Raw genomic sequence first — 57671 nt, 5'->3', positions numbered from 1 at the left:
GGCGTACCCGGCTTTGTACAGCGTACTCTCATCGAACGGCCGACCAATCAATTGCATCCCAACTGGCAAGTTGTTGCTGAAACCAGCAGGTAATGAAAGTCCTGGTAATCCAGCCAAATTAACTGGGATCGTCAGGATATCGTTCATGTACATGGTAATTGGATCCTTGATCTCAGCACCCAAGTCAAATGCAGGCGTTGGCGCAACAGGTCCCATGATGAAATCGTGGTCTTTCAAGACCGCTTTAAAGTCGTTAATGATGACCGTCCGAACCTTGGCAGCCTTTAAGAAGTAGGCGTCATAGAATCCAGCGGACAAGGAGAAGGTTCCTAACATAATCCGACGCTTAACTTCATCACCAAAACCTTCAGAACGGGATTTCACGTAGACGTCTTCCAAGTTCTTAACGTCTTGTGCCCGGTAACCATAACGAATGCCATCGAACCGTTGCAGGTTAGATGAGGCTTCGGATGAGGCGATGATGTAGTAAGCAGCAACCCCATACTTGTTGTGTGGTAAGGAAACTTCATCGACAGTGGCACCTAATTGACGATAGGTATCAGCAGCAGCCAGAATGGCGCTCTTCACGCCTTCGTCGACTCCTTCGGCCAAGAATTCCTTAGGTAATCCAATGCGCAAGCCCTTGACGCTAGTTGCATCGTTTAAGTCCTTTGCAAAATCGGGAACAGCTTGTGTTGAACTCGTTAAGTCATGTTCGTCATGTCCTGCAATGGCGCTTAAGATCGTGGCGTTATCTTTAACCCCACGCGTCAATGGCCCAATCTGATCCAGACTAGAACCAAAAGCGATCAGACCCCAACGAGAAACACGGCCGTAAGTTGGCTTCATTCCAACAACCCCGTTAAATGCGGCGGGTTGGCGAATAGAGCCACCGGTATCGGTACCTAGGGCAGCAACGACTTGACCAGAAGCCACAGCAGCTGCGGAACCCCCAGAGGATCCACCAGGAACTTTGGTTTGATCCCAAGCATTCTTCGTTTGCTTAAAAGCAGACGTTTCGGTGGAACCACCCATGGCAAACTCATCCATGTTGGTCTTCCCGACCGTGATCATTTGTGCATCAGCTAATTTAGTTGTGACCGTAGCATCATAGATAGGATTAAAGTTGGTTAAAATCTTGGAAGCAGCCGTCGTCGTTAAGTCCTTAGTGACGATGTTATCCTTGATTGCTACGGGAATCCCAGCCAAGAGTTGGTCTTCCTTAATCCCATCGGCATCAACTTTAGCAGCTTGATCCAGCGCAGCGTCTTCATTCAAGGCTAGAAAGGCATCGATTTTAGGATCAGTGGCTTTAATATTGTCGAAGGTTGCCTGCGTTAATTCCTTAGCGCTAAGCTTCTTAGCGACCAAGTCGGCGTGGAGACTGGCGAGATCTTGTTTAAAGTAATTCATCTGTTAGTTATCCTCGCTTTCGTCAATGATGGCCGGCACCTTAATGAAGCCGCGAGCGGCGTCTGGTGCATTCTTAAGCAGCGCTTGACTCTGTCCCCAATTATCGGCGACGTCTTCACGCATAACGTTTAATTGATCAGATACATTACTCGTTACTTCAACGCCGTCAGTATCAACCTCGCTGAGCGTTTCAAAAAGGCCAATAATGTCATCAAGTTGGGGCGTGAAAGCATCCAACTGGGCATCCGTAAATTCAAGCTTTGCCAAACCGGCAACGTGTTGAACTTGGTCTCGATTAATTCGATTAGCCATCAATATCCCTCTTTCTAATTTATCCGCATTCACCGTTTATCTCCAATTACTTGAAGATAAACACACATTAACATTCTACCATATATCCGCGTCACACCAAAGATTCTGATAAGAAAATGATCGTTTTTCTGTGACCTCGTTTGGACTTCGCGTGATCGGATCTAGAAAGCGGCTGGCTTTCAACTCGAAAAAAGTTCTATATGGCTTTTCTCCGGGATGTGACTACTGCCGAATGCCCATAATAACAGTTAGTCTGCACGATAACAACTCATTTACGGCTAACTTACCACTTTACCCTATAAATAAGCCGTCTCACTATCCAGCCGCCAAATCATCTTCGTCCCAACCGATGCGGAGCGGATAACACAAAAGTTGCGGAGTTCCTTCGTCAAAATGACGAAAGTGATCCGCAACTTTGCAAAATATTCACTTGCATTTAGTAACTATTGAAGACGTGACTGGTAAACTTCTTTGCCCCACTCGCCCGGGACAGGAAGCTTTGTGTCCCGTCCGTTGAAGAGACTGTAATATCAATCGGCACACCGGACGGCAGATACTTTTGTGCCGCCGTTTGCAAGTACTGCGTAAAGCTAATGATTTCTGTTTGGCTATAGAACTGGATGGTGATGTTAACGTGCATCCCTTGCAGGTTCTTACCGTCATAACGGGCTTGCGCCGTAACGCCACTCAGGTTCGGGAAAAAGTTCTCGACTTGCGTCTTGAAGTTCGTAAAGGAGCTCTCATCGTTACTGTTAGGACTGCTTGAGCCACTCTCGATTGGGAACACATAGTTCTTTTCCCCAAGCGGCGTCCAGCTCTTCACACTGGTTACACCAGCCTTATTATTCGAGTACGCCATGAAGGTTCCACCAACCAAACTATCGTTAGATGCCTGACGATAAACGGCGATCACGATTGGTACATTCTTCAACGCGGACTTCTTCCGCAGACGCTGAAGTACTGTATCAGCTGCCTTTTTGGCATAAGCCTCACCAGCTGCTTTGCTGATCTTCGTTTCGTAGGTTGCCCCATATTGGGTCTTCTTGTAATAGTCGACCGAATTTACGGCAATCCCAATTGTAACCCCGCTCAACGAAAGCTTGCTGTTCTTTTGCGTCATGTAATCCTGTTCTTCAAGTGCCTGGATGTAAACAGGATTCCGCTTAGTCGGCGAGGTTGACCCATTGCTAGTGGGATTCAACCCATCAGGATTAGACTTGGACTTTCGATCCAACCAGTTTTGCACAGTTGAAGAACTCAGATACTGACCTTCCTGGAAGACGTATTTCTTAGTTGAGAAGACCTTCTTTGAGACGCTCAGCATCCCATTCTCAAAGCTCTTCAAATTATACGTATTTCCAGAATCTTGGCTATTTGTGACCCCACGTGACTTGCTCGTCTGGTAGTGACCACTCTTGATGACACCTTCGTAGTCTCCGTCCGTCGTTTGGCCGGTCAACTGGGTACTCCCAGATTTACCACTACCGCCAGAACTCGAAGACATACTGGAACTACCTAAATTACCACACGCAGCCAAAAATAATGGAACCGCAGCTAACGCGATAAAAGTTCGTAACCGTTTCACGACTTGTTTCCTCCTAAAGGTCATCATTTATTCTCATCCATTGCCGCCTGCAATTGTGCTTCATTCCAAACGGGAACGTTTAGGCTCTGAGCCTTAGCAAGTTTGCTACCAGCCGCTTCACCAGCAATCAACAGGTCCGTCTTCTTAGAAACAGACCCGGTGACCGTGGCACCATGCTGCTCCAACCATACCGTGGCCTCTGGCCGGCTCAGCTCTTGAAGTTTCCCTGTCAGAACCACACGTTGTCCAGCAAACTGTCCCTCGATCTCAGTGGGCATTGTCGCCCCACTGGTATAAGTCAGGTTAACACTAAGGTCTGCAAGCTCATGAATCAGGTCTCGGACCTGCTCATTGCTAAAGTACGTCACCACACTATCGGCAATAATGCCACCGATGGTATCGATGGCCGCAATCGTCTCACTATCGGCAGCCATCAAGCTGTCAATGTCGCCAAATTCTGCCGCAATAGAGCGGGCAGCCTTGGCCCCAACGTGACGAATGCCTAAACCAAATAGCAAACGTTCTAATGAATTATTGCGACTATTATCGATTGCTGTCAAGAGGTTTTGGGCCGACTTCTCCCCAAATTTATCTAAAGTTAATAATTGGTCGGCAGTTAGCCGATATAAACTGGCAACATTGCTCACCAATTTTCGGTCAAACAGCTGTGCCACAATCTGTGGGCCCAGACCAGCAATGTTCATCGCATTTCGAGAGGCAAAGTGATTCATCCCCTCAGCCAGTTGGGCAGGACAGTTGGGATTGATACAACGCAAGGCAACTTCCTCATCCAAGTGAACCAATTCCGCGCCACAAGAAGGACAGTGTGTTGGAATCGGATAGCGTTTGGCATCCGCCGGACGTTTAGCCGCAACAAATTGTGAAATCTCAGGAATGATGTCCCCCGCTTTATGCAGCAACACCGTATCACCGATCCGGATATCCTTAGCTTCCAGATAGTCTGGATTATGAAGGGAAGCCCGAGCGACTGTGCTTCCAGCCAATGCGACTGGTACCATCACAGCAGTTGGCGTAACAATTCCTGTCCGTCCCACGGTCCATTCGATATCCAAAATTTTCGTTTGAACTTCTTCTGGTGGGAACTTGTAGGCAATTGCCCAACGCGGCACCTTGACCGTGGCCCCCAATGACCGCTGTAATGGCAATGAATTAGCCTTGATGACGATACCATCGATCCCGTATGGGAGATTGCTTCGCTGCTCCTGATAGCGGTCGATGTACGTCCCGACCTCGGTCATGTTGCGTGCAATCTGGTAACTTGGGTTAGTTGTGAAACCCAACCCTGCCAGTTCATCTAGCAATCCGCTCTGTGTCCGTGTATTCAGCGGTTCGTAGTCTGCAATATTATACATAAAAGTTGCGAGCTGGCGATCCGCCGTAACCTGAACGTCCAGTTGCCGCAGCGACCCCGCCGCAGCGTTCCGCGGATTGGCAAAGGGTGCCTTACCGGCTGCTTCCCGTCGTTCATTTAGCGCCAAGAAGGCCGCCTTAGGCATGTAGCACTCGCCCCGCACGTCAATGGTCAGTGGTCGACTCAGCGTTTGCGGAATCGACTTGATTGTCTTCAGATTGGCCGTGATATCCTCACCAATCTGACCGTTCCCCCGCGTGGAACCCTGAACAAACTCCCCGTTTTCATAACGTAATGAAATAGCCAGACCATCGATCTTCAATTCACAGTTATAATCAAAATCCTCTTCAACATTAGCTCGAAGCCGTTCATCGAATTCCCCCAACTCCTCCAGTGAAAAGACATCGCCCAAAGAAAGCATCGGAATATCATGTGTGACCTTGGGTAAGTCTCCTCGCGTTGTCCCACCGACTCGCTGTGTAGGTGATTCCGGTGTCACAATATTAGGAAAGGCCGTCTCCAGCGCAACCAATCGCGCATAGCTCCGGTCATAGACGTCATCCTCCACAGCTGGTGCATCTGCATCGTAATATTGCTTACCCCACACCATAAGCTGAGGACGTAACTCTGCCGCTTCGCTCGCAGCCTGTTCTTCGGTTAAAGTATTAATGGGTTTATCAGTCATATTAGCCTCCCACGTTAACTTTTTAATCAACTCGCTTGATGGGTGCAAAGGCAGCTAACAGCCGCTTGACACCCTGTTCTGGAAACGCAATATCGAGTTCAGCATCTTCACCGGTACCGCTAACCTTAACGACGGTTCCGATTCCCCACTTCTTGTGACTGGCCTTGTCACCAATACTCCAGGCAACCTTGCCAGCACCTGTACCCGTTGGTTCACTAACCCGACCAGTCTTGCCATGATACGGCGTAGCCACAGCACTGGCTGTTCGCCGAGCAAATGGGACATCTTGACGGTTAGGCGTTAACCCAGCCTTACTTTCACTGTAATCCAAGTGTAGTAATTCTGGCGCAATTTCAGTGATGAACCGTGACTCAGGGTTGTTCTGCCGCCGACCGTAGAGCATTCGCGAGTACGCATTGGTGAGATACAGCTTCTGCTGTGCCCGTGTGATCCCAACATAGGCCAGACGACGTTCTTCTTCCAACTGATCATCTTCAAGCATCGCCCGTGAAAGTGGGAAGATACCTTCTTCAAGCCCCATAAGAAAGATCACTGGGAATTCCAGTCCCTTAGCGGCATGTAACGTCATTAGTGTCACCTCGGCAGGTTCCTCCTCAACATCGTCTTGTGCTGAGACCAAGGCCAAATCGGCCAAAAATTCAACCAACCGATCATCATTTTCATCGTGATCTTCGTTATCCCAACCATCATCAAACTTTTGCGTCACGGACAGAAATTCCTCAATGTTTTCAATTCGCGTCTCAGCTTCCAAGGACTTGGAAGCCTTCAAGGCGGCCATATAACCAGTCTGATCCAGTAATTGACTGGTTATATCGGATACCGTCGCCGTGGCGGCAACATCTTGCACAGCCTTGATGGTCAGTCCAAATTTTTCCATGGCATTTCGAATCCGGGCGCCCAAGTTCGTCGCAAGGCTGACATTTTGCGTGGCCTCTAACTCGGACCAGCCATTAAAGTCGGCAAAGTCCCGCAACTTCGTCAGGCTCGTTGCACCAATCCCCCGCTTGGGTTCATTGATGATTCGTTCCAAGCTCATCGAATCAGCCGGATTAGCAATCAGAGTCAGATAAGCTAAAACATCCCGAATTTCCTTACGGTCGTAGAACTTGTGCCCGCCGACCATGGTGTACGGGATGTTGGCCTTCACCAGAGTTTCTTCAATCACTCGTGACTGCGCGTTGGTCCGATACAGAACCGCAAAGTCACCGTAATCGTGATGGTTCTGCTCACGTTCTTCCTGGATCTTTGCCACGACATAGTGTGCTTCATCATTTTCATTTTGGCCACGGTAGTAAGAGATTGGGTCTCCCTCTGGATTTTCCGTCCAGAGATCCTTCTTTTTCCGGTTCACATTGCGCTGAATAACATCATTGGCGGCCTTCAAGATTGTCTTGGTTGACCGATAGTTCTGTTCCAGCATGGTGACGTGCGCATCGGGATAGTCATGTTCAAAGTTCAAAATATTTTCCATGTTGGCACCCCGCCAACCGTAAATACTCTGATCCCCATCCCCAACGACACAGAGGTTATTAAACTTCTTAGCCAACATGTTGACCAGCATATACTGGGCATCGTTGGTATCCTGATATTCATCCACGTGAATGTATTGGAACTTGTCCTGATAGTGTGCCAAGACTTCTTTTTCATCGTTAAATAACTTAATCGTTAGCATAATCAGATCGTCAAAGTCCATGGCCTGGTTGGCCTTCAATTGGCGTTGATAGCTTTCATAAACATCAGCAACCGTTGTTTCAAACGGATTCCCTGCTGCTTCACGCATCATCGCTGGCGTCTGCAAAGCATTCTTGGCATTCGAAATGGCCCCTAGAACTGAGCGCGGATCAAACTTCTTAACATTCAAATTCTGGTCCTGTAAGACTCGCTTGATCAGTGTCCGTTGCTCCCCGGTATCGGCAATCGTAAAGGCCCGATTATATCCTAATTTATCAGCATCTCGTCGTAAAATACGCACACACAGGGCATGGAACGTGGAGACCCAAACGTCGTTACCGTCAGGGCCTAAAAGTTTGGCCACCCGTTCACGCATTTCCTTAGCTGCCTTATTCGTAAAGGTAATTGCTAGGATTCGCCACGGCATGACGTTGTTGTGCTCAATCAAGTAAGCTACTCGGTGCGTTAAGACTCGTGTCTTACCACTACCGGCACCTGCCAATACCAGAAGGGGCCCCTCAGTCTGAAGGACGGCCTCCGTTTGCTTATCATTCATGCCAGTTAACAATTCTTCTCCTGCCACCGTGAACACAATCCTCTCTGTAGTTAGTCCTGACTATTATAGCAAAATTCTAGGGCTTTCGACACCGCCGAGCTCTAAATAAGTCGATTCCCGTTTCCCTAGACATCACTGAACTCGGCAACCAAATGTGCCTCGCAGTTCAATACGCTCGCTCTATTAAATTTTTGAGTTTCCATTGGAAATATCGCACAAATTTACGTACATACGTTCCCCTATTGTCATCTGTCATTGTAGCAAATATCTTGAGCCACGCCTACCGCTCTCAGTCACATTTTAAAATCTCTTATTATAAAACTGAAGGTTGAAAGATGAAATGTTCATGTTACTCTTGCAACAGTAGAGGGTTATCACCGTTAAACTAGTTGAAATGGGCGCACTCCGGCGGCCAGGAATTCCGCTTGCTGTGGGGAACACCTCCAGCCAAAGGACGGGCTTCCAGCTCGCCTGAAAGCCGCCAAGTTCAGGCGTCTCTCAGGTCGTCCCACGATGTAAGGCCGGGAGAAAATCGCCCGGTCTTACATCGTCGACACTGCTAGCTCCATCCCTGGCCGCCTCCGGCTCTGATTGTGCACGTCAATTTCAAACACTGAATCCCAAATGGTTCCTAAAATTCAAGCATAAAACAATAACGTTTCTATAGATACAATCCGCGTTACCACAGACCAACTACGTCAGCCGAGAGGTCGGCAGATATGGGCTCAGGCGCGTCGTTCTACTTAGTCAGGGGGTGCTTTTCCCACTGGCTTAGTAGAAAACCAAGCTTGTAGACTCGGTTCTTTCGAGGCTTCAAGTTGTGTTCGCACCGTTCCAGCCCATATCTGCCGGCCGGTAAGGCGATGTTTGGACAACGTTACCTAATTTTAGGCCCAGTATCGTTGTGACAACAGTCATAATGAGTGTTTTGAAACTTTTAACCTTCAGTTATGAAACTAATATCAACCGGATAAAAGTTAGTGGTCAACCAATGAAGACAACAAAAACTGCATCTCCCTGGCACCGTTAACATCCAGGTCAATGCAGTCTCACGTTAAATTTTACTCATCAATTAGTCTTGTTCATCCGGTGCCGCACTTGTGGGCGCGACGGATGCCTCGTCCGACCAGATTCCCGTGTCATCCAATCGATCTAGAATTGGCTTAATACTGTCCCCTTGAACAGCAATGTGGCCCATGACATCGTCATCTTCTTGATGCTTCAAGTGATAGAACGTAAAGTGCCAGTCGGCTTTCAGTTGCCACTGAGTCCGCATCGCAGGCAGTTGCGCCGTCGTAAAGGCTACGGTCACAGCTGGCGTTAAAATGTGTGCAGACGCCAATGGTAAGCCGGCAATTGCTCGCAGATGTTGGTCAAATTCCGTCAAGTTCGCTGCAGCCTCGAAAACGTACCCGGTCTCACTTGGGGCAGGAACAATCTTCTTAACGTAAATGGCACCACTACTGGTGAGATAGAAGGACACTTCGAAGACGCCCACGTAATTGACGTGTTTAGTCACTTCCGTTGCTATCCGCTGAATTTCACCAGCAACGGCATCATCAACCTGTGCCGGTACCCACGTCCGCACGGGACGATCGTCGACTGACTGTGTTTCCGTAATTGGAAAGGCTTGACCATTACCGTCTTGATCCCGGGCCACGATAATGGAATACTCGCGATCATAGGCAACCTGAGACTCCAAAATGTACGTCCCCCAGTCGAGAAGACCGGCAGCCTTAGCAATATCCGTCTGCGTCTTAATGACCAATTCGCGGCCCCGAGACCATTCCTTTTGAATCGGCTTCAAGACACACGGGTAACCAATTGAATTGATGGATTGATAGACATCATCCAAGTTGATAATCGTGGCATACGGCGCGATATTGACGTTCAACTGTTCAAAGAATGCTCGCTCCAGAAGCCGATCCTGCATCATTTCGAGCATGTCCGAACCCTGGGGTACCCGCGTATACTGGGCCAAGAACTTCACAACACTCGTGCTGACCCGGTCAGAATCGTAAACGATTGCGGCACAACTCTCTGCAAAGTGTTGCAGTTTCTCACTATCTTTAGTACTGCCGACTGCTTTAAAATCAGCCAATTGTAATGCTTCACTCGTTTCGTCAGCGCCGTATGCACCAACACGTAACCCCATTTTACGGGCGGTAGTCACTAACATCGCGGCATTTGCACTGTTACCGATCACCCCAATAGTATCTCCAGGATATAAGACCGTGTTCGCCAATTTGCTCCCTACTTTCTAACTCGAATTTGGATAGTTGCTAAACTTAATATGAGACTTCATTATTTATTCTAAAGTTTGCGTGCTGAATAAACAAGCAAGGTGTTTAGTTAATCTTCCGCAAAAGTAACCGTGTTATTCTCAAAGGCAGCGATACTTGCCAAGGCTTCTAATTGAATACCTGCATCCGTGACCATTTTGTGACCTTTTTGGAACCGTTTCTCAATCACGACACCCACACCGGCAACCTCGATCTGTGCCGTCTTAGCAATATCGAGTAGTCCCTGAACAGCCTGACCATTAGCTAGAAAATCGTCGATGATCAGGACACGATCCTCAGAACTGAGGAAGCGACGATCAATTGAAATGTCGTTCGTCACCTGTTTGGTATATGAGTATACTTTCGCTGTATAAAGGTGGTCCGTCAATGTGAGACTCTTGTGCTTACGCGCAAAAATAACGGGCACATTCAGATGCAACCCAGTCATGACTGCAGGTGCAATTCCCGAAGACTCCACCGTCAAAATTTTGGTGATGCCTGCGTCGGCAAAACGTCGGGAAAATTCGGCGCCCAACTGATCCATTAATTGCGGATCCACTTGGTGATTCAAAAAATTATCGACCTTGAGGACGTTTCCCGGTAATACGGTTCCATCTTGGCGAATGCGATCTTCTAAAAGTTTCATGACAGTGCGACCTCCATTTAATTCTTCTTTGTATCTCATCTGCATCGTCAATTAAGGTATAAACAATCACGAATGAGACACGTTTAAACCTATTTTACCCGATTGAACCTTAAAATCACAACGGCTGTGGCCGAAATTTAAGAAGGTTTAACCAATCCATAAGCCAAGCAACTCAGCTAAGACCGTGGTCAACGCTAGAATAGCCAAGTTACGAACGGCTAAAATAAATGTTTGCTTTTTAACCTGAATTCGGAAAAAAGCCGCCACATTTCGATAAATTAGTGGGATACTGATTAAGGACAACAGGGACCAGACTGGCAAATCACCAATCAAGACACTCGCTATCAATGACAAATACCCGACAATGTAGAACCCAGCAAATAGCCATAAGGAACGTTGTTTGCCCAAATAATAGACAATAGTCTTGCGATCCAAGTCAAGGTCTTCCTTTGCGTCACAAATGTTATTGGCTAACAATAGTGCAGCAATAGCCATAACCGCAACACCTGAGGACAGTAAGACTCGGGCCATGAGTCCACCCGTAAATTGTGTTGTCTGATAAAGGTTCAAGTAAACGGTAATTAACATAATCAGATAACCCATGGTAAAGCCGGCGAAGAATTCGCCAGTTGGGGTACCAGATAGTGGGCGCGGGCCACCGGCATACAGGTAACCCACTAGAAAACAGAGCACACCCATAATCAGCAACGGCCAACCGGTAACCCAGACCAAGTACACCCCAATGATTCCTGCGACGACGGCAAAACTAGCCATCAGGGCAAACACCCGATGGATGTGGAGATGCTGAACCCCGATGATGTTGGTCTTCTTTTTCCACTCAGCGGCCTGATTGCCAGCCTTCGTATAATCTTGATAGTTATCATTGATATCAACGGCCATGTTGAACAGTAGCATGGCGATAAAGAACAGCACCGTGACCCCCCAGTTTAACTGATGGAAGTTGGCCTGAACAAAGATTAGGCCTAATAGAAACGGCCAAACGGACGCAATTTTCGCTTTAATTTCGACTAATTCAAAAAAGATTTTGAGTGTCAACGTAATCCTCCCGCAAATAAATTCTAATTAGATGATAACCTTTATTTGACAACGTTTCCACTTGCCAGTAAGATAAATTTTAACGTACATATAGTGAGGTGCAGTATGGATCGACAACTTTGGCGGCAATTTCCCCAGGTGGAACCGCAACTCGTCGCGCTACAAGACTACTTGTTAGCCGCGGTCCAGTTAGATAACCAACCCATCCACAGCAAAATATTAGCTTTACTCAACGCCGGCGGTAAACTCTTACGTCCCGGCTACTTTTACTTATTCGCCGAATTTGGCGATAACGCATCCCCAGCACAGCTTCAAGCTGGTGCCGCGGCTTTGGAGATTCTCCATGTCGGGACGTTGATTCACGATGACGTCATCGATGAATCCCCAACTCGTCGCGGTGTCCGCACAATTCAGATGAAATACGGTCAACGTAATGCCATCTATGCTGGCGACTTTATGTTCACCGCCTACTTTAATCAGGTGCTCAAATCCACTGACGATCGTACGCTGGTGCAGACCCACATTGATGCCATGCACCGGATCCTTCAGGGTGAACTCAGCCAGATGGCGCTGAACTACCAAGAGCAAGTGAGCGTGGATGCTTACCTCAAGGAAATCGCTGGTAAAACGGCAGAACTCTTTGCCCTAAGCTGCTATCAGGGCGCTAAATTAGCGGGGGCTCCGGCCATCGTCAGCGATATCGCCCGTGAAATTGGGCTGACCATTGGGAGCGCCTATCAGATTTTGGATGACATTCTCGATTACGCTGGCGACCCTAAGAAGACACGCAAGCCGGTGCTGGAGGACCTACGTTCGGGAGTTTACTCACTGCCACTGATTCTGGCAATTCCCCAGGCACCACGCGACTTTCACCACCTACTGAAGAAGAAACAAAACATGTCAACAGCTGATATTGACCGTGTTCAGGCGCTTGTAACCCAGCACAATGGTGTCGACGCGGCTCGACAGCTCGCCACAGAATTAACCGACAAGGCCTTGGCCTTAATCGATCGTTTGCCAGCAGGTCAGGCGAAGACCGATTTGACCCAATTGACGGGAATGCTACTCCGTCGAGATCACTAGTTGATAATGTCCACTATACAGGAGTCTGATCGAGAAACTAGGAGAATCGTACCGAGTCCCTTAGTTGCCCGCAGTTCCAATTATTTCGCTATCAAATTAGACAAATACTCGCAAAGTCACTGACATAATTGTTAGTGGCTTTTTAGATATCAGCTAGCGATTCAGTGCTGAAATAACGCGGTTCGCGAACCATACTATCAGGCATTTTAACTACTTAAAGGGTGGCTACGATTACTGAGCGATTCCCTTGCGAATAGACCGACCTTTCCGTATCATGACAGTTGAGCCCAGCAAGTACCACACAATGTTCGCTCTCAGTATTTCAATATCAAGACTCGCCAACCAAGTTATCGCAAGTTTTCACACAACCAACAAGCAGTGACATCATCCACTTTCTAGCATAGAAAAACGTTTCCTTTGCTCCGTCAGATACAAACACACACCCAACACATCCCATAGACAACGATCCCTATGGGGCCATACAAAACGCTGGACTCGTTCCACGTTTCACAGGCAGCATAGAATCCTCTGGACAACCCACCAGAGGATTTTTTTGAAAATAAAAAGAATCGTCTTTGCAACGATTCCTTCCAATCTCAAAATACGATTTTTAACGACCGCGGTCCAAGTCATACAGCGACTGGAATCGTGGATTGTCCCGATACAGTTCCGCCGGGGTCCCCTGCATATCGAAGTGGCCGCCCTCAATGAAGCGAACTTGATCGACGTGATTGATTCCCGCCAAATGGTGTGTCACCCAAATGATTGTCTTGTCATGAAGCACATCAAACACCGTATCCAACAAATGTTGCTCGGTGATGGGATCCAGGCTGACGGTGGGTTCATCCAAGATAATAATTGGCGCATCCTGCAACAGGATCCGTGCCAGAGACAGCCGTTGTCGTTCCCCACCGGAGAAACGACTTCCAGCCTCCTGTACCTGCGTCTGATAGCCGGCGGGCAAACGCGTGATCAGGTCATCCAACTCAACGGCCTTAACCGCCGCCATGACCTCCTCATCGGACGCATTGAGGTTCCCTAACCGCACATTGTTCATAACTGTCGTGTTAAATAGGTATGGCTGTTGGTCAAGCACCCCAAACAGCTGGGCGCGCTGATCCTGTAAGCGAGCGATGGGTTCGCCATTCAATGTCACCTGGCCGCTCGTCGGTGTTTCATCACCCAACATCAGCTTCAGTAGCGTGCTCTTCCCGGTTCCACTTGGTCCCAACAAGGCAAGCTTTTCACCGGGATGTAACGTTATTGATAAATCGTCAATGACCTCACGAGCTGCTCCGGGATAGGTAAATTTAACGTGATCCAGCTTTAGTTCGGTTAAATCGCCAATCGTCGTCTGGGCAACCTGTTCCGGTTCATTTTCATCCAACGCGTTAACCCGCTTGATGGAATCCTGATAGACTGGCCACTCGCTGACCCCCTGACTCATATCGGCAAAGGGTTCCACCGTTGGGAACAGCGCCAATCCGAAGGCAGCGACCCAGTTGGCTTCCGCTTGATTGTGTGTAAACATGACGCCAGCCCACCACACCAGTAGAATGACCGCCGCACCAAAGATAAACTGAATGGCAAAGTTACGCCACCACTGGAAATGGTGGTCGGCCCGTCGCAACGTCGCAATCTTATCGATAGGCGCATCTTGTTGCGCAAGGAAATCATGCCGCCGACCCGAAATCAGCCAATCACCCAAACCCAATACAGCATCAGTCAATTGGGTGTAAAAGGTTCGTTGCACCTGCCGCGCTTGGAACTCTCGCCGACCATTGACGGCCACCGAAAGCAATGGCATCACGATGACGATGACGCCCAGCAATATTAGCATCAATAGCCCAAAGGCCCAGTTGAAATAGCCAATACCGATCACGACGAATGCGTAGAGCAGCCAACCAATGACCAAGGGGAATACTGTCCGCAAATACAGGTTCTCAATGTGGTCAATGTCCTCAGCCAAAATGCTTAAGACATCCCCGGTCTGATGCGTCTGACGAATTGCGACCGCCTGCTTCTCAACGGCCTCATACAGTCGTTTCCGAAAGTCAGAGACGATACGCAGCACCCAGTTATGGCTGGTCAACCGTTCCGCATAACGAAAGGCCGGCCGACCGATACCAAAGGCCCGTGCGAGAACGATAGGCACGTAGATCATCAAAATATTGTAGGGATGAGTGGCAGCTCGGCTAATCAGATAGCCGGAGTTGAACATCAACGCGCCCCCACAGAAGAACGTCATAAACCCTAGGAACAGGACCAATACCAGCAGCTTCTTATAGCGACGGAGATATGGCATGACCCAGTGATCATTTTTAAATGTCGCAAAGAATCCCTTCATTTGACCGTCGCCCCTTCCATTTCAGATCGCAACCGAACGTACGCGCCACCCTGTTTCTGGAGTTCAGCGGGCGTCCCCTGTTGGACGATCTCACCGTGATCCATAACCAAGATATAATCCATTTCATTCATCCAATGTAACCGGTGCGTTGCGAAGAAGACCAGATGGTTATTGAAGACTGGCAGCATCGTCTGTTTCAACTCAACTTCTGTCTCAATATCCAAATGTGCTGTCGGTTCGTCAAACAGAAGAATCCGCCGCGAGTCATCTAGGAAGGCCCGCGCCAACGCGATTCGTTGCGCCTGTCCCCCACTAACGCCCCGCGCACCCTCTCCAATTGGCGTATCTAACCCACTTGGTAGTGTGTCAATCCAATCGGTCAATCCAGCCTTCGCCGCAGCCGCAGTAACCGCCGCGTCACTCGCAGCAGGCGCATAGAAGGCGAGATTATCCCGCAAGCTAGCATGAAAGAGATATGGCGCCTGAGGAATGTAGACGAAACTGTGTTGCCAAGCCTGCTGATCGAGATGTGGGACGGCTGTTCCGCGCACGTTGATTTGCCCATCATCCGGGCTCAAAAAACCGCCCAGCGTGTTGATCAACGTAGATTTCCCGGAACCAGAAGCCCCAATGATCCCCACCTTTTGAAAGCCATGAACCTCAAAATTAATAGCCTTCAGCGTTGGCTTGTCAGTGGTCCCATAACTGACGTTGACGTGATCAAATTTAATCGTATCATCCGCCTGCCAAACGGGATCACGTGCGGGTAACAAATCCCGATCAGTTGGTGTCTCACGTTGTAAAACATCCAAAACCGACGTCAGCGCATTCTTCCCGTTTAACGTGGCATGGTAATCGTTCGCAAAGTTGCGAATGGGGGCAAAATAATCCGGCGCTAGGGTCAAAATAATTAAGGCCGGCAACAACTGAATCGAACCATTCATCAAACCAAATCCCAAGAACACGGCGATAATAGCAATGGACAAGGTCGTAAAGAAATCGAGTGCAAACGTTGAGGTCATCGCAATGGTCAGAGTCGACATGGTCTTTTTTCGATAGTCTTCACTCACTTGATAGACATTGTTGGCATAAGTCTTATTCAGACCCAGTTGCTTCAACGTCGGTAACCCACGCAGAGTATCGACGAAATGGTTAGACAACCGTTGGTAGCCCGCATACTGCCGGTCGGCTTTAGCCTGTGCTGCTAACCCCAGAATAATCATGAAGAAGATGATCAACGGGTAAATGGCTAACAGGAACAGCGCCTCTTTCCACTGGATAAAGGCTATGTAAATCAAGACGATCCACGGCGTCAAAGACAAGTCTAATACCTTGCCGATAATCAGCATCAAATACGTCTGAATCTTATCGATACCCTCAAGACCCATGGTGACCACGTTCCCGGTCCCCTTCTGCGCAACGACACTGGGTCCCAAATCAAACAGTTTAGCCATAAATTGCTTCCGCAAGGTCTTCGTCGTTTTCTCTACGAACGGATATAGAAGCCAGTTCTGTGCCAACGTTAGAAGATGGCGAGCGAGAAAAGCCACGGCAAACAGTGCCAGCGGTGCCACAATGGTGCGCACGGATTTCATATGCCACAGATTAACGATGGCAATCGACAGGTAGCGGGCCTGAAAGATAATCATGAAGGCCTGAATAAACGTCAGGACAGCCATGACTGCTGCGGCTGGCTTGACGCCTGGAAATTTAAAAACACGTTGATCGATCAAAATAACGCCCCCTCTAAACAAGTAAGTCTCATTGCTATGATACAGCTTTCACCGCCACATTTCGAGCGCTTACATCGCTGACTTGTGCCATCTTCTACCACTTTGCACGACTACCGATGGCCGCATCCAATCAAAAAGGACGCCGCCCGAAGACGACATCCCCAATTGCGCTAATTTAAGCTAGGCACTCTGCTTTGGTGAAGCCAAGCGCTTGTAGAAGACCCAGTAACTCCAGATGAAGTAGATCAGCACGATCGGCAGGATACTGAACGTGAGAATCGTCATCAGGTGAAGCGTGTAAGGTGAATTTGAAGAATTCTTGATCAGTAATGAATTGGCTGGATTATTGGCAATCATGACCCGTGGGAATAGCCCATTGAAGATCAGAACAACCACACTAATCAGCGATAACCCACTCCCAATGAAGGACAGCCACTCGTGGTTCCCCAGAACACCCCAGTATGCCAAGGCGGTGAAGATCACCAGTGCAACCACAATGGCCGTCGTGGTCATTGGCTTCTTATCGAAGAAGTCGGTGGAGAAGAACAGTAGAACGGCGAAGAGTACTTCCCCGGCAAACAATACTGGGTAAAGAATCTTATTCCAAGCCAAGGCCCGGTCCCGCAATCCGCCAGAGGTCTTCAGCCGAATGAAGTTCAAGCCATGAACCAGACTCAAGACGGTCACAGCAACCCCACCAACGAGGGAGAACAGGTTGACGTAATCACCAAAGTGGGCGGTCATGTCCCCATTTTTATCGATCGGCATCCCGGCAATCATCGCCGTAAACAGCATCCCAAAGAGGAAGGCTGCACAGAAGCTACCGATAGTCGATGCCCATTCCCAGAAGCTCCGCCAAGTATCCGTTTTCATATTCGCCCGGAACTCGAAGGAAACGCCCCGGAAAATCAGGGCAGCTAGAATCAGGAATAAAATCAGGTAGAAACCAGAGAATAAGGTGGCATACCACATTGGGAAGGACGCGAACATCGCCCCACCAGCAGTAATCAGCCAAACTTCGTTGCCGTCCCAGTGCGGGCCGATGGTCTTGATGACCACGTCCCGTTCGTCACTGTCTTTGGCGAAACTCTTCACTAACATCCCGACACCGAAGTCGAACCCTTCAAGGAAGAAGAAACCACTAAACAACACGCCAATTAGAATGAACCATACAAACTGCAGGCTAGTCATGGTTGAACGCCCCCTTCGAGTAAGGATCTAACTCTTTCGTATCACCGGCTGAGTAACCATCGGTATTCTCGGCATCCGGCCCAGCCTTTAACGTCCGGTGGCAGAGGATAATCATGATGAGCCCCATGATGGCAAACATGGCAAAGTATACGATGTTCGTTGTCAGCAATGAGGCAACAGATACATTTGGCGAAACCGCATCGGCAATGGTCAATAGACCATAGACGATCCAAGGGTAACGCCCAAATTCAGTAATAAACCAACCAGCGGTGTTTACAACAAATGGTAACCACAAGCACAGTCCCATAATGTAGAGGAACCAGCGTTGCTTCATAATCAGTTGCGACCGCTTACGGTTAAAGATTAAGCCCACGATGGCGAGTAAGGCAAACAGGGCCCCAGCACCTGACATAATTCGGAAGCTCCAGAACAGCGTCTTGGTTGGGACGTAGTAATTCATGTCGCTCCCAAACTTCTTATCGTACTTCGCGTGCATATCTTTATTGACTTGATTCATGCCTTTAACGGTCCCGGTCGTCTTGTGATAACTCAATAAGTTCAGAACGTAAGGTACATCGACGGACCAGGTCGTCTTATGTTGCTTCGTATTGAAACCAGAGACAGCTGCCCATTCACCCTTGTTGGTTGAGTTCTTGTAGAGCCCTTCCATGGCAGCGAACTTCATGGGCTGGTTGTTGATCAGGTAACGACTCTGCAGGTCCCCAGTTGCGATGGACCCCAGAGAGAAGATTAAACCGATAACCAAGGCAACGTTTAATGACTTCCGATAGAAGTCCACGTGGTCTTTCTTAAGTAAACGCCAAGCACAGCACCCAGCAATGACAAAGGCAGCGGTTACAAAAGCCCCGAAAATAACGTGCGGGAACTCATTCCACAGCTGCGGATTCCCAATCACTTTACCAAAGCTGACCATTTGAACGTGACCAGTCTTTTGGTTGATGATGTAACCCAGAGGATTTTGCATGAAACTGTTGGCCGCCAAAATCCATAATGCAGATAGTGAAGACCCAAACATGACTAACCAAATAAAGAGCGTGTGGACCCATTTATTGAAACGGTCCCAAGTAAACATCCACATCCCAATGAACGTGGATTCCAAGAAGAATGCAGCCAGGGCTTCAATGGCCAATGGTGCACCGAAGATGTCCCCCATGAACCGAGAGTATTCGGACCAGTTCATCCCGAATTGGAACTCTTGGATGATACCGGTAACTACACCGACGGCGAAACTGTAGAGGAACATTTTGCCCCAGAACTGTGCCATCTTCTTGTAGTCCTCATCACCCTTGATGGCATACATGGTTTCCATGACTGCCACCACGAAGGCTAACCCGATTGAAAATGGAACGAAGAAGAAGTGAAAGACAGTGGTCATTCCAAATTGGAACCGCGCTAGGCCTAGGATATCCAGACCAAGATTTAGCATTTTTCTAACCTCCCCAAACGTTATTAGTGTAAATAAATAATTGCTGTCTTGTGTTCATTATATCTAGTGATAAGTGAATTTTCAATGGTTGGGCCTTAATATCCCCAAAGATGATGGTATATATTCGAAATTCGTGTGTTAATTGTTCGCTGACTTTCGTAACACATCTGAAAATGTGTGCCATTGTCGACAAGAAATTATGCATGCGCTTTCAAATTTAACGGATAAAATACACAAAGTCGTGCTAAAATAATAGATAAGTAATAGGTATGAGGAGGTTTTTCATCATGACAGAACGCGTACTTGCCTTACAACCCTTGGCAGCAGAACAACGGATGCAATTAGAAAAGACTGGTGTCGAAGTCGTCGACGCTGAGAATTGGGAATCAGCCCCCATCACCATCATCTTTGGGTGGGACAAAAAGGTTGGTCCAGCAGCATTGATGGCACCAAATAACCAGGTCAAATGGATTCAAACGGTTAGCGCCGGAATCGACTACTTGCCGTTGGACTGGATCAAGGCCCATGATGTTCAGGTAACCAATGCCAGTGGCGTCTACTCACCGGCGATTGCGGAATCAACGTTGGGTTATCTGTTGTATTTCGTGCGGGGCTTCAATGAAGCCGTGAAAAATCAGGCCGGCCATTTCTGGCAGGTGCCTGCACGGGATGATTTGAGCATGTTGGCAAGTCAGAAGGTCGTTATCTATGGTACCGGGAGTATTGGCCAAGCCATTGCCAAATTACTGAATGGTTTTGGCAATTACCCTTGTGGGGTCAACCGTTCGGGTCACCCAGTAGACGGCTTTGCAAAAACGGTTAGCTTAGATAACGATAGCCCCCTGTTGAAGGATGCGGACGTGGTCATCAATGCCATGCCAGCTACCAGCACGACCGTCCACTACTTCGACGATAGTTTCTTCAAACAATTGGATGGCCTCAACATTTTCGTCAACGTGGGCCGTGGCAAATCGGTCGATCAACAGGCCTTGATGAACGCTCTCCTTTACCAAAATGTATTGCACGCGGCACTGGACGTGTTCGAGACAGAACCCCTAGCCAAGGATTCTCGGCTGTGGGACTATCCGAATGTGTTGGTTACGCCGCACCAAACAGGATTTGCTAAGGAAAACACGAAACCAATTCTGGATATTTTCGAGAAGAACCTAACAAGTTGGCTAGCTGATGGTAGCTTAGCGGTTAACTTGACGAATGTGGGTTTGGGGTACTAAACCTTTAGATCACAAAAATGGACACCAAGGAGATTGCCTTGGTGTCCATTTTTTTAAGTTTTAATTTAATACCCGCCACCGGGTCCGCCGTTAGAACTACCAGCATCCCCATTACTGCCAGTCGTATCCGTACTGGTCGTCGTGGTTGTTGCCGTATCCATGTTGGCAATTGTTCCGGTCTTTTTATATTCAAGACTCAAGCCGTTGCGAATATAATTTGTCACCCGTTGAAGTTCGGTTTTTGAGGCCACTTCCATACTCTGGCTGTTAATGGTCTCACTCGTCCCTTGTAGATGGGTCGTCTTAATATGCTTTGTCGCCGACAGATAGTTCGTGGCTAAGGCCGTCAAATCGTTGAACGTCAGATCCGTCTGGGTTTGCTTCGTCAGTGAACTAATAAACTTCTCGTTGAGTAATGTGCTAACGGAGCCGGACTTCTTCAGCAAGGCCATGATGACCTTCCGTTGCCGCGTTTGTCGTCCGTAATCCCCCTTCGGATCATCATCACGCATCCGGGAGTAAGCTAAGGCTTTCTTCCCGTTCATATGCGTCTTGACGCCCTTCTTAAAGGTATACCCGCCATAACTGAAGCTCAGCGTTGGGGTCAACGTGACCCCGCCGACTTCGTTGATAATCTTTTCCATCCCACCCATGTTGATGATGGCATAGAAGTCGATTGGCACATTCAGCATCTGTTGAACGGTCGTGATGGCCGTCTTGGATTTACCGTACGCGTATGCCGCGTTAATCTTAGCCACGCCGTAATCCTCATAACCTGGAATAGTCACGGCCGTATCCCGCGGAATACTAGTAATCGTTGTCTTGTCCGTCTTCGGATTGATGGTCACAACCATCATACTATCCGTCCGCCCAGCAAATGTTCTTCCCAGGGCTCCAGTATCGGTCCCCATCAGGAGAATCGAAATTGGCTTCTTCGCGGACAGCTGCTCATCAACATTCCGTAGCTTCTTCACCCCAGACGCCTTGTAAGAGCTCTTCACAGTGTTCTTTAAACTTTGGTACTTATGCATCCCGTAGGCTGTTCCACCTGCTAGTAAAGCTAGAATCAGGATAATGATGATGTTTCGAATGGGATGACGCTTTCTTCTTGGTCTCAGTCGCGGTTCCATGGTTGTGTTGACCACCCTTCCATCCACCCGTTAGCTTACCGGATGGGGTTAAATTATTCTCGTATTAACTGACTTGTCCATTATAGGGGGCTTTCCTTAACACTTCCTGAGTTCATAACATTCTTAATAAAAAACAAAGCCTTGCCGTCTCTGCAGCAAAGCTTCGATGTTTGATCTCAGTTCTGTTTAGCTGCTCGCTCACCGTTAGTCCGCGGCTATCTCACGCCGAACCCGGCTGTGGTGATAACCGTAGCTCACGTAAACGATGAGTCCAAGGACAACCCAGATACCAAAGGCTTCCCAGGTAAATGGCTGTAACTGCGTCATCAGGTAGACACAGGCTAGGAAAGACACAATCGGTAGAATCGGATACCACGGCACCTTAAATGACGTATCCATGTCCTTGAAACGTTCATCGTGTCGCAAGAAGACAATTCCTAGCGAGACCATCGCGAACGCTGAGAGTGTCCCAATATTGACCAACTCGGCAATTTTATCAATGGGAATAAATGCCGCAAAAACACTGGCAACGATCCCAAAAATCCACGTATTGGCCACAGGAACGTGCGTCTTAGGATTTAATTTCTTCAATGACTCTGGCAATAAGCCATCGCGGCTAATGGCAAACAACAGCCGCGTGCCCCCGTAAGACATGACGATCAACACGGTCGTCATCCCAACGATGGCCCCAAAGGAAATTACACCGGCCGCCCAGTCCTGATGAATCAGGTTGAGCGCGAAGGCCACGGGATCAGCCACACCGAGTTTGGTGTAGTGAACAACCCCAACCAAAACAGCAGACAGGCTAATATAGAGCACTGCGGCAACCAATAGAGACGAGATGATCCCGATGGGCATGTTACGTTTGGGATTCTTAACTTCCTCGCTAGCGGTCGATACGGCATCGAACCCAATGTAAGCATAGAATGCCACCGCGGCCCCCTTGAAGACACCATGTGTGCCGAATGGTAAGAATGGTCGGTAGTTTGAAGGCTTGACGTAGAAAATAGCAATAGCAATGAATAAGAGAATGACTAAAATTTTAACGATCACCATAATGTTGTTGATGCGTGCGGACTCTCGAATGCCTTTTGAGAGGAGTGCCGCCACTAACATCGTGATCAATAAGGCGACGATATCGATACCACCACCCTTGACGCCAGCGGTACCTGCTGCAGCTTGGAGAAACGTCGGTAGTTTAATACCAAAGCCGCCCATTAAGTTCTGAAAATACGACGACCAGCTGACGGCCACCGAAGACACGGCGAAGAGATACTCAGAGATCAATGCCCATCCCAGAATCCACGCCACGAATTCACCAAACACGGCGTAGACATAGGTATAGGCACTTCCAGCTAAGGGAATCGTGGAAGAGAACTCGGAATAACACAGTGCCGCCATCGCACAGACGATCACGGCAATCACGTACGACAGCATGACACTCGGTCCTGTGTAATTAGCCGCAATCAGACCGGGCGTGATAAAGATCCCAGAACCCACAATGGCACCGATTCCCATGGTGGTCAGGCTGAAAGCCGTTAAGGTCTTCTCCAACCCCGTTTTCTTGTATAAGTCAGTCTGCACCTGTTTCTTAATAAAAAGTTGTAGTGGCTGCTTTGCCATTGCGACTCCTCCTTCCACCCATATAATGAGAATTTGATAAGACTAATTATTATATTCTAATTTTGATTAGGAGGAATGTCAAGGTCAAACTGGTGTGAAAACGTATTCTACCGGGATTTGTTTGCTCAACTAATGGCTAAACAGAAATTGTGCACCGCCACTATGGGTAACGATGAGATTTAAGAAACACCATAAACTGAAAATCTTTACACCTAAATGATCTATTCAAAAAACGGCAAATAATAAGCATCATGAATTGTCCTGATCGCCTTGTTTACGTCGTCACTTGAAGAAATCACAGAGTTGAAAGTCCCAAGGCGGATGATGGCAAGCCAGCTGGCTGCCAGCGTCTTGCCATCATCCGCCTTGCCTCTTGCCAATTCGCAAATTCTAAAAAAAGTTTAACGACCGCGTATGCCGAGTCTACCGCGGTTTTAGCGTTAACTTTCTGGCAAAAGTTCTCGTCAGATTTTAATTTTCTTGTTTACAAATCCAAAAAAGGTGCTAGGATTAATCCCATAAGATAAAAAGACGTAGGAAAGACAAGTATGTTTAGTCAGCCTGTCAGTGAGTTGGGGCTTAGTGAAAACCCAATCAGTACCTGATTACTCGGAATAACACTTTCTTAGTTGCTACCTGAATGACACAGTCACAGTAGGGTTAGCCGTTAACCGGTACGTTACCATCGGTAGAGTATGTTTGTACTCTAATTGAGCTGGCCCATTTCTAGAGTGGGCAACTTGGGTGGTACCGCGAAAAGTTTTTTCGTCCCTTGATTACACAAGGGATGGAAAAACTTTTTTATTTTATCTCAACTTAAACCCAAAGGAGAATCGCTTATGCATTTAATTATTCCAAAATCATACGATCCAAAATTATCCATCAAAGAAACCCAAGAGGCTATTCGCTACATCCGTGAAACTTTCCAAGATGAATTCGGGAAACAGCTCAACCTCTCTCGGTTAACAGCACCGATGTTCGTCGAGAAATCCACAGGATTGAACGATAACTTAAACGGCGTTGAAAAACCTGTCTCCTTCACAATGGCTGACATGGGCGATTCTCAGATTGAAATCGTCCACTCCCTCGCTAAGTGGAAGCGGGTGGCTTTAAAGAAGAACGGCTTTCAGATGCACGAAGGCCTCTACACCAACATGAACGCTATCCGGAAAGACGAAGACCTGGATAACTTCCACTCCGCTTACGTCGACCAATGGGACTGGGAAAAGGTTATCGCTAAAGATGAACGGACAATTGATACCTTGAAGTCCACGGTCCGCACCATTTTCAAAGTAATCAAACACATGGAACACGAAGTTTGGTACAAGTTCCCACAAGCCGTTCACCGTTTACCAGATGAAATCCACTTCATTACGACACAAGAATTGGAAGATATGTACCCTGAAATGACCCCACGGGAACGCGAAAATGCCATCAGCAAGAAATGGGGCTGCGTCTTCTTAATGAAGATCGGTGGCGCTTTGAAGAGCGGCAAACGTCATGATGGCCGAGCTCCCGACTACGACGATTGGGAATTAAACGGAGACATCATGTTCTGGTACGAACCCCTGCAACAAGCCATTGAAATCTCCAGTATGGGTGTCCGGGTTGACGCCGCCTCTATGCAAAAGCAATTAAAAATTGCTCACGCAGAAGACCGTCTGAGCCTGCCCTACCACAAAATGATTATGAACGAAGAACTCCCCTATACCATTGGTGGCGGGATCGGCCAATCTCGGCTGTGCATGTTGCTGCTAGGAAAAGCTCACGTTGGTGAAGTCCAAACGTCCATCTGGCCACAAGCCATGATCGACCAGTGTGAAGCTGCCAACATTCACTTATTATAAAAATAGATTAGTATAGTAGGAAAGCGTCATTCGTTAGCCTGGGGGAAATCCTCGGTGCTGACGAATGACGCTTTTTGTACCATTTATTTAATTGTCTGTTTTGATTTTAGCAATAACCTTATCTTTGAAGTAATCTTCCATCAGTTCCGTGGAAATGGGCTCTCCCGGAAGCGTCTCGGCCCACGGTTGATCGCATTGCACCATCTCCATCAAGTCAATAGCTGACAGGTGCCCAAAGGTCTGCCAGACGCACGCTAAGATGGCCTGAAACTGCTGAATGGATGCTAAGTAGTCATAGTCTGCCTGATCCTCAGACGAGATGTAACCAACAATGCCAGTCTCACCAGCATATTGGCGTTCAACCGCGGGAATCATAACACCGTGTTCACCTGCAACCAGATCATCGGTAAACGCATTGATGCCATAGACAACCACGCAGATACCCTGTACGTAATACAGTAACTGCGACACCTTCGCCCGACTCAACTCGTCAGCATCCAGTTCTTGCATCTGTTGGTTGCTCCTGACCCGAAACCAATTGACCATTTGATCGATATCGTTGTTCACTTCGGACCCTCCTTGGAAAGTCTTCCTGTCAACTCAGTCTACTCAATTCTGCCTTAGCCTCATGATAACAAGGTCAGCCGCCAGACACAACCCAAATCGTACGTACCCTATGAGCTATATCACAGCTGGACAACTGTTGATGCACAATTTTTCTCTTACACTGTCTCCATATGTACCGCATCCACTGCTGGGTCATTCTGTATTTCCTCTGGGAGTACCACAATATCCGTCTGAAAGTACGCCGTCAGGACATCCAAGTCAACTACCTGACCTATTTGTGTCTCCTGACAGGGACGCTCTTGCAGCATCTGTTGACGAAGCTCAATTGTCGACATGTCGCCATACGCCATCCAGACAGCATGCAACACATCTAATATTTGGGGATGGTGGTCCTCAAGATGATGATCGTCGGCCCAGGCTTTCTTCCCCAGTTTACCAACAATACAGATCTGATCGCCGTACTTGTGACGCACCGCCGCAATAACTGGCCCATTTTTTTCAATCACAATGTCATCTTTAAACGCTGGCACACCATAGAGCGCCAAATACGTTCCCTGGATATAATAAAGCAGAGCCATTGCCTTCCACTGCGTTAACTCTTCGGCGCCATACATCCCCATCTGTGTCTCGCTCTGTACCCGCAACCAATTGACCATCCGTCTAACTTTCATGAGCTACCCCGTCCCCTTTTGTCAGTTAACTTCTAGTGGTCTAACCATACCAAGCAGTCCGCAGAAATTCAATCACAATCGTACCCACCCATTTAGTGATCCAGCCACTGCACAAATAAGGCACCCATCAGTCCGACAAGTGCCCACTCTTAGGTTATTTTCATTTATGAATCCCACCGCAACAGGATTTGAAAAACAGTTCCACTTAATTATTGCGTATCCCGAGAACTTTGGTATAGTCAGGAGCTAAGCCCTACTTCTTCAATGCCTCGTCCAACGCCTCAACGTGTTCAATGGGCCCGACCACCGTCAACACGTCATGCAACATCACCATGTCGGTCGGTTGTGGAGAAATGTTAATCTTCTGATCGTGTTGAATGGCAATGATTGTCAGGTCGAAACGTTGTCTCAGATTCAATTGAATCAAGTTCTGATTCACAAATGTCGGATCGGTAATGACCACTTCCGCTAACGTGTATTTATCACTCAGATCAATAAAATTCAGGATATGATTAGACAGCAGCTTGCGAACAATGCTGTGCCCCATATCGCGTTCCGGAAAAATTACCTGATCGGCGCCAACCCGTTTCAGAACCCGACCGTGATCACTCGTTTCCGCCTTAGCAATGACCTTTTCGGCCCCCAGCTCCTTCGCAAGCATGGTGGTCAGGATGCTGGCTTCCATGTTATTCCCGATGCCGACAATGACGTAATCAAAGGTATCGATGTTAAGTTCCCGTAGAACCTCTTCGTCCCGCGTATCGGCCACCAACGTTTGCGTGGCAATCTCCGTCATTTCATTAACGGGTGCTTCCTGAACATCAACGGCCAGCACATCTTGGTGGGTCTCCGCTAACGTTTCAACAACGCTCTGTCCAAATCGGCCGAGACCTAACACTGCAAAACTTTTTTTCATCGTTCAGACTCCTTAACCAATTAAAATATTTTCTTCAGGGTAACGAATCAGGTTCTTCTTAACCTGACGGCGTGACAGCGTGTAGAGTGTCGTGAAGATACCGACCCGCCCGATGAACATCAGCAGCATAATGATAATCTTACCTATGACCGTCAGATGGGGCGTCAACCCCAGGCTCAGTCCAACCGTACCAAATGCAGACAAGACTTCGAATACAATGTATTCCAGGCCAAAATTATGTGGAATCTTTTCCGTCTGCGTGAGAACCAAGGTTGCCAGAGCAATGACCACGCTGGCCATAAAGATCAGCAATAGCGCCCGACTCACGTTAGATTGACTGAAACGACGATGGGCAAACTCCGCGTCCTTTTTCCCACGGAGCTGCGCAATACTCTGAATCATCAGCACGCCAAACGTTGTGGTCTTAATCCCCCCGGCAGTCGACCCGGGCGTCCCACCGATAAACATCAGAATCATAATCAGAAAAATACTCCCGGGATGTAGCTCACTTGTGGGCAACGAGACGAGTCCCGCCGTCCGCGGTGTCACGCTGAGAAATAACGTATTGATGGTCCGATTGAACCACGATGTTCCCTTGGGCAGCAGGCTCAGGTCCCGTTCAGTGACCAACAGAATCACAAATCCAATCACAAACAAGGATAACGTGGTCACCAACGTTAGTTTGGAGTTCAGCGTCAACCGTTTGCGCTCATGGAAGAGCAGCAGATCGCGCCAAACTAGGAAGCCTAGACCCCCGGCTACGATCAGCAGGGTGGTCACCAGCAACATATAAGAATCATCTCGAAAGCCCATCAAACTGTTACCAAAAACGTCGAATCCGGCGTTGCAAAACGACATGACGGAGTGGAACAGGGACACATACAGTCCCCGAGACCACCCGTAACGCGGAATAAAGTCAAAGGCGAACAGAATCATCCCGGCAATCTGAAACAACGCTGACAGGACAATGACGTACTGCATGACACTCTTAGTATCGTGCAGGTGCTCTAGGTTCAACGATTCCTTCACCATGAGTTGTGTCGACAGGTTCAGGTGGCGCCGCATCACGTTAAAGAGCAACACTGCAAACGTCATGTACCCCAACGCCCCAATTTCAGTCATAATCATAATGGCGACTTGACCAAATGGTGTCCACGTCTCTGCGGTATTGACAACTGTTAGCCCTGTAATACAAGTCGCTGAGGTCGCTGTAAAGAGGGCGTTAATAAATGAGACTGACCCGGTATAAGTCGCCACCGGTACACTGAGCATGAGCGTCCCCACCGCGATAATTAAAATGAACCCCATTACCATTTTCTTCGATAATGTATCTAAAAATAAGTCATAAAACTTTGAATGTCGAATTTTATCCATGATTGTCCCTTGTCCCTTACCTCGTATCAGTATCCATTCCCTCAGTCTAAGACAACCACTGCAGGAAAACAACACCCAAATTACTGGTTTATTGAATTCCCAATTGCCAGCTTAATCATCACCAACCATGGCACCGTTTCAACACGAACCATTCAAAATGGTTTTACCCTCACAATAAGTAGCAGGGCATCGTCTTGCAAGTGTTTACCCGCTTCTTTTGTAAATAACACCCCCATCCCTGGTGGTGTACTCAAAAACCTGTCGTAGAACGTCATCATGTTTGATGTCCTGCGGCAGGTTGGTCTTGTTTAAATGCTATTTGGTTAGTTTAGCCCACCCCAGGTTGCGTGTTCTTCGGTGCAAAGTAGGCATGTTTTGTTTGGAAGTGTGTGTAGACGCTTGGTTTATGATCCGTGCTCTGCGAGGGGTCAACCAGGACGTGACGCTTCTTGCCCTTAATCTTCATGGTATACATGTAATAACCCGCTGCATCGCCAAGCTCGGTCTTACTATTAAAAGCATAAATCGTTCGCTGATGCTTGTGGGTGTATTTGTAAATGATTTGGTTAGGGAACGTGGTCATTTTATGCGTATACTTCTTACCATTGAAGGTTCTGAAACTTACCTTATACTTGGTAATGACCACCTTGTTCATCCCATACTTTTTATCATAGTGGTACCAGGTACCGCGAATCTTCTTCGGTGTTGTCTTCAACTTCGTCACCTTAGCCGCGCCAGCCTGCGCCTGTGCGGTGAGGTCGGTGCTCATCAACACATTTCCACCGATGACTGTGGCCAAGATAAGCATCACTGTAATTAAGAATTTTTTCATTGTTCATTCTCCATTCTTTGAACTAAGAAACATCTTGCTAATTGTTGTGTGACAACAATACAAACATGTAGATGGCTTCACCATGTTGGGTGCCGCCGAAACCAATGGACGTTTGATTTTTATTCATTAAGTGTGGTTCAGCACCAATATCTCGCCAACGATCCGTCACGCGCATCCATGAATAAACTGATCCTCTGCCCCACTGATTGCCGTTTTCATAATGGATAATCGGATTGGATTTTGGTGCAAGGTAGTCATCAATAATCCAGCCAGCATGTGGCGTACCTTCAAGATTCGCCTTAAACTGCTTCCCTTCTTTTAACATCCGGTCACTGTTTTTTTGCGCAATCTTATCCAGCTTGGCCGTTTCTTTTAATGGCTGTGCACCAGCTTTGGCCCGATCCTGATTAATGGTGTTCAGTGCCGCCTTCCGATACGCCGCCACACTATACTTGCCGTAACCCCATTGGTTCCAGACATAGGTCGCATAAACGTAGCCCTTGACTTGACCGTTCTTTGACTTTATGTAGTTAACCGTTGCCGTCTTGCCATTGGCCTGACGAACCGTGACCTTCTTCGTTGCGTAGAACTTGGTATATAAGTAACTGGTCATGTGGTGACTCTTATGCGTGAGCTTGGCATTGCTGTACATCCAGCCGCCTTTGACATGCACCTTGTGTTTTGTCTTGTAAGTGGTCGTCTTAATGACTTTTGCCGACTTGGTTTTAGCAAACGCTGAATTGGTTCCAGTTGCTGTTCCCACGGCCAGCCCGACAACCCCCATGCTCAAAATCGTTACCACTGAAATAACCATCTTTCTAAATTTCATCACAGATTCCTCCAACTTTCTGGACTTTTGGGCAATTGCACACCGATAGCCCATTCAATTTATACTCATTTGTTCCACTCATCTCATATCAAAACATATGAAACCAGATTTTAATCCTGGACGTAATACCACAGGTTGTCATTATCCTTCGCCCAAATAAAAATTCGATTCTTTGAAGGCATATCATGAACACCATGATCAAACTTAAAATGTGCCGGCGTTCCCTGTGGGTAGAAATAAAATTTCGCAGAACTTATGGTTTCATCGCCGACTGTACCCGCAATTAAAACACCAGATTTCGTTGTAAATTTATAAGGATGTCCATCATCACCCCAAAAAATCTTAGACTTATTCATCGATAGTCCAGTAGGATCAGTATCAATTCCTGAATCCGTCACTTTGAGTGGTTCATGATAGAACGATGAATCACGCGTCCATCTATTTTTTCCTGGAAGATCAACCAGATGCGCACCATGTGCACCTTTTTCTTCCCAGTCTCCTGCTAAACTAGAATAATCGCCTGCCTGAATCTCCTTAAAATTCATTTGAGTGCCTTCAGACTGATTCGAAGCTGACTCTTTAGACTGCTGAACCTCCGAATGAGTTGAGCTTGACTGAGAACTAGCAGTATTGGCTTTATTTGACTGACATCCCGCTAGGATCCCTGTCCCCATCAATAATAAGCTTATGAACAACAACTGATATTTTCTGATTACCATATACCTCCTTAAGATCTAACTATCAAAGATGCTGCTAACCCACTCGCTACCAATATTATGGGCAGTGGAATTTGCCAATGTCCTGTATTTATAATATCAGTAATCATCATCTGTATCAATATTATATGTATAAAGTACACCTAATATTGATACAAAAAATAAGCAAATCAATTCAATCTTGAATACAAAAAAAGGCCCCCACCAAAGTGAGTGCCTTGTAAACGTCGATATACGAAATATTAACGCTTTGAGAATTGTGAAGCTTTACGGGCCTTCTTGAGACCTGGCTTCTTCCGTTCTTTCATACGAGCGTCACGAGTCAAAAGACCCGCACGCTTCAATGGTCCACGGAAATCTGGATCTACATCGAGCAATGCCCGAGCGATCCCGTGACGAGTTGCGCCGGCTTGACCGGAGAAACCACCACCGCGAACAGTAACTAATGCATCATAGTTACCGAGAGTTTCCGTAACGTTGAATGGTTGTAAAACAACTTCACGAATACTTGCGAATGGAATGTAATCTTCGATTGCCTTGTTGTTCATAACAATCTTACCTGAGCCGGGTACTAAGCGTACACGTGCAGAGGAGTTTTTACGACGGCCAGTGCCGCGATATTGAACTTGTGCCAATTTGGTTTCCTCCTTAGATTAGGTTAGTAATGTCTAATACTTCTGGCTTTTGTGCTTCGTGCTTGTGGTCTTCACCAGCGTACACGTGAAGCTTCAATGCCATGTGGTGACCTAATGAATTCTTAGGGAGCATACCTTGAACAGAAGTTTCGATCAGTTTTTCTGGGTTTTGATCCCGGAAGTTACCAGCAGTCCGTGACTTCAAGCCACCAGGAAATCCAGTGTGGTGGTAGTAAATCTTGTCGGTTGCCTTACGGCCAGTTAAAGCGACTTTATCAGCGTTGATGACGATTACGTTATCACCAGTGTCCACGTTAGGGGTGAACGTTGGCTTGTTCTTACCACGTAATACAGAAGCAACGACTGAAGCAAGACGACCTAAGCTAACATCAGTTGCGTCAACGATGTACCATTTACGGTCAACATCGTTGGGTTTTGCCATATAAGTTGTACGCACGTTAAATTCCTCCATAAATCTGTGTTTGTCTGACACCAAGTAAACTTTCCGGGGCTTATCGTGGGGCAAACAATACCAACAACCATAATACAAAGTTTTCACCATAAAGTCAATGATTGTTTAGCCCCTTATCCGAAATTTCATCGCTGACGTTGCGGTAATTTCGTTGGATGCGCCGGATCCTCTCCCTGATAATAGACATGTTTCAAGTATAAACCCGCGGCTGACACCGTTCTACGAGCTTGCCGCCGGTCCTTAACTTCGTAAAGTCGCAAAATATCATGAATTGGTCGAGTGCCAGCACCAATTTCAATCAGCACCCCCACCATGATCCGAACCTGATTGTACATGAAGCCATTGCCATAAAACTCAAAGACCAATTCATCATTCGCCTCATCGAGATGACAGGTCGCCTCATAGATGGTTCGCACAAATGTCCGTGTCTGGGCCCCAGACGCCACAAAACTGGTAAAATCGTGTTCTCCGACCAAGTCACCCAGCGCCTGGTCAATCTTACCTAAATCCACCGGAAACTTCCAGTGCCCCGTATAATGACGTTTAAATGGATTTCGAAATTCACCTAGATCTATTCGGTACAAATAGCGCTTCCCAGAAACATCATAGCGCGCATGGAACGTCTCCGCCACCTCTTCGACCTTTAACACCTCCATATCCATCGGTAACATGCTGTTTAAGCCCTTACGCATGTTCTCCGCGGGAATCATGAAGGGAAAGTCGAAATGCGCCACCTGAGCTAATGCGTGGACACCTGAATCGGTTCGCCCAGATCCGTAGATTGCGATAGTCGGTGTTGGATTTTTGGCCATCTTGTTGACGATCTTAGTCAAGACGCTTTCGACCGTCCGTCTGTGAGGCTGCCGCTGAAACCCAGCAAAATTGGTCCCATCATACATAAAAGTTATCTTGTAACGTTGCATGTTTCCTCCTACCAACGACGAGTAGCTAAAATGGCGGCAAATGCCACCACAAAAATAATCCACGTAATCGTATCTCGTCGTTGCCAAGTTAAAATACGATACTGACTGCGATGCTCACTATCCCGGTACCCACGTGCTTCCATAGCCGTAGACAAGTCCTCTGCCCGATTAAAGGCACTCATGAATAATGGGACCATTAGGGGAATCAAAGACTTGGCCTGTTTCAACAAGCCACCCTCACCAAAATCCACGCCACGTGCCCGCTGCGCATTCATGATTTTATTGGCTTCATCCATCAACGTGGGGACAAACCGTAACGCAATCGACAGCATCATCGCTAACGTGTCGACGGGGACGCGAACCCAGCGCAAGGGTTTCATCAGCGACGCTAGGCCGGTCGCAATGTCCAACGGTTGGGTGGACAGCGTCAATAGTGTGGACATCATAATGATCAACAAGAACCGAATGAAAATATAGCCAGAGTTGATGAGTCCAAACTGCGTAATGTTGACGAATGCCCAGTGAAAATACACGTGACCGCCAGTGGGACTGAACAGTAACTGCAAGACTACCGTGAAAACAATCAGCCAGATCAACGGACGAATACCTTTCAAAAAGAAGCCTAAGCTAATCTTTGAAGCCAGGATCGATCCTAAGGTAAACGCGATAATAATCAGGTAGTTCACAGGATTGTTGGCCATGAAGACCAACACGATATAGCAGAAACTCAACAGTAATTTTGCCCTGGGGTCCAGTCGATGAACCACCGAGTTCAGCGGCAGATACCGACCAAAGATAAAGTTAGACATGCGTGCCCCCCTCTCGAGGCCACCGCGCAGCAATTTGATCAGCCAACTGAGCAGCCGTCAAGGGTAACGGCGCCCACGTCAAGCCACGATTGGCCAACCGTTGGGCGACCTGAGCAGCTTGGGGCATATCCAATTGATTCTCCCGCAACCAGGTCTCACTGCTGAAGACCTCTGCTGGTGTGCCAAATTTGGCCAATTGGCCATCGCGCATCACGGCGACTTGTTCGGCGTACTGCACGACGTCCTCCATCTGATGAGTCACTAGTACAATCGTCAAGCCCTGTTCACGGTGAAGCCGGTCAAACAAGGTCATCATTTCCTGACGCCCTTGAGGATCCAGCCCCGCAGTTGGCTCATCGAGAACCAAGACCTTGGGACGCATTGCTAGAACACCGGCAATGGCGACCCGCCGCATCTGACCACCAGAGAGTTCAAAGGGCGACCGTTCAGCATAGCTATTCTCCAAACCGACCGTCTGCAACATGGCATCGGCTAGTTTATTAGCGTCAGTCTCACCCATCCCGAAATTTTTAGGCCCAAATGCGATGTCCTGTCGCACAGTTTCTTCGAAGAGTTGATTCTCCGGAAACTGAAAAACCATGCCAACATGCTGTCGTAATGGTTTCAAATCAGCATTAGTCGTCTTAGGTGTCATGGTAAAATCATCCACGGTAAGTTGGCCTGCCGTGGGTTTAAGTAACGCATTGAGTTGTTGGATCAGCGTGGATTTACCACTTCCGGTATGGCCAATGATGGCCAAATAGCCATGGTCCGGTACCACAAAGGAGACATCACTAACCGCGGAAGTGGCCATGGGTGTTCCTGCTTGGTAGGTGTAGCTTACGTGTTCGAAAGAGATTGCCACAGCCATTCCTCCATTTCCGCAGCACTCTGATAGGCAGCTGGAGGTTCAATGCCCCGTTGCCGCAACGCCACCTTTAATTTTTCCGTGAAAGGCAGGTCCAGACCAAGCTCGACGAGTCGCTCACCTTGCGCAAAAATAGCAGCCGGAGCGGCCTCATCAATCAACTGACCATCGTCGATCACCAATACTCGATCCGCGATAGCAGCTTCATCAATATCATGTGTGATTGAAATGACAGTCAGGTGCTGAGTCTGCCGCAGCTCACGCACGAGGGCCAACATCTCACGTCGTCCCTGAGGATCCAGCATACTGGTCGCTTCATCGAGAATCAACACATCCGGTGCAATCGCGACAATCCCTGCCAACGCCACCCGTTGCTTCTGTCCCCCGGATAGAGAACTCGGTTCACGCTGAGAAAAATCGCTCATACCAACGCGTTCAATAGCAGCCTTGACCCGTGGCAGCATTTCCGTGCGGGTCATTTGCCGATTTTCCAGGCCAAAAGCAACATCGTCTTCGACAGTCGCGCCAACGAACTGGTTGTCGGGGTTCTGGAAAATCATGCCGATCTTCTCACGAACTTGCCACACCGTCTCCGGGGTCAATTGAACGCCCCCAACAATGACCTCACCGCTTGTAAACGGCAGCAAACCGTCTAGCGACTTCGCTAGCGTAGATTTTCCACTTCCGTTATGGCCAACAATTGCGAGCCATTCCCCGGTATGCACGGTAAAACTAACGTCACTTAGCGCGGGTTGTGGATCATTCTCTTGGTAACGGTAGGTCAGATGTTTAACTTCAATTATATTTTCCATCTGCGCTATTGATTCTCCTTACGAAAAAAGTCACCGCTAATTATACCAAATATTTCGACGTTACCGAAGAGTTGTGCCTAAGCTTTTCAAATTTTATTGAACACGTTTGGTTGTATTCTGAGCTAAGCAACCAACGACTCGATTTCAAATTACCGCTCCAAAAGCATCAATAAAAAAGTGTATAAAAAAATCACTAACAAACCAGCGGCGCTGAGGCTTTCGCCCCCATTCAAGCTAGACTCGGAAAAATTTCCCCATCATCGTAGCGCTCTATACCACATGGTTCTAGTGATTAATTTAAAACATATCGGTATCACGTTTATGGACGTGATCACTCCATGAATCGAGATCTAGTAAAGACTAGTCAACGAATTCCAAGATAGCCATAGCGGCACCATCACCGCGACGAGGCATCGTCTTTAAGATACGCGTGTAACCACCATTACGGTCGGCGTACTTAGGTGCTAATTCGCTGAATACCTTTTGCAATGCGCTGGTAACGACAACATCATCGCCGTCTTCCTTAACATCTGCAACAACGTTACGGATGAACGCAGCAGCTTGACGACGTGCGTGCAAGTCGCCTTGCTTACCTAAGGTAATCATTTGGTCAGCCGTCTTCCGAACTTCTTTAGCGCGTGCTTCAGTCGTTTCGATGCGGCCGTTTAAAATTAAACTGGTAGTCAAATCGCGTAACAATGCACGACGTTGAGAACTAGTCCGTTGTAATTTACGGTAACTCATAACCAGAAACCCTCCTTTGAGTGTCTAAAATTAGTCTTCCTTCCGAAGTGACAAACCTAAGTCAGCTAACTTAGCCTTAACTTCTTCAAGGGACTTGCGACCCAAGTTACGAACCTTCATCATGTCTGCTTCAGTCTTATTGGTCAATTCTTGGACCGTGTTGATACCAGCACGCTTCAAGCAGTTGTAAGAACGAACGGATAAGTCGAGCTCTTCGATGGTCATCTCAAGCATCTTTTCCTTATGCGTTTCTTCTTTTTCAACCATGATTTCCGCATTCTTAGCTTCGTCGGTCAAGTCGACAAACATAGCCAGATGTTCGGTTAAGATCTTAGCAGCCAATGCAATGGCTTCGCTTGGATTAATTGAACCGTTTGTCCAAACATCCAGGGTCAATTTATCGTAGTCAGCCCGTTGGCCAACCCGTGCATTCTCTACTTGGTAGTTAACCCGTTCGATTGGGGTGTAAATGGAATCAACAGCTAAGACACCAATTGGCATTTCCGTGTTCTGAGCTTTGTGCTCGTCAGCAGAAACATAGCCACGGCCCTTATCCGCAGTCATCCGCATATGGAACGTTGCCCCATCGGCAACCGTAGCAATGTACAGATCTGGGTTTAAGACATCAACGTCAGCACCCGCAACAATATCACCGGCAGTGATTTGTGCTGGACCCTTAACGTTAATTTCCATGGTTTCCTCTTGATCATCGGAACCGTTGAGTTTCAGCGCGATCTTCTTAACATTTAAGATGATCTGCGTGACGTCTTCAACCACACCTTCAACCGTCGAAAATTCATGCAAAACCCCGTCGATTTGAATGCTGGTAACAGCTGCACCAGGTAATGATGAAAGCAAAATCCGCCGTAAAGAGTTGCCAAGCGTTGTCCCGTAACCACGTTCTAACGGTTCAACAACAAACTTACCGTAGTTGCTACTTTCGTCAATTTTATGAATGTTAGGCTTTTCAAATTCAATCATTCTTATCGTTTACCCCTTTCAAACCGCGTTGAGCTCCTATAAGTCAATCCCATCATGAAGGTTGCCCTCATTAATGAAACGCTCACGTTAAACCCGACGGCGCTTTGGAGGACGAGTCCCATTATGAGGCACTGGTGTCACGTCGCGGATAGCCGTAACTTCGATACCAGCAGCTTGGATGGCCCGGATAGCAGCTTCACGTCCTGAACCAGGACCCTTAACAGCAACTTCAACGGACTTAATACCATGTTCTTGTGATGCCTTAGCAGCGGCTTCAGCAGCCATTTGAGCAGCAAATGGTGTTGATTTCCGACTACCCTTGAAACCTAATGCACCAGCAGATGACCAAGCAATGGCGTTACCTTGAACGTCAGTGATCATTACTAATGTGTTGTTAAACGTAGCGTGAATGTGTGCAACACCGGATTCAATATTCTTCTTGACCCGACGCTTGCGACTAGTTTTTCTAGTAGCCATAAAGTCTTAACCCTCCTTTACTTCTTCTTACCGGCAACGGAAACGGCTTTACCCTTCCGAGTGCGGGCGTTGTTCTTGGTGTGTTGGCCGCGAACAGGTAAACCGCGACGGTGACGCATACCACGGTAAGAACCGATTTCTTGCAAGTTCTTGATGTTCAGGCTAACTTCACGACGTAAGTCACCTTCGACCTTGTACTTGTCGACTTCGGCACGAACCTTGTCTTCTTGATCAGGTGTCAAATCACGAACCCGAACGTCTTCTGCGACACCAGCATCCGCAATAATCTTGTGTGCGGTGTTGATACCAATACCAAAAATGTAAGTCAAACCATAAGCGATTTTCTTATCACGTGGTAAATCCACTCCAGCAATACGTGGCATTAAATGTGCACCTCCTATAAATTGAATTACTTACCCTGGCGTTGTTTATGCTTAGGGTTGGCTGAGCAAATAACCATTACTCGACCCTTACGCTTGATAACCTTGCAGTGTTCGCACATTGGCTTAACTGATGGTCTTACTTTCATGAATATCCCTCCTACATCTGTCCAGGCGGTTACTTGAAACGATAAGTAATCCGGCCTTTAGACAAGTCATACGGTGACATTTCAACAGTTACTCGGTCACCGGGCAGAATACGGATGTAATGCATCCGAATCTTACCGGAGACATGAGCGAGAATCTCATGACCGTTTTCTAATTCGACCCGAAACATTGCGTTGGGTAATGTTTCGGTAACTTTACCTTCGACTTCGATGACATCGCTTTTCGCCACGAAAGTACCTCCCTTATAATTGCGTGTAAAATACACGTAAAAGCAGCAGGAGCAAGCGTGTTGCCCCTACCTAGCACCTGTGAATTGCGACAGCGCGCCATTTACAGGCTAAACCTGAATAAGTCTACCATAATTCCCACAACTTAGCAAGAACTTAGTAAATCTATAGGTTCTTCAAGATCTTTTCAATGTCGACGTAGACATCATCGATAGCCCGGTCACCATCAACCGTAAAAAGCAAATCCTTCTTGGTATAGTAATCAACTAATGGCGTGTTAGCCTTAAGGTTAACTGCCAAGCGATTCTTCACCGTTTCAGGCTTGTCATCTTCACGTTGGTAGAAATCATGGCCACCACAAACATCACAAGTGCCTTCAACCTTAGGGTTGTTGTACAATTTATGATAAGTGGCACCACAAGTCCGGCAGATGTACCGGCCAGAAAGGCGTTCTACCAAGACATCAGGTTCAACGTGAATGTTGATCACGGCGTTGATGGCCCGATCTAGTTCGGGACCAAAGCTATCTAAAGCCTCGGCTTGAACAATCGAACGGGGGAACCCATCCAACATGAATCCCGCCTTGGTATCGTCTTGAGCTAAGCGATCCCGAACAATGCCATTCGTGACTTCATCCGGTACCAGTTCACCTTTGTCGATGAACTTCTTAGCTGCCAAGCCCATTTCGGTTTCGTTCTTCATCGCTTCACGGAAGATATCTCCCGTAGAAATATGCGGCAAGTGGAACTCATCGATAATCTTTTGAGCTTGGGTCCCTTTACCGGCACCCGGTAAGCCCATGAGGATTAAATTCATTGCTGTCATGTTCGTTCTCCTTATTTCAAAATTATTAGCCTAAAATACACAAGCAGGTGTGCCAATTAGATCAACACACCCGCTGGAAACTCATTAAGCTGGTTCTGGACCTTGAGGGTCATTTGACGACCCTTGAATAAAGCCGACGTATTCGCGCTTCATCATCAATCCGTCCACCTGACGCATGGTTTCGATAGCAACACCAACGACGATTAAGAGGCTGGTACCACCTAAACCAATAGACTCATCTAAGTCCCAAAGATTTTGGGCTAACAACGGAATTAAGGAAATGAATCCAAGGAAGAGTGACCCAACAGTGCTGAGTCGCATCAACAAACTGGAAACGTATGACTGCGTTTCGTGACCAGGCCAAACACCAGGAATGTAGCTTCCCTGCTTTTGCAGGTTCTCAGACAACTTTTCTGGGTTAACTTGAACGAACGCATAGAAGAACGTGAACACAACGATCAGAACGGTGTACAGAATGGCACCATCAAAGGTTTGCATGTTGAAAAGATTCGTCATGGTTTGGTACCAAGCATCTTGCGAATGCGTATTTTGGAATGCCATCAAAATAGTTTGAGGCGTAGCAATAAACGAACTTGCGAAGATAACTGGAATAACCCCAGCCACGTTAACCTTTAATGGAAGATAACTGGAATCTGGCGAACCAGAAACCCGACGCGTGTATTGCATTGGGACCCGCCGTTCAGCTTGTTGAACCCACGTCGTAAACGTCACGATCAACAATACCAGAACAACTAAACCTAATACGAAGAGCACGCTCTTCCACATGTCACCAGTCGCGATGTCAACGAAGTAATCTTTGTAGACTTTGTAGACGGCAGTGGGGGTTCGGGCAATGATACCTGCAAAGATAATCATTGAAATCCCGTTACCTAACCCACGATCGGTAATCATATCACCCATCCAAGTCGTCAACATGGTCCCACCAGTCAGGATTAACCCGATTGAGAGGTATGTTGCCACACTAGGATTTTGCACCAATTTCATTGAGCTAAGCGCACTGAAACCGGCAGTGATCCCGATCGACTGAACGAAAGCCAAGGCAATCGCTAAGTAGCGAGTGGCTTGGTTTAACTTCCGCCGTCCAACGTCCCCTTGCTTACTCCATTCAACGAAGCGCGGAACGATGTCCATTTGTAGCAATTGAATAACGATTTGTGCAGTGATGTATGGTGAAACCCCCATCGCAAAGATGGAATAGTTTGTTAACCCACCACCACTGAAGGTATCTAAAATACTAACTAACCCAGAAGACGCAACGCTTTGAAGTGCCTTCGCGTTAATGCCGGGGACAGTAATATAGGTACCCAACCGAAAGACAATCAAAACCAGAAGAGTAAAGAGAATCTTTTTACGAATATCTTTAATCTTAAAAGCGTTTTTTAAGCTTGTGAGCATTAAATCACCTCAGTCTTACCACCAGCAGCTTCGATAGCTTCGGCAGCTGACTTGGAGAACTTAGCGGCCTTGACCGTCAACTTCTTCGTTACTTCACCGTTGCCTAAGATCTTAATACCGGCCTTTTCGTTCTTCACGATACCAGCTTCAACCAAGGCAGCTGGAGTAACTTCAGCACCATCATCAAAGACGTTCAAAGCGGATAAGTTTACGACAGCAAATTCCTTACGGTTAATGTTGGTAAACCCACGCTTTGGAATACGACGGTACAGTGGCATTTGGCCACCTTCAAAACCCAAACGGGTCTTGCTACGAGCCTTTTGACCCTTTTGGCCACGACCAGCAGTCTTACCGTTACCAGATGAGTCACCACGACCAACTCGGTTACGAACCTTCCGTGAGCCTTCAGCAGGTTTTAATTCGTTCAACTTCATGCTATTGCGCACCTCCTTATAAAATGAAATGAGTACTACTTAACTTCTTCAACTTTAATTAAATGTGCGATTTGGAAAAGCGCACCACGGGTTGCTTCGTTGTCTGGTTGAACAACAGTGCTGTTAACACGGTTCAAGCCAAGAGCAGCCACGATCTTCCGCTGTTTAGGGAGGCGGTGTGCAACACTATGAATTAAAGTAACTTTTAATTGAGCCATTTTAATACCCCTCCTTATTCAGCTAAGTGTTGAAGAGAGACACCACGGAGAGCGGCAACTTCTTCAGCACGCTTCAACTCAGCAAGGCCAGCAAAAGTGGCACGAACTGCGTTAACTGGCGTGTTAGAGCCAAGACGCTTTGAAGTAACATCAGCAACACCGGCTAATTCCATGACGGAACGAACGGCACCACCGGCAGTAACTCCAGAACCTTCAGCAGCAGGCTTGAGTAAGATCTTGCCCCCACCATAAAGACCGAGTGCTTCGTGAGGAATGGTAGTTCCCACGATTGGAACTTCGATCAAGTTCTTACGAGCGGCTTCAACAGCCTTACGGATAGCTTCTGGGACTTCTTGTGCTTTACCAGTACCAAAGCCAACGTGACCGTTCTTATCGCCGACAATTACAAGTGCTGAGAACCGAAGACGACGGCCACCTTTAACAACTTTGGTGATCCGGTTGATAGCAACAACGTTGTCTTCAAGTTCTAATTTGTCGGGATCAATAAATTTTGCCATGTGTGGTTATTCCTCCTTACTGTTAAAATTCCAGCCCGTTTTCACGAGCAGCTTCTGCCAATGCTTGAACACGGCCATGGTACAAGTACCCACCACGATCAAACACGACGTTGCCAATTTTCTTTTCGACAGCGCGCTTAGCAACTAAAACACCAACAGCCTTAGCTTGGTCGGTCTTGTTGTCGCCACTCACTTCACTATCTAACGTTGAGGCACTAACAAGCGTGACACCCGCTACGTCATCAATGACTTGAGCGTAGATGTTTTTGTTAGAGCGGAAAACGTTTAAGCGTGGGCGTTCTGCAGTTCCAGAAATTTTGTTCCGGACACGCGTATGACGCTTTTGACGTGTCTTATTCTTATCTGGTTTTGTAATCAAAATAGTCACCTCTTTGTAGAATTATCAGCAATTAAGCTGCGTTACTGTTACTTACCAGTCTTACCTTCACGAATCCGAACGTATTCGTTTTCGTAACGGATACCCTTACCCTTGTAAGGTTCTGGTGAACGAACGGCACGAATTTCGGCGGCAAAGTCACCGACTTCTTGCTTACTGATACCAGAAATGTTGATGGTCGTGTTATCAGGAACCTTAACTTCCAAGGCTTCTGGAATTGCCATTTCAACAGGGTTGGAGTAACCAACGCTCAATACCAAAGTCTTACCCTTAGCTTGAACACGGTAACCAACACCGACCAGCTTCAAAGTCTTACCGAAACCATTAACAACACCTTGAACCATGTTGTTTAAGTTGGCACGTTGCGTACCATGAAGTGCACGGGTCTTGTTGTTGTTGTCTGGACGGTCAAAATCAACCGCACCGTCACTAATTTTCATGGCGATGATGTCAGAGAAAGTCCGGGTTAAAGAACCTTTAGGACCCTTGACAGTAACTTGATCACCATCGCGTTTTACGTCAACGCCGGCTGGGACGTCGACAGTTTTATAACCAATACGACTCACTGTAAGGCACCTCCTATCTTCTTAAAAGTTTTACCAAATGTAAGCGAGAACTTCGCCACCGATTTTCTTGGCACGCGCTTCTTTATCAGTAACGACCCCTTCTGAGGTTGAGATGATAGCGATACCTAAACCGTTTAATACCTTTGGTACATCGTCGGCTTTAACGTATGAACGTAAGCCGGGCTTGGAAATACGCTTCAAACCACTGATAACACGTTGGTTATCCTTGCCGTACTTGAGGAATACGCGGATGATACCTTGTTTGTCATCATCGATGTATTCAACATTACGGATGAAACCTTCGCGCTTCAGGATTTCAGCGATGTCGCGTTTAATTTTAGATGCAGGTACTTCGAGTGATTCGTGACGCACCATGTTGGCGTTACGAATCCGCGTCAAGAAGTCTGCAATAGGATCAGTCATGGACATTAACGTTTACCCTCCCTTTGTTTAAAATTCGTTTTACCAGCTAGCCTTCTTCATACCAGGAATTTGACCCTTGTGGGCAAGTTCGCGTAGGCAGATACGGCAAAGGTGGAACTTTTGATAAACAGAGTGTGGACGTCCACAACGTTCGCAACGAGTATATTCTTGTGTAGAGAACTTCGCAGGACGCTTGTTCTTAGCAATTTGTGATTTCTTAGCCAATTTGTGTGAACCTCCTTAATTAGTGTGAGAACGGCATACCGAATTGAGTCAGCAATTCGCGTGACTCTTCATCAGTGTTAGCCGTTGTAACGATAACGATGTCCAAACCACGAACACGGTTAACGTTATCAAAGTTGATTTCTGGGAAGATCAATTGTTCCTTGATCCCCAAAGTGTAGTTACCACGGCCATCAAAGGCACGAGCACTAACACCATGGAAGTCACGAACACGTGGCAATGACACGTTGATCAACTTATCCAGGAATTCGTACATCCGGTCCCCACGAAGGGTAACCTTTGCACCGATTGACATACCTTCACGAAGACGGAAGGTTGCGATTGATTTCTTGGCCTTAGTAACCAAAGGCTTTTGACCAGAAATCAAACCAAGTTCTTCAACGGCTTCGTCGAGGTTCTTAGCGTTGGTAACAGCGTCACCAACACCCATGTTCAAAACGATCTTTTCGATCTTCGGCGTTTGCATAACAGAGCTGTAGCTGAATTTTTCCACCAATGATGGGGTAATTTCATTAACGAACTTTTCTTTTAAACGAGCTGACATGAAATTATGTTCCTCCTTTCAGTGATTATTTGTCGATGGTTTCGCCGGACTTCTTAGAGAACCGGACTTTGTGACCATCTTCAACACGAACGCCAAGCCGGGTTGGTTCGTTGTTCGAAGGATCAATAAGCATAACGTTGGATGCGTGAATTGGTGCTTCAATATCAATAATTCCGCCTTGGGGATTAGTTTGAGAAGCTTTTTGGTGCTTCTTAATCATATTGACGCCTTTAACGATCACGCGGTTCTTGGCATTAAGGATTTTGGAAACAGTACCTTCTTTGCCTTTGTCCTTGCCAGCGATCACGCGGACCTTGTCACCAGTTTTAATAAGCATTCCTGTGGGCACCTCCTTGTTTAACACGATTCTTGATTACAGTACTTCGGGTGCTAATGAGATAATCTTCATGAAGTCGTTGTCACGTAATTCACGTGCAACTGGTCCAAAGATCCGAGTCCCTTGTGGGCTCTTGTCGTCTTTAATCAGCACAGCAGCATTTTCATCAAAACCGATGTAAGAACCATCGTTACGACGTACACGAGACTTCGTACGAACAACAACAGCCTTGACTACATCACCTTTTTTGACAACGCCACCTGGTGTTGCTTGTTTGACAGTAGCAACGATGACATCACCGATTCCGGCGTAGCGACGTTTTGAGCCACCCAGAACCTTGATAGTCAGGATTTCCCGGGCGCCGGAGTTATCGGCGACCTTTAAGCGACTTTCTTGTTGGATCACAGCTAGTGTCCTCCCTTCAGATCTAGTTCAGAATACGATAAAAACGACACCTAAATGATTACTGCTTTTTCAACAATGTCGACTAAGCGGAACCGCTTGGTAGCAGATAATGGGCGAGTTTCCATGATTTCAACAATGTCGCCTGTTTGGGCTTCGTTGTTTTCGTCATGTGCCTTGTACTTCTTGGAGTACTTGACACGCTTGCCATATCTTGCATCCGTCTTCGTCGTTTCTACAACGACAGTGATCGTCTTGTCCATCTTGTCAGACACGACACGACCACGGTAAACCTTGCGGTTATTACGTGCATCACTCATGTATTAGTGACCTCCTTCTTATCGTATTCTACTTGTTCAGTTCTTGTTGGCGAAGAGCGGTCTTAATCCGCGCAATGTTCTTGCGAACCTGCTTCAACCGTGCGGTGTTTTCCAATTGACCAGTAGCTAATTGGAAACGCAAGTTGAATAATTCGTCCTTGTAGCTCTTTTCTTTATCGAGCATTTCAGCAGTGGTTAATTCGTTGATTTCTTTAGTCTTCATTAGATTCGCCACCTACTTCCTCTCGAGATAAAACCTTAGTACGAACGGGAAGTTTCATGGCTGCAAGACGTAATGCTTCGCGGGCAGTTTCTTCTGAAACGCCACCCACTTCAAACATAACCTTGCCACGCTTAACTGGGGCTACCCAGCCATCAGGCGTACCTTTACCATTACCCATCCGGACCCCAACACCTTTAGCAGTGTAGGATTTGTGAGGGAAAATCTTAATCCAAACTTTCCCACCACGCTTCATGTAACGTGTAATTGCAACACGGGCTGCTTCGATTTGACGGTTGGTGATCCACTTGGAATCCAACGCTTGCAAACCGTAGTCGCCGAAAGCAACGCTCTTGCCACCCTTGGATTCGCCACGTAGCTTACCACGGTGGACACGACGGAACTTTACTCGCTTAGGTACCAGCATGCTATTTCCCTCCTTGTCCGTTAGATTGTTTCTTTTCAGGCAAAACTTCGCCACGGTAGATCCAGGTCTTAACACCCAGAGAACCATAAGTGGTGTGAGCTTCTACCCAAGCATAATCGATATCAGCACGTAACGTGTGCAGAGGAACCGTACCTTCAGCATAGCTTTCGACACGGGACATGTCAGCACCGTTCAAACGGCCTGATACTTGCGTCTTGATACCCTTGGCACCAGAACGCATGGTCCGTTGCATTGTCCCACGCATAGCGCGACGGAATGCAACACGGCCTTCCAATTGACGGGCGATGTTTTCGCCAACCAATTTGGCATCCAGATCTGGCTTCTTGATTTCCACGATGTTGATGTGGACACGTTTGCCAGTTAAGTCATTCAATTCCTTACGGAGATTTTCGACTTCTGAACCACCCTTACCAATAACCATACCTGGCTTGGCAGTGTGAATTGAGATGTTAACACGGTTTGCAGCCCGTTCAATCTCAACAGTTGATACAGATGCGTCAACAAGACGCTTTTCAATAAACTTACGGATTTGAAGGTCTTCCTTCAGGTAAGCAGCGAAATCCTTCTCAGCATACCACTTTGCTTCCCAGTCGCGAATGATACCGACCCGTAATCCAGTTGGATTTACTTTTTGACCCACGTGTTATCCCTCCTTTTTTTCAGATACAACAACCGTAATGTGACTCGTACGTTTGTTGATTGGTGAAGCAGAGCCTTTGGCACGAGGACGGAACCGCTTAAGGGTTGCGCCTTCGTTCACGTAGGCTTCGCTAACAACTAAGTCTTGACGATCTAAGTCAAAATTATTTTCTGCGTTAGCAATTGCTGAGTTCAAAACCTTTGCCACAACCGGTGATGCTCCACGCGGTGTGAACTTTAAAATAGCGATCGCTTCAGCGACGCTCTTGCCGCGGATAAGATCGATGACAAGGCGGACTTTGCGAGCAGCAATCCGAACCGTCTTAGCAGTCGCTTGCGCTGATGTAACTTGTTCAGCCATTAGTTAATCCTCCTTATCAACGAGTTGTTTTATCGTCGCCACCATGACCACGGAATGTCCGGGTTGGTACGAATTCGCCAAGCTTGTGGCCTACCATATCTTCTTGAATGTAAACTGGGACATGCTTCCGTCCATCGTATACAGCAATGGTTAAACCAATAAAGCTAGGGAAAATAGTAGACCGGCGGGACCAGGTCTTAATGACGGCCTTCTTGTCTTGATCCTTCTGCGCATCAACTTTCTTTAATAAGTGCGCATCGGCGAAAGGTCCTTTTTTCAAACTACGACCCATTATGAAACCTCCTCTACTTGTGGCGCATCGCTAAACGCGATGATCACCAGGTCTCTCGACATCCGGATAACCGGATGATTACATCTTAGAACCTTTACGACGACGTACGATGAACTTGTCGCTCTTGTTCTTCTTAGAACGCGTCTTCTTACCAACGGTCTTCTTACCCCATGGAGAAAGAGGAGATGGTAAACCAACAGGTGCTTTACCTTCACCACCACCATGTGGGTGATCGTTAGGGTTCATAACTGAACCACGAACGTGAGGACGTTGACCGATCCAACGATTACGACCGGCTTTACCAACGTTAACCAATTCATGTTCTTCGTTACCTACGGCACCGATAGTTGCACGGTTGACCTTCAGAACCATCCGAACTTCACCAGATGATAACCGAACCAACACGTACTTGTCATCGTTAGCTTTACCTAACAATTGTGCTGAAGTCCCAGCAGAACGGACCAATTGGCCACCCTTGCCTGGCTTCAATTCGATGTTGTGAATAACAGTACCGAATGGAATGTTAGCTAATGGCAAAGCGTTACCAGTCTTGATATCAGCTTCTGGACCAGATTGAACCTTGTCGCCAACCTTTAAGCCCTTAGGAGCAATGATGTATGACTTGATACCGTCAGCGTAAACTAACAAGGCAATGTTTGCAGTCCGGTTAGGATCGTATTCGATAGCCTTAACAGTTGCTGGAACATCATCCTTAATACGCTTAAAGTCGATGATCCGGTATTGACGCTTGTTACCACCGCCACGATGACGGACAGTCATCTTACCAGCGTTGTTACGGCCAGCAGAGTGACTTTGTGAATCAAGCAATGACTTTTCAGGAGTCGTCTTAGTGATGACGTCTTTGTAAACCAAGCTCGTCATGTTACGACGACCATTGCTTGTTGGTTTGTATTTCTTAATCGCCACGTTATTTCCCTCCTATATCTGAGATTTTATTCTTCGCTGAATAACTTGATTTCTTTTGAGTCGGCAGATAAGCTGACAATAGCCTTACGACGCTTCTTAGTGTAGCCTTCGTAACGACCTTGACGCTTTTTCTTACCTTTTAAGTTCATGATGTTGACCTTAACAACCTTAACGTCAAAGATGTCTTCAATAGCATGCTTGACTTGAGTCTTAGTTGCTCGTACGTCAACGTCGAACGTGTAACGTTTGTCGTCCATAGTTGCCATTGAGGCTTCAGTAACAACTGGGCGTAAAATAATGTCACGTGCTTCCATTATGCGAGCACCTCCTCTACTTGAGAAAGAGCTGGTTGCGTGATCACTAACTTATCAGCATCAGCAATGTCGAGGACATTCAAGCTCTTGGCAGGAATAACCTTAACGTTGGCTAAGTTGCGAGCTGCTAAAGCAGCAGTAACGTTGTCGTCTTCAAGAACAACTAACGTCTTAGTCGTGACATTCAAACCAGCAAGCACTGAAGCAAATTCTTTCGTCTTAGGTGCATCGAATGCTAATCCGTCGACTACGACGAAACTATCATCGAGAACCTTTTGAGAAAGAATAGACTTTAATGCTAAACGGCCGACCTTCTTAGGAAGGTGGTAACTGTAAGAACGAGGGGTAGGTCCAAAGACCACACCACCGCCAACCCATTGTGGTGAACGGATTGAACCTTGACGTGCCCGACCAGTACCCTTTTGACGCCATGGCTTCTTCCCACCACCACGAACGGCACTCCGGTTTTTAACGGCGTGAGTTCCTTGGCGAAGAGATGCCCGTTGCATCAAAATTGTGTCGAATACGACGTTTTCGTTAGGTTCGATGCCGAAGATATCAGCGTTCAAAGTAACGTCGCCGTTTTGGCTACCATCTTGTTTGTATAATGCTACGCTTGTCATTTAATTATCCTCCCTTCCTAATTAGTTTTCAGAATGCTTTGGGCGTGGTGGGCGAACAGCACTCTTAACAGTAACGAGTGACTTGTTAGCACCAGGCACATTGCCCTTAATCAACAGAACGTTGTTATCAGCGTCAGCCTTAACGATCACGAGGTTTTGGATAGTAACTTGCTTGTTACCCATCCGACCAGGAAGCTTCATGCCAGGGAAGACCCGGTTGATGATAGCACCCAAAGAACCTGGACGACGGTGGTAACGAGAACCATGGGCCATAGGGCCACGGCTTTGACCATCTTTATGAATGTTACCTTGGTATCCATGACCTTTAGTGATACCAGTGACATCAACGATGTCTCCTGCTTGGAAGGTATCAACTTTAACTTCGTCTGCTACCTTGTAATCTCCCAGCTCAACATCTCTGAATTCACGAATGAAGCGCTTAGGAGTCGTGTTTGCTTTTGCTACATGACCTTGTTCGGGCTTGTTGCTGAGTACTTCACGCTTGTCTTGGTAACCAAGTTGAATGGCATCGTAACCGTCGTTTTCCATCGTCTTAACTTGCAACACTACGTTTGGGGTTGCTTCGACAACAGTAACGGGGATTAATTCGCCAGCATCAGTGAAGACTTGCGTCATCCCGACCTTTTTCCCTAAGATTCCTTTAGTGGTCATGAGTACACCTCCGATTATATTGTATTTATTTTGAAAAATTATAACTTGATTTCGATGTCAACACCGCTAGGCAAGTCGAGCTTCATTAATGAGTCAACTGTCTTTGGCGTTGGGTTAACGATATCGATCAAACGCTTGTGCGTCCGCATTTCGAATTGTTCACGTGAGTCCTTAAACTTATGTGGTGAACGTAATACGGTGTAGATCGTCCGTTCAGTTGGTAATGGAATTGGACCAGAGATAGTGGCACCAGTTCTCTTAGCTGTTTCAACGATCTTGTCCGCTGATTGGTCGAGGATACGATGTTCGTAAGCCTTCAACCGAATCCGAATTTTTTGTTTTGCCATTGTGTTCCCTCCTTCGTCTATTTTAAAAATAAGACTAACTCCGTGGAAATTCCCGCCACACCCTCATGGCAAAGCGGCCGGGTGTGTCGCAATCTCCCACATCATCGCTTAAGCTTTGAGCTCTCCCCCGGGGGTAGTAAAATACCCTCGGAATTACAGCACTTGACTATCATACTAAATAAACCGCCGCCTGACAAGGGTTTTCGCAGAATTAGTCAATCTTTTTTGTGAAATCGCTGACCAATTTGATGCAGATCAAGTCAACATAAATTTATTTATCCCAAATGACACGCGACTTTACTAATATCGTCTTGATTGGACTGTCCCACCTGTACACTGTCCGATGACTCACCACCGCAACTGCCACAACCTTTCGCGACCATCTCTGCTAGTCGCTTATATCGACTTCTTCCTATTAAATAGCAGTCTTGCCAGTAACCAGCCAATCAAGCAGGTCAGGACATCAGCAGTTGGCTGTGCCCAGATGATCCCGTGGTACCCCAGAAAATGGGCCCCGAACACGATCATCAGGTAGAACACAACACCCTGCCGCGCAATCGACATGATTAAGGCCCCGATAGCCTTCCCGGTACTCTGGAAGACCGTTGTATAAACGAGAACAGCTCCCACAAACGGTGTCGTCACCAGAAAGACCCGTAGCATGTATGTCCCGGCACTAATAACCGCTGAATTATGCAGAAACAGGCTAATAATCCATGGCGCACCTATCATGAGAATTACTGCGAAGACCAGTGCATAGACAACTTCAACTAACAGGTCAAAGTGAAGAATTCTCCTGAATCGTTCCTGATTGTTGGCCCCAAACGTATAGCCAATCAGGGGTTGGGCGCCAAAGGCAAAGCCAACCATCACCAACATAACAATCATGTAGACCTTGAGGACAATACCCATTGCAGCTACACGTGTCGCCCCGTAGTCGACTAGATAGCGATTCAAGACTGCCGTTCCAAATGCCTGCATGAGGTTGGTGATCGATCCAGGAATTCCAATGAACAGAATTTGGCGAATCAACTGACTGTCAATTCGACTGCGTTTGATAGCAATCGAGATAACCTGGCAATACCGCTTGGTCAAGTACACCAGGAGCCCTGCAGATACCGTATAGCCAATAACTGTGGCCAGTGCTGCACCCGCAGCTCCTAAGCCAACGGGAAAGATCAACAGTGGGTCCAAGATGATCGTGATGACCGTCCCAACCATAGTTCCGACCATCGACTGTGTGGCAAATCCCTCCGTCCGAATCAGATTACCAGGAACAATCGAGACAATGATTGGCATTGCACCAATCGCCATGATCCGGTAGAACTGTTCAGCGTAGGAATATGTCGCCGGTGTAGCGCCCAGCAAGTGTAAGATTGACCGGCTAAATCCTAAAAGAATGACTGTTGTCACCAATCCCAGAACAACCGCCCCATACAGGCAGAAACTACTGACACGACTCCCCGTGGCATAGGATTTCTCTCCTAACAGCCGTGAAATCAGCGAGCTACCACCGAGACCAAAGATATCGCCAATCGCAATCAAGAAAGAAAACAAGGGCGTACACAGCGCAACGCCGGCAACCAAATTCGTGTTCTGCGTCTGTGAAACGAAAAAAGTATCGGCCAGATTATAAATCATGCTGGCCACCATACTCAACACAACAGGTAGTGCGAGCTTAAAGTACGCTCGGGGAATCGATGACCGTTCAAACAACTCTTCCATAACTCACTCTCCCACTTGGCTTCAAACGCACAGAGGTTATTATAACGCAAGAGGCCACGTTCTGTCAGGCTGTTGTCATGCCTTGATAGACCATCCAGTTTAGCATTCACCTGCCAAGCGGTCAGCCCAGTACTGAAGCAAGATCTGACTCGACAAAAAAACGCCTCACTATAATAGCGAGGCGCTTCATTTTAGTGAATAGCTAAACTCTAGTCTTCGACTGGAGTACCGCCGTTCTTCTTGATAATATCAGCTTGAACACTCTTTGGCGTTGGTTCGTAGTGATCAAACGTCATGGTAAAGGTACCACGACCTTGTGATGCAGAACGTAACGTCGTCGCGTAACCGAACATTTCGGATAACGGAACGAAGGAGTGAATCATTTGTGCGTTCCCACGAGCTTCCATACCATCAACCTTACCACGACGAGCGGTAACTTGGCCCATGATATCACCCATGTAGTCTTCTGGTACCAAGATATCAACCTTCATGATTGGTTCAAGGATAACAGGACCAGCACTTTGGACAGCCTTACGTAAAGCCAAGGAAGCGGCAACCTTGAAGGCTGCTTCACTCGAATCGACTTCATGGTAACTACCATCGTATAACTTAGCCTTAACATCAACCAATGGGTAACCGGCTAACACACCGTTTGCCATGGCTTCTTGCAGACCTTGGTCAACTGAAGGGATGAATTCACGAGGAACAACCCCACCAACGATAGCGTCTTCAAATTCGTAACCCTTACCACGTTCGTTAGGGGTAAATTCGATCCAAACGTCACCATATTGACCTTTACCACCAGATTGACGAACGAACTTACCTTGAACCTTAGTTGACTTCGTGAATGCTTCACGGTAAGCAACTTGAGGGGCACCGATGTTAGCGGCAACCTTAAATTCACGTTTCATCCGGTCGATGATGATATCCAAGTGAAGTTCACCCATCCCAGCAATCAACGTTTCACCAGTTTCAGGGTTAGTTTCAGCCTTGAAAGTTGGATCTTCTTCAGAAAGCTTTTGTAAGGCGTTGTTCATCTTATCTTGGTCAGCCTTCGTCTTTGGTTCAACGGCAACCTGGATCACAGGATCTGGGAAGTTCATTGATTCCAAATGTAAGGGGTGATCAGGGTCAGTCAAAGAGTCACCAGTAGTGGTGTTCTTCAAACCAATGGCCCCAGCAATATCCCCAGAGAAGACTTCTGGAATTTCTTGACGGTGATTTGAATGCATTTGCAGCAAACGACCAACACGTTCACGCTTGTCCTTCGTCGCATTGAGCACGTAAGAACCAGCTTCCAGAGTACCGGAGTAAACCCGGATGTAAGTCAAACGACCAACGAATGGGTCGGTAGCAACCTTGAAAGCCAAGGCAGCGAATGGATCGTCATCGTTAGCACGTAAAGTAACGGCTTCATCAGTGTCAGGAACAGTGGCGTTGTATGGCTTAACATCCAATGGAGATGGTAAGTAGTCTACAACGGCATCCATCAACATCTGAACACCCTTATCCTTGAAGGCAGAACCAGCAAAGACAGGGAACATGTCCAAACGTAAAGTGGCACGACGGATAGCAGCCTTTAATTCCTCTTTGGTGATTTCTTCACCTTCGAGGTACTTTTCCATGATTTCATCATCAACGTCAGCGACGCTTTCGATGATGCCTTCATGACGCTTCTTTGCTTCTTCAAGCATGTCGGCAGGAATTTCAACCGTGTCCCATGAGGAACCCAATTCATCCTTGTCATAAACGTAGGCTTTCATTTCGATTAAGTCAACAACACCAGCGAAGTCGTCTTCAGCACCGATAGCCATTTGCAAAGCAACGGCGTTGGCTTGAAGGCGGTCGTGGAGAGAGTCCACTGAGAAGTCAAAATCGGCACCCAGCTTGTCCATCTTGTTGACGAAAACAATACGGGGAACATCGAAGTCTGAGGCTTGACGCCAAACAGTTTCAGTCTGAGGTTCAACCCCGGCTTGACCATCTAAGACGGCAACGGCACCATCAAGCACACGCAGAGAACGTTCAACTTCAACAGTGAAGTCCACGTGTCCTGGTGTATCAATGATGTTAATCCGGTGTTCTTTCCATTCGGCCGTGGTAGCGGCTGAAGTGATCGTAATACCCCGTTCTTGTTCTTGTTCCATCCAGTCCATTTGTGAAGCCCCATCATGGGTTTCACCAATCTTGTGGATCTTACCAGTATAATACAGGATACGCTCAGTAGTCGTCGTCTTACCGGCATCGATATGAGCCATGATACCAATGTTACGAGTCTTCTCAAGCGGAAATTCACGAGTATTAGCCATGATTAATGTGTAACTCCTCTCAATTTGATTATAGGTTGATTGTGCCAAAAGGTGGCTACTATCATCACACTGATTAAGTAGCCACCTCTCGATTAAGGGAAGATTCCCTTAAGCTAGAGACGAAAGTGTTAAACAACACTCCGCCCTAACATTTTATCACACTGCTAGTAATACAGCGCGATAGCTGCTTTTACCAACGGTAGTGTGCGAAGGCACGGTTGGCATCAGCCATACGGTGCGTATCTTCACGCTTCTTAACAGCTGCACCCGTGTTGTTGGCAGCGTCCATGATTTCACGCGCTAAGCGTTCAACCATGGTGTGTTCGCCACGTAAACGTGAGTATTGAACCATCCAACGCAGACCTAAAGTGGTCCGACGATCTGGACGAACTTCGATTGGAACTTGGTAGTTTGACCCACCAACACGCCGAGCCTTAACTTCCAAGACTGGCATGACGTTCTTCATTGCTTCTTCGAAGACTTCAACTGGATCGTTACCAGTTTCGTTCTTAATGATGTCGAAGGCACCATAAATGATTTTAGTAGAAGTACCACGTTTCCCATCCATCATCGTGTGGTTAATCAAACGAGTAACCAACTTTGAGTTGTAAATTGGATCAGGAAGGACTTCACGCTTTTGTACGTTTCCTTTTCTAGGCATTGTTAATATCCTCCTCGAATGTTGTTTCAGACTGCTTGACGGCAACCGTGCAAGTCAGTCCAATAAGTCATCTTAGTCCTTAGGCTTCTTAGTACCGTACTTGGACCGACTTTGACGACGGTCAGTAACACCGGCAGTATCGAGCGCACCACGGATGATGTGGTAACGAACCCCAGGTAAATCCTTTACCCGGCCACCACGGATCAAAACAACACTATGTTCTTGAAGGTTATGACCGATACCAGGAATGTAAGCAGTCACTTCAATTAAGTTTGATAACCGTACACGTGCATATTTCCGTAAAGCTGAGTTAGGCTTCTTTGGTGTCATAGTACCGACACGAGTAGCAACCCCACGCTTTTGTGGAGCTGGATTCTTAACTTGAGCTTTTTTGAAACTGTTATACCCGAAGTTTAAAGCTGGGGCATCTGATTTAGAACTTTTAGATTTACGACCTTTACGCACCAATTGGTTAATAGTAGGCATCTAAATAGTCCTCCTTTCCTATTCTTGAGTTTAGTCCACACATCCAGGTGGTTCATTTTTCTTTAAAGAAAAAAGCCACTCAGATGCGGGTTCAATTGAAGTGTCTCTCCCGCCGTCAGTCAGCATGTCCGGTAATGATTACCCGAGACCTGTCTGCGAAAAGCACCTTTAATAGAATACCACGCCAGAAAACTCATGTCAATAAAGGTTTTTGGCTTTCCCCACAAATATTTCGCCACTTTTTACGGAGTTATAGAATATAGAGGTGAAAAACATGTTGCTGATTATTCTATTTATCTATGGAAGTTGCACCGGTTCCCTACTAGTTGCGATGGCCAGTCGGTATGCTACTGGTGGCTCCTATCTATTTCCTGCGTCACACTGCGATACCTGTCAGACGCCACTCACCTACTGGCAACTTGTGCCGATCCTGAGCTATACATTGTTACGTGGGAAATGTCAGACCTGTGGACGTATGATTCCAGCAATCACCGTTGGGGTTGAGGTAATTGCCGGTCTGTTAGCCACCACTGTGACCGATTCGACCAGTCTCATAATCGTTCTGTGGCTTGCACTCTGGGGGTTCGCCGCCCTATGCGATTGGCAAACGCAGACCTTCCCTGGCTGGGTGAGTTGGTTGACAACCGGTCTCTCCCTTTGGGGCCAATCACCTGTCGTCTGGCTGACTGGTTGTGTGCTTCTGCTAACCATTCGTTTACTCTGGCCACACTGGCACCACCCCACCATTGGTGACGGTGATCTGGAAATGATGGTCAGCTACAGTCTTCTGTGGGGTGTAACGTCGACTGCCCAGTGGTTATTGGCTGCCTGCTTGCTGGGGCTTTGGCAGTCCCGTGCCGGCACACGGATTGCCTTTCTTCCTGACTTGATGGTTAGCGCAGTTGGGTGGTGGCTGGTGTTGTGAAGAAGGATGCTTATGTGGCGCTGAAACAACGAAAGCGTCAAACATATCTGGTCATAACAGTTTCGTCAGATTCTTCCGCTTAACAAAAATAAGCTCCCTAGCCGGCAGCTGCTAGTGTCCTCATTTGTTCGGTGCACTTGATCCACTCTCGCCATATTATTCTGATCCTGGCGGCTTCCGAAACGCGTTCCGTAAGGCAGGTTCCTGCGCTTAACAAAAATAAGCTCCCTGGCCGGCAGCTGCTAGTGTCCTCATTTGCTCGGTGCGCTTGATCCACTCTCGCCATGCTATCCCAACTCTGGCAGCTTCCGAAACGCGTTCCACTAGCCAGATTCTTCCGCTTAACAAAAATAAGGCTCCTAGCCGGCAGCCGCCGACTAGAAGCCTTATTCTCGTTAAGCGGAAGAATCTAAACAGGCTAGTGGAACGCTCTTACGCCTGTGAGTCCTCTTGCATTTGCTTTTCCAAATCGCTGATTGAGTAGACACCTTCGGTTGACGAACCGCCAACTTCCTTGGGCTTGATCTGACGGTAATCTGGCATCCCAGTCCCGGCAGGAATGATCTTCCCAATAATAACGTTTTCCTTCAAACCAACTAATGGATCGTTCTTGCCACGAATAGCAGCGTCGGTCAAGACACGCGTCGTTTCCTGGAAGGATGCGGCTGATAAGAAACTGTTCGTTTCCAAGGCAGCCTTGGTGATCCCCAAGATAACTGGACGAGCCGTAGCAGCGATACCACCAGAGATTAACGTCTGGTAGTTAGCGCGACGGAAGTCTTGAATATCCATCAAGGTACCAGGCAAGACGTCGGTATCGCCCGGATCCATGATCCGAACTTTACGTAGCATCTGCCGAACCATGATTTCAACGTGCTTATCACTGATAGCAACACCTTGCATCCGGTAAACACGTTGTACTTCACCTAAGATGTAAGTTTCAGTAGACAAGACATCACGAACCCGCAACATTTCCTTAGGATCAACAGACCCATAGTTCAATGCTGACCCACGGTGAATGAAGTCGCCTTCGCTAACTCGCATACGAGCAGTGATTGGTAACGTGTAACTCCGCGTATCGGCTTCACCCTTAACAGTGATTTCCTTGGTCCGTTCTGCTGGGTTTTCTTCGATTGATTCAATCGTCCCAGTAACTTCAGTAATTTCAGCTTTACCTTTAGGGTTCCGAGATTCAAACAATTCTTGAACACGAGGAAGCCCTTGGGTAATATCTTCGTTCCCGGCAACACCACCGGTATGGAAGTTCCGCATGGTCAACTGGGTACCTGGTTCACCGATAGATTGCGCGGCAACAGTACCAACAGCTTCACCAACTTCAACCTCATCACCAGTAGCCATGTTACGGCCGTAACAATGCTCACAAACACCATGTTCAGTGTTGCAAGTAAAGGCAGAACGAATGGTAACTTCTTCAACACCAGCATC

Annotated in this window: 66 protein-coding genes and 1 other annotated feature (2 of these 67 running past the window's edge); of the genes, 4 read left to right on the top strand and 62 right to left on the bottom strand. The window is 47.3% G+C overall.

Annotated elements, in window-relative coordinates:
- The 8 genes from gatA to ACKTSF_RS04030 form a co-directional block, all read right to left on the bottom strand.
- Positions 1-1413, bottom strand: the 5' portion of a protein-coding gene (gene gatA / locus ACKTSF_RS04065; protein WP_407886861.1) for an Asp-tRNA(Asn)/Glu-tRNA(Gln) amidotransferase subunit GatA. 57 nt of this gene lie to the left of the window's left edge; 1413 of the gene's 1470 nt are visible here — the first part of the coding sequence; the start codon lies at positions 1411-1413; its stop codon lies off the left edge, out of view.
- A gap of 3 nt (positions 1414-1416) precedes the next feature.
- Positions 1417-1725: an Asp-tRNA(Asn)/Glu-tRNA(Gln) amidotransferase subunit GatC gene (gatC, locus tag ACKTSF_RS04060; RefSeq protein ID WP_407886859.1), complete on the bottom strand. Its 309-nt coding sequence runs from the start codon at positions 1723-1725 to the stop codon at positions 1417-1419.
- 436 nt (positions 1726-2161) lie between these two features.
- Positions 2162-3334: a CamS family sex pheromone protein gene (locus ACKTSF_RS04055; RefSeq protein WP_407886938.1), complete on the bottom strand. Its 1173-nt coding sequence runs from the start codon at positions 3332-3334 to the stop codon at positions 2162-2164.
- Positions 3334-5367, bottom strand: coding sequence for an NAD-dependent DNA ligase LigA (ligA, locus tag ACKTSF_RS04050; RefSeq protein WP_407886857.1), 2034 nt, complete (start codon positions 5365-5367; stop codon positions 3334-3336). Before ligA ends, ACKTSF_RS04055 begins: the two co-directional genes overlap by 1 nt.
- Before the next feature lie 22 nt (positions 5368-5389).
- Positions 5390-7615, bottom strand: a complete 2226-nt coding sequence (pcrA, locus tag ACKTSF_RS04045) for a DNA helicase PcrA (RefSeq protein WP_407886855.1) — start codon at positions 7613-7615, stop codon at positions 5390-5392.
- Positions 7616-8687: 1072 nt separating this feature from the next.
- Positions 8688-9860, bottom strand: a complete 1173-nt coding sequence (locus ACKTSF_RS04040; protein ID WP_407886854.1) for an ATP-grasp domain-containing protein — start codon at positions 9858-9860, stop codon at positions 8688-8690.
- A gap of 107 nt (positions 9861-9967) precedes the next feature.
- Entirely contained in the window at positions 9968-10543 is a 576-nt protein-coding gene (locus ACKTSF_RS04035) for a xanthine phosphoribosyltransferase (RefSeq protein WP_407886852.1), read from the bottom strand.
- A gap of 147 nt (positions 10544-10690) precedes the next feature.
- A complete protein-coding gene (locus ACKTSF_RS04030; RefSeq protein WP_407886850.1) occupies positions 10691-11599 on the bottom strand; it encodes a 1,4-dihydroxy-2-naphthoate polyprenyltransferase in 909 nt (302 codons plus the stop codon).
- Positions 11600-11704: 105 nt separating this feature from the next.
- Between ACKTSF_RS04030 and ACKTSF_RS04025 the strand changes: the two genes are divergently transcribed.
- Complete coding sequence (locus ACKTSF_RS04025; RefSeq protein WP_407886848.1) at positions 11705-12682, top strand: polyprenyl synthetase family protein; 978 nt, start codon at positions 11705-11707, stop codon at positions 12680-12682.
- 610 nt (positions 12683-13292) lie between these two features.
- Here ACKTSF_RS04025 and cydC read toward each other — a convergent pair.
- From cydC to ACKTSF_RS04005, 4 genes are all read right to left on the bottom strand, one after another.
- A complete protein-coding gene (gene cydC, locus ACKTSF_RS04020; protein WP_407886846.1) occupies positions 13293-15029 on the bottom strand; it encodes a thiol reductant ABC exporter subunit CydC in 1737 nt (578 codons plus the stop codon).
- Positions 15026-16762 (bottom strand): thiol reductant ABC exporter subunit CydD, encoded by a 1737-nt coding sequence (gene cydD, locus ACKTSF_RS04015; protein WP_407886844.1) that lies wholly within the window; start codon positions 16760-16762, stop codon positions 15026-15028. The genes cydC and cydD overlap by 4 nt, the downstream gene beginning before the upstream one ends.
- Positions 16763-16942: 180 nt before the next feature.
- Complete coding sequence (gene cydB, locus ACKTSF_RS04010; protein ID WP_407886842.1) at positions 16943-17953, bottom strand: cytochrome d ubiquinol oxidase subunit II; 1011 nt, start codon at positions 17951-17953, stop codon at positions 16943-16945.
- The gene (locus tag ACKTSF_RS04005) at positions 17946-19400 is read right to left on the bottom strand and encodes a cytochrome ubiquinol oxidase subunit I (RefSeq protein ID WP_407886840.1); all 1455 of its coding nucleotides are present in this window, start codon (positions 19398-19400) and stop codon (positions 17946-17948) included. Before ACKTSF_RS04005 ends, cydB begins: the two co-directional genes overlap by 8 nt.
- 287 nt (positions 19401-19687) lie before the next feature.
- Here ACKTSF_RS04005 and ACKTSF_RS04000 point away from each other — a divergent pair, with 287 nt between their 5' ends.
- Complete coding sequence (locus tag ACKTSF_RS04000) at positions 19688-20632, top strand: NAD(P)-dependent oxidoreductase (protein WP_407886838.1); 945 nt, start codon at positions 19688-19690, stop codon at positions 20630-20632.
- 65 nt (positions 20633-20697) lie between these two features.
- Here ACKTSF_RS04000 and ACKTSF_RS03995 read toward each other — a convergent pair whose 3' ends face one another.
- The 3 genes from ACKTSF_RS03995 to ACKTSF_RS03985 all read right to left on the bottom strand — a co-directional run bounded on the left by ACKTSF_RS03995 (position 20698) and on the right by ACKTSF_RS03985 (position 23765).
- A complete protein-coding gene (locus ACKTSF_RS03995; RefSeq protein ID WP_407886937.1) occupies positions 20698-21762 on the bottom strand; it encodes an LCP family protein in 1065 nt (354 codons plus the stop codon).
- A 204-nt stretch (positions 21763-21966) separates the two neighbouring features.
- Positions 21967-23385, bottom strand: coding sequence for an APC family permease (locus tag ACKTSF_RS03990; protein WP_407886836.1), 1419 nt, complete (start codon positions 23383-23385; stop codon positions 21967-21969).
- 221 nt (positions 23386-23606) lie between these two features.
- Positions 23607-23765: a hypothetical protein gene (locus tag ACKTSF_RS03985; protein ID WP_407886834.1), complete on the bottom strand. Its 159-nt coding sequence runs from the start codon at positions 23763-23765 to the stop codon at positions 23607-23609.
- Between the two features lie 145 nt (positions 23766-23910).
- Positions 23911-24161, top strand: a binding site (T-box leader).
- 63 nt (positions 24162-24224) lie between these two features.
- Here ACKTSF_RS03985 and asnA point away from each other — a divergent pair.
- Positions 24225-25232, top strand: coding sequence for an aspartate--ammonia ligase (gene asnA / locus ACKTSF_RS03980; RefSeq protein WP_407886832.1), 1008 nt, complete (start codon positions 24225-24227; stop codon positions 25230-25232).
- 87 nt (positions 25233-25319) lie between these two features.
- On the opposite strand, the gene ACKTSF_RS03975 is transcribed toward asnA, so the two are convergent.
- From ACKTSF_RS03975 to rpsL, 46 genes are all read right to left on the bottom strand, one after another.
- Positions 25320-25799, bottom strand: a complete 480-nt coding sequence (locus ACKTSF_RS03975; protein ID WP_407886830.1) for a Panacea domain-containing protein — start codon at positions 25797-25799, stop codon at positions 25320-25322.
- Positions 25800-25954: 155 nt separating this feature from the next.
- Positions 25955-26470, bottom strand: a complete 516-nt coding sequence (locus ACKTSF_RS03970) for a Panacea domain-containing protein (RefSeq protein WP_407886828.1) — start codon at positions 26468-26470, stop codon at positions 25955-25957.
- 253 nt (positions 26471-26723) lie between these two features.
- Positions 26724-27386 (bottom strand): potassium channel family protein, encoded by a 663-nt coding sequence (locus ACKTSF_RS03965; protein WP_407886826.1) that lies wholly within the window; start codon positions 27384-27386, stop codon positions 26724-26726.
- 12 nt (positions 27387-27398) lie between these two features.
- Positions 27399-28760 (bottom strand): TrkH family potassium uptake protein, encoded by a 1362-nt coding sequence (locus tag ACKTSF_RS03960; RefSeq protein ID WP_434056355.1) that lies wholly within the window; start codon positions 28758-28760, stop codon positions 27399-27401.
- A 328-nt stretch (positions 28761-29088) separates the two neighbouring features.
- Positions 29089-29592 carry a hypothetical protein gene (locus ACKTSF_RS03955; RefSeq protein ID WP_407886822.1) on the bottom strand — a complete coding sequence of 168 codons (504 nt, stop codon included), beginning with the start codon at positions 29590-29592 and terminating at the stop codon, positions 29089-29091.
- A 37-nt stretch (positions 29593-29629) separates the two neighbouring features.
- Positions 29630-30421 carry a CAP domain-containing protein gene (locus ACKTSF_RS03950; protein ID WP_407886820.1) on the bottom strand — a complete coding sequence of 264 codons (792 nt, stop codon included), beginning with the start codon at positions 30419-30421 and terminating at the stop codon, positions 29630-29632.
- 110 nt (positions 30422-30531) lie between these two features.
- Positions 30532-31140: a DUF6287 domain-containing protein gene (locus ACKTSF_RS03945; protein ID WP_407886819.1), complete on the bottom strand. Its 609-nt coding sequence runs from the start codon at positions 31138-31140 to the stop codon at positions 30532-30534.
- Between the two features lie 239 nt (positions 31141-31379).
- Complete coding sequence (gene rpsI, locus ACKTSF_RS03940) at positions 31380-31772, bottom strand: 30S ribosomal protein S9 (RefSeq protein ID WP_020090117.1); 393 nt, start codon at positions 31770-31772, stop codon at positions 31380-31382.
- 13 nt (positions 31773-31785) lie between these two features.
- Entirely contained in the window at positions 31786-32229 is a 444-nt protein-coding gene (gene rplM / locus ACKTSF_RS03935) for a 50S ribosomal protein L13 (protein WP_407886816.1), read from the bottom strand.
- 140 nt (positions 32230-32369) lie between these two features.
- Positions 32370-33167 (bottom strand): tRNA pseudouridine(38-40) synthase TruA, encoded by a 798-nt coding sequence (gene truA / locus ACKTSF_RS03930; RefSeq protein WP_407886814.1) that lies wholly within the window; start codon positions 33165-33167, stop codon positions 32370-32372.
- A gap of 8 nt (positions 33168-33175) precedes the next feature.
- Positions 33176-33976: an energy-coupling factor transporter transmembrane component T family protein gene (locus tag ACKTSF_RS03925; protein ID WP_407886812.1), complete on the bottom strand. Its 801-nt coding sequence runs from the start codon at positions 33974-33976 to the stop codon at positions 33176-33178.
- Positions 33969-34841 carry an energy-coupling factor ABC transporter ATP-binding protein gene (locus ACKTSF_RS03920; protein WP_407886810.1) on the bottom strand — a complete coding sequence of 291 codons (873 nt, stop codon included), beginning with the start codon at positions 34839-34841 and terminating at the stop codon, positions 33969-33971. Before ACKTSF_RS03920 ends, ACKTSF_RS03925 begins: the two co-directional genes overlap by 8 nt.
- Positions 34817-35656, bottom strand: a complete 840-nt coding sequence (locus tag ACKTSF_RS03915; protein ID WP_407886808.1) for an energy-coupling factor ABC transporter ATP-binding protein — start codon at positions 35654-35656, stop codon at positions 34817-34819. The genes ACKTSF_RS03920 and ACKTSF_RS03915 overlap by 25 nt, the downstream gene beginning before the upstream one ends.
- Before the next feature lie 360 nt (positions 35657-36016).
- Positions 36017-36400 (bottom strand): 50S ribosomal protein L17, encoded by a 384-nt coding sequence (gene rplQ, locus ACKTSF_RS03910; protein WP_020090123.1) that lies wholly within the window; start codon positions 36398-36400, stop codon positions 36017-36019.
- Positions 36401-36430: 30 nt separating this feature from the next.
- Positions 36431-37381, bottom strand: a complete 951-nt coding sequence (locus ACKTSF_RS03905; RefSeq protein ID WP_020090124.1) for a DNA-directed RNA polymerase subunit alpha — start codon at positions 37379-37381, stop codon at positions 36431-36433.
- A gap of 87 nt (positions 37382-37468) precedes the next feature.
- A complete protein-coding gene (gene rpsK, locus ACKTSF_RS03900) occupies positions 37469-37858 on the bottom strand; it encodes a 30S ribosomal protein S11 (RefSeq protein WP_057734533.1) in 390 nt (129 codons plus the stop codon).
- A 17-nt stretch (positions 37859-37875) separates the two neighbouring features.
- Complete coding sequence (gene rpsM / locus ACKTSF_RS03895) at positions 37876-38241, bottom strand: 30S ribosomal protein S13 (protein WP_407886805.1); 366 nt, start codon at positions 38239-38241, stop codon at positions 37876-37878.
- A 26-nt stretch (positions 38242-38267) separates the two neighbouring features.
- Positions 38268-38387 (bottom strand): 50S ribosomal protein L36, encoded by a 120-nt coding sequence (gene rpmJ, locus ACKTSF_RS03890; RefSeq protein WP_011668476.1) that lies wholly within the window; start codon positions 38385-38387, stop codon positions 38268-38270.
- Between the two features lie 29 nt (positions 38388-38416).
- Positions 38417-38635 (bottom strand): translation initiation factor IF-1, encoded by a 219-nt coding sequence (gene infA, locus ACKTSF_RS03885; RefSeq protein WP_011668477.1) that lies wholly within the window; start codon positions 38633-38635, stop codon positions 38417-38419.
- Positions 38636-38798: 163 nt separating this feature from the next.
- The gene (locus ACKTSF_RS03880) at positions 38799-39449 is read right to left on the bottom strand and encodes an adenylate kinase (protein ID WP_318531133.1); all 651 of its coding nucleotides are present in this window, start codon (positions 39447-39449) and stop codon (positions 38799-38801) included.
- Between the two features lie 93 nt (positions 39450-39542).
- Positions 39543-40874 carry a preprotein translocase subunit SecY gene (gene secY, locus ACKTSF_RS03875; RefSeq protein WP_407886802.1) on the bottom strand — a complete coding sequence of 444 codons (1332 nt, stop codon included), beginning with the start codon at positions 40872-40874 and terminating at the stop codon, positions 39543-39545.
- Positions 40874-41308: a 50S ribosomal protein L15 gene (rplO, locus tag ACKTSF_RS03870; RefSeq protein ID WP_020090129.1), complete on the bottom strand. Its 435-nt coding sequence runs from the start codon at positions 41306-41308 to the stop codon at positions 40874-40876. The genes secY and rplO overlap by 1 nt, the downstream gene beginning before the upstream one ends.
- 35 nt (positions 41309-41343) lie before the next feature.
- Positions 41344-41526, bottom strand: coding sequence for a 50S ribosomal protein L30 (rpmD, locus tag ACKTSF_RS03865; protein WP_020090130.1), 183 nt, complete (start codon positions 41524-41526; stop codon positions 41344-41346).
- Between the two features lie 14 nt (positions 41527-41540).
- Entirely contained in the window at positions 41541-42044 is a 504-nt protein-coding gene (rpsE, locus tag ACKTSF_RS03860; RefSeq protein ID WP_020090131.1) for a 30S ribosomal protein S5, read from the bottom strand.
- A 22-nt stretch (positions 42045-42066) separates the two neighbouring features.
- Positions 42067-42432 carry a 50S ribosomal protein L18 gene (gene rplR / locus ACKTSF_RS03855; RefSeq protein ID WP_027826031.1) on the bottom strand — a complete coding sequence of 122 codons (366 nt, stop codon included), beginning with the start codon at positions 42430-42432 and terminating at the stop codon, positions 42067-42069.
- Between the two features lie 38 nt (positions 42433-42470).
- Entirely contained in the window at positions 42471-43007 is a 537-nt protein-coding gene (gene rplF / locus ACKTSF_RS03850; RefSeq protein ID WP_407886799.1) for a 50S ribosomal protein L6, read from the bottom strand.
- A gap of 30 nt (positions 43008-43037) precedes the next feature.
- Positions 43038-43436, bottom strand: a complete 399-nt coding sequence (gene rpsH / locus ACKTSF_RS03845; protein ID WP_020090134.1) for a 30S ribosomal protein S8 — start codon at positions 43434-43436, stop codon at positions 43038-43040.
- Between the two features lie 33 nt (positions 43437-43469).
- Positions 43470-43655: a type Z 30S ribosomal protein S14 gene (locus ACKTSF_RS03840; RefSeq protein WP_081624603.1), complete on the bottom strand. Its 186-nt coding sequence runs from the start codon at positions 43653-43655 to the stop codon at positions 43470-43472.
- A 19-nt stretch (positions 43656-43674) separates the two neighbouring features.
- Positions 43675-44217 carry a 50S ribosomal protein L5 gene (gene rplE, locus ACKTSF_RS03835; protein WP_407886796.1) on the bottom strand — a complete coding sequence of 181 codons (543 nt, stop codon included), beginning with the start codon at positions 44215-44217 and terminating at the stop codon, positions 43675-43677.
- 25 nt (positions 44218-44242) lie between these two features.
- Positions 44243-44554 (bottom strand): 50S ribosomal protein L24, encoded by a 312-nt coding sequence (gene rplX, locus ACKTSF_RS03830; RefSeq protein WP_407886794.1) that lies wholly within the window; start codon positions 44552-44554, stop codon positions 44243-44245.
- 36 nt (positions 44555-44590) lie between these two features.
- Positions 44591-44959, bottom strand: a complete 369-nt coding sequence (rplN, locus tag ACKTSF_RS03825) for a 50S ribosomal protein L14 (RefSeq protein WP_020090137.1) — start codon at positions 44957-44959, stop codon at positions 44591-44593.
- Between the two features lie 50 nt (positions 44960-45009).
- Positions 45010-45276: a 30S ribosomal protein S17 gene (rpsQ, locus tag ACKTSF_RS03820; RefSeq protein ID WP_020090138.1), complete on the bottom strand. Its 267-nt coding sequence runs from the start codon at positions 45274-45276 to the stop codon at positions 45010-45012.
- A 28-nt stretch (positions 45277-45304) separates the two neighbouring features.
- On the bottom strand, positions 45305-45499 hold the full coding sequence (gene rpmC, locus ACKTSF_RS03815) for a 50S ribosomal protein L29 (RefSeq protein ID WP_020090139.1): 195 nt from the start codon (positions 45497-45499) through the stop codon (positions 45305-45307).
- The gene (gene rplP, locus ACKTSF_RS03810; RefSeq protein WP_407886791.1) at positions 45489-45923 is read right to left on the bottom strand and encodes a 50S ribosomal protein L16; all 435 of its coding nucleotides are present in this window, start codon (positions 45921-45923) and stop codon (positions 45489-45491) included. Before rplP ends, rpmC begins: the two co-directional genes overlap by 11 nt.
- Position 45924: 1 nt before the next feature.
- Positions 45925-46584 carry a 30S ribosomal protein S3 gene (gene rpsC / locus ACKTSF_RS03805; RefSeq protein ID WP_125701528.1) on the bottom strand — a complete coding sequence of 220 codons (660 nt, stop codon included), beginning with the start codon at positions 46582-46584 and terminating at the stop codon, positions 45925-45927.
- A gap of 3 nt (positions 46585-46587) precedes the next feature.
- A complete protein-coding gene (gene rplV / locus ACKTSF_RS03800; protein ID WP_020090142.1) occupies positions 46588-46944 on the bottom strand; it encodes a 50S ribosomal protein L22 in 357 nt (118 codons plus the stop codon).
- Positions 46945-46960: 16 nt separating this feature from the next.
- Positions 46961-47236, bottom strand: coding sequence for a 30S ribosomal protein S19 (rpsS, locus tag ACKTSF_RS03795; RefSeq protein WP_407886789.1), 276 nt, complete (start codon positions 47234-47236; stop codon positions 46961-46963).
- A gap of 78 nt (positions 47237-47314) precedes the next feature.
- Positions 47315-48163, bottom strand: coding sequence for a 50S ribosomal protein L2 (gene rplB / locus ACKTSF_RS03790; protein ID WP_407886787.1), 849 nt, complete (start codon positions 48161-48163; stop codon positions 47315-47317).
- 26 nt (positions 48164-48189) lie between these two features.
- Positions 48190-48477, bottom strand: coding sequence for a 50S ribosomal protein L23 (gene rplW, locus ACKTSF_RS03785; RefSeq protein ID WP_407886785.1), 288 nt, complete (start codon positions 48475-48477; stop codon positions 48190-48192).
- Positions 48477-49100, bottom strand: coding sequence for a 50S ribosomal protein L4 (gene rplD, locus ACKTSF_RS03780; RefSeq protein WP_407886783.1), 624 nt, complete (start codon positions 49098-49100; stop codon positions 48477-48479). The genes rplW and rplD overlap by 1 nt, the downstream gene beginning before the upstream one ends.
- A 21-nt stretch (positions 49101-49121) precedes the next feature.
- Positions 49122-49772 (bottom strand): 50S ribosomal protein L3, encoded by a 651-nt coding sequence (gene rplC / locus ACKTSF_RS03775; RefSeq protein WP_407886781.1) that lies wholly within the window; start codon positions 49770-49772, stop codon positions 49122-49124.
- 38 nt (positions 49773-49810) lie between these two features.
- The gene (gene rpsJ, locus ACKTSF_RS03770) at positions 49811-50119 is read right to left on the bottom strand and encodes a 30S ribosomal protein S10 (RefSeq protein ID WP_003638059.1); all 309 of its coding nucleotides are present in this window, start codon (positions 50117-50119) and stop codon (positions 49811-49813) included.
- Between the two features lie 396 nt (positions 50120-50515).
- The gene (locus ACKTSF_RS03765) at positions 50516-51844 is read right to left on the bottom strand and encodes an MATE family efflux transporter (protein WP_407886779.1); all 1329 of its coding nucleotides are present in this window, start codon (positions 51842-51844) and stop codon (positions 50516-50518) included.
- A gap of 209 nt (positions 51845-52053) precedes the next feature.
- Positions 52054-54153: an elongation factor G gene (gene fusA, locus ACKTSF_RS03760; protein WP_407886778.1), complete on the bottom strand. Its 2100-nt coding sequence runs from the start codon at positions 54151-54153 to the stop codon at positions 52054-52056.
- Between the two features lie 190 nt (positions 54154-54343).
- On the bottom strand, positions 54344-54814 hold the full coding sequence (gene rpsG / locus ACKTSF_RS03755; RefSeq protein WP_020090150.1) for a 30S ribosomal protein S7: 471 nt from the start codon (positions 54812-54814) through the stop codon (positions 54344-54346).
- 72 nt (positions 54815-54886) lie between these two features.
- Positions 54887-55300, bottom strand: coding sequence for a 30S ribosomal protein S12 (rpsL, locus tag ACKTSF_RS03750; protein WP_020090151.1), 414 nt, complete (start codon positions 55298-55300; stop codon positions 54887-54889).
- A 274-nt stretch (positions 55301-55574) separates the two neighbouring features.
- Here rpsL and ACKTSF_RS03745 point away from each other — a divergent pair, with 274 nt between their 5' ends.
- Positions 55575-56225, top strand: coding sequence for a prepilin peptidase (locus tag ACKTSF_RS03745; RefSeq protein WP_407886775.1), 651 nt, complete (start codon positions 55575-55577; stop codon positions 56223-56225).
- Positions 56226-56657: 432 nt separating this feature from the next.
- On the opposite strand, the gene rpoC is transcribed toward ACKTSF_RS03745, so the two are convergent.
- Positions 56658-57671: the 3' portion of a DNA-directed RNA polymerase subunit beta' gene (gene rpoC, locus ACKTSF_RS03740; protein ID WP_407886773.1), read on the bottom strand. The gene runs 2634 nt beyond the window's last position; the window shows 1014 of its 3648 coding nt (coding positions 2635-3648); its start codon lies beyond the right edge, outside the window — the gene reads right to left on this strand; the stop codon is at positions 56658-56660.

Source organism: Levilactobacillus muriae (genome assembly GCF_045862015.1).
Taxonomy (GTDB): domain Bacteria; phylum Bacillota; class Bacilli; order Lactobacillales; family Lactobacillaceae; genus Levilactobacillus; species Levilactobacillus muriae.
The sequence above is the reverse complement of the archived record's forward strand: the minus strand, read 5'-3'. Positions and strand labels throughout refer to the sequence as shown.

Coding starts and splice junctions, on each gene's coding strand:
- gatC (WP_407886859.1), bottom strand. CDS start 1,725: ATGGCTAATCGAATTAATCGAGACCAAGTTCAACACGTTGCCGGTTTG.
- ACKTSF_RS04055 (WP_407886938.1), bottom strand. CDS start 3,334: ATGACCTTTAGGAGGAAACAAGTCGTGAAACGGTTACGAACTTTTATC.
- ligA (WP_407886857.1), bottom strand. CDS start 5,367: ATGACTGATAAACCCATTAATACTTTAACCGAAGAACAGGCTGCGAGC.
- pcrA (WP_407886855.1), bottom strand. CDS start 7,615: ATGAATGATAAGCAAACGGAGGCCGTCCTTCAGACTGAGGGGCCCCTT.
- ACKTSF_RS04035 (WP_407886852.1), bottom strand. CDS start 10,543: ATGAAACTTTTAGAAGATCGCATTCGCCAAGATGGAACCGTATTACCG.
- ACKTSF_RS04025 (WP_407886848.1), top strand. CDS start 11,705: ATGGATCGACAACTTTGGCGGCAATTTCCCCAGGTGGAACCGCAACTC.
- cydC (WP_407886846.1), bottom strand. CDS start 15,029: ATGAAGGGATTCTTTGCGACATTTAAAAATGATCACTGGGTCATGCCA.
- cydB (WP_407886842.1), bottom strand. CDS start 17,953: ATGACTAGCCTGCAGTTTGTATGGTTCATTCTAATTGGCGTGTTGTTT.
- ACKTSF_RS04005 (WP_407886840.1), bottom strand. CDS start 19,400: ATGCTAAATCTTGGTCTGGATATCCTAGGCCTAGCGCGGTTCCAATTT.
- ACKTSF_RS04000 (WP_407886838.1), top strand. CDS start 19,688: ATGACAGAACGCGTACTTGCCTTACAACCCTTGGCAGCAGAACAACGG.
- ACKTSF_RS03995 (WP_407886937.1), bottom strand. CDS start 21,762: ATGGAACCGCGACTGAGACCAAGAAGAAAGCGTCATCCCATTCGAAAC.
- ACKTSF_RS03990 (WP_407886836.1), bottom strand. CDS start 23,385: ATGGCAAAGCAGCCACTACAACTTTTTATTAAGAAACAGGTGCAGACT.
- asnA (WP_407886832.1), top strand. CDS start 24,225: ATGCATTTAATTATTCCAAAATCATACGATCCAAAATTATCCATCAAA.
- ACKTSF_RS03970 (WP_407886828.1), bottom strand. CDS start 26,470: ATGAAAGTTAGACGGATGGTCAATTGGTTGCGGGTACAGAGCGAGACA.
- ACKTSF_RS03965 (WP_407886826.1), bottom strand. CDS start 27,386: ATGAAAAAAAGTTTTGCAGTGTTAGGTCTCGGCCGATTTGGACAGAGC.
- ACKTSF_RS03960 (WP_434056355.1), bottom strand. CDS start 28,760: ATGGATAAAATTCGACATTCAAAGTTTTATGACTTATTTTTAGATACA.
- ACKTSF_RS03955 (WP_407886822.1), bottom strand. CDS start 29,592: ATGAAAAAATTCTTAATTACAGTGATGCTTATCTTGGCCACAGTCATC.
- ACKTSF_RS03950 (WP_407886820.1), bottom strand. CDS start 30,421: ATGAAATTTAGAAAGATGGTTATTTCAGTGGTAACGATTTTGAGCATG.
- ACKTSF_RS03945 (WP_407886819.1), bottom strand. CDS start 31,140: ATGGTAATCAGAAAATATCAGTTGTTGTTCATAAGCTTATTATTGATG.
- truA (WP_407886814.1), bottom strand. CDS start 33,167: ATGCAACGTTACAAGATAACTTTTATGTATGATGGGACCAATTTTGCT.
- ACKTSF_RS03925 (WP_407886812.1), bottom strand. CDS start 33,976: ATGTCTAACTTTATCTTTGGTCGGTATCTGCCGCTGAACTCGGTGGTT.
- ACKTSF_RS03915 (WP_407886808.1), bottom strand. CDS start 35,656: ATGGAAAATATAATTGAAGTTAAACATCTGACCTACCGTTACCAAGAG.
- rplQ (WP_020090123.1), bottom strand. CDS start 36,400: ATGAGTTACCGTAAATTACAACGGACTAGTTCTCAACGTCGTGCATTG.
- ACKTSF_RS03905 (WP_020090124.1), bottom strand. CDS start 37,381: ATGATTGAATTTGAAAAGCCTAACATTCATAAAATTGACGAAAGTAGC.
- rpsK (WP_057734533.1), bottom strand. CDS start 37,858: ATGGCTACTAGAAAAACTAGTCGCAAGCGTCGGGTCAAGAAGAATATT.
- rpsM (WP_407886805.1), bottom strand. CDS start 38,241: ATGCCACGTATTGCTGGAGTGGATTTACCACGTGATAAGAAAATCGCT.
- rpmJ (WP_011668476.1), bottom strand. CDS start 38,387: ATGAAAGTAAGACCATCAGTTAAGCCAATGTGCGAACACTGCAAGGTT.
- ACKTSF_RS03880 (WP_318531133.1), bottom strand. CDS start 39,449: ATGAATTTAATCCTCATGGGCTTACCGGGTGCCGGTAAAGGGACCCAA.
- secY (WP_407886802.1), bottom strand. CDS start 40,874: ATGCTCACAAGCTTAAAAAACGCTTTTAAGATTAAAGATATTCGTAAA.
- rplO (WP_020090129.1), bottom strand. CDS start 41,308: ATGAAGTTGAACGAATTAAAACCTGCTGAAGGCTCACGGAAGGTTCGT.
- rpmD (WP_020090130.1), bottom strand. CDS start 41,526: ATGGCTCAATTAAAAGTTACTTTAATTCATAGTGTTGCACACCGCCTC.
- rpsE (WP_020090131.1), bottom strand. CDS start 42,044: ATGGCAAAATTTATTGATCCCGACAAATTAGAACTTGAAGACAACGTT.
- rpsH (WP_020090134.1), bottom strand. CDS start 43,436: ATGTCCATGACTGATCCTATTGCAGACTTCTTGACGCGGATTCGTAAC.
- rplE (WP_407886796.1), bottom strand. CDS start 44,217: ATGTCAGCTCGTTTAAAAGAAAAGTTCGTTAATGAAATTACCCCATCA.
- rplX (WP_407886794.1), bottom strand. CDS start 44,554: ATGCTTATTAAAACTGGTGACAAGGTCCGCGTGATCGCTGGCAAGGAC.
- rpsQ (WP_020090138.1), bottom strand. CDS start 45,276: ATGAGTGATGCACGTAATAACCGCAAGGTTTACCGTGGTCGTGTCGTG.
- rpmC (WP_020090139.1), bottom strand. CDS start 45,499: ATGAAGACTAAAGAAATCAACGAATTAACCACTGCTGAAATGCTCGAT.
- rplP (WP_407886791.1), bottom strand. CDS start 45,923: ATGCTGGTACCTAAGCGAGTAAAGTTCCGTCGTGTCCACCGTGGTAAG.
- rplV (WP_020090142.1), bottom strand. CDS start 46,944: ATGGCTGAACAAGTTACATCAGCGCAAGCGACTGCTAAGACGGTTCGG.
- rpsS (WP_407886789.1), bottom strand. CDS start 47,236: ATGGGTCGTAGTTTGAAAAAAGGACCTTTCGCCGATGCGCACTTATTA.
- rplW (WP_407886785.1), bottom strand. CDS start 48,477: ATGGAAGCACGTGACATTATTTTACGCCCAGTTGTTACTGAAGCCTCA.
- rplD (WP_407886783.1), bottom strand. CDS start 49,100: ATGACAAGCGTAGCATTATACAAACAAGATGGTAGCCAAAACGGCGAC.
- rplC (WP_407886781.1), bottom strand. CDS start 49,772: ATGACCACTAAAGGAATCTTAGGGAAAAAGGTCGGGATGACGCAAGTC.
- rpsJ (WP_003638059.1), bottom strand. CDS start 50,119: ATGGCAAAACAAAAAATTCGGATTCGGTTGAAGGCTTACGAACATCGT.
- ACKTSF_RS03765 (WP_407886779.1), bottom strand. CDS start 51,844: ATGGAAGAGTTGTTTGAACGGTCATCGATTCCCCGAGCGTACTTTAAG.
- fusA (WP_407886778.1), bottom strand. CDS start 54,153: ATGGCTAATACTCGTGAATTTCCGCTTGAGAAGACTCGTAACATTGGT.
- rpsG (WP_020090150.1), bottom strand. CDS start 54,814: ATGCCTAGAAAAGGAAACGTACAAAAGCGTGAAGTCCTTCCTGATCCA.
- rpsL (WP_020090151.1), bottom strand. CDS start 55,300: ATGCCTACTATTAACCAATTGGTGCGTAAAGGTCGTAAATCTAAAAGT.
- ACKTSF_RS03745 (WP_407886775.1), top strand. CDS start 55,575: ATGTTGCTGATTATTCTATTTATCTATGGAAGTTGCACCGGTTCCCTA.